The 57,671-nt window shown below is 61.9% G+C and carries 46 protein-coding genes and 1 pseudogene (2 of these 47 cut by a window edge); 29 read left to right on the top strand and 18 right to left on the bottom strand.

The features are described from left to right. From QU606_RS17290 to QU606_RS17215, 16 genes are all read left to right on the top strand, one after another. On the top strand, positions 1–172 hold the final stretch of the coding sequence (locus QU606_RS17290; RefSeq protein ID WP_150055978.1) for an extracellular solute-binding protein. 1,658 nt of this gene lie to the left of the window's left edge; 172 of the gene's 1,830 nt are visible here — the last part of the coding sequence; the start codon falls outside the window, past its left edge; its stop codon occupies positions 170–172. Then, positions 169–2,001, top strand: coding sequence for an extracellular solute-binding protein (locus tag QU606_RS17285; protein ID WP_024075101.1), 1,833 nt, complete (start codon positions 169–171; stop codon positions 1,999–2,001). The genes QU606_RS17290 and QU606_RS17285 overlap by 4 nt, the downstream gene beginning before the upstream one ends. Further along, on the top strand, positions 2,002–3,078 hold the full coding sequence (locus tag QU606_RS17280) for a microcin C ABC transporter permease YejB (protein WP_024075100.1): 1,077 nt from the start codon (positions 2,002–2,004) through the stop codon (positions 3,076–3,078). A 1-nt stretch (position 3,079) separates the two neighbouring features. After that, entirely contained in the window at positions 3,080–4,099 is a 1,020-nt protein-coding gene (locus tag QU606_RS17275) for an ABC transporter permease (protein ID WP_024075099.1), read from the top strand. A gap of 1 nt (position 4,100) precedes the next feature. Next, positions 4,101–5,696, top strand: coding sequence for an ABC transporter ATP-binding protein (locus QU606_RS17270; protein ID WP_150294002.1), 1,596 nt, complete (start codon positions 4,101–4,103; stop codon positions 5,694–5,696). A gap of 1,069 nt (positions 5,697–6,765) precedes the next feature. Next, positions 6,766–7,047, top strand: coding sequence for a peptidylprolyl isomerase (locus QU606_RS17265; RefSeq protein ID WP_069075821.1), 282 nt, complete (start codon positions 6,766–6,768; stop codon positions 7,045–7,047). Between the two features lie 131 nt (positions 7,048–7,178). After that, entirely contained in the window at positions 7,179–9,038 is a 1,860-nt protein-coding gene (locus QU606_RS17260; RefSeq protein WP_102625771.1) for an extracellular solute-binding protein, read from the top strand. Beyond that, positions 9,038–10,099, top strand: a complete 1,062-nt coding sequence (locus QU606_RS17255) for a microcin C ABC transporter permease YejB (protein ID WP_024075094.1) — start codon at positions 9,038–9,040, stop codon at positions 10,097–10,099. Before QU606_RS17260 ends, QU606_RS17255 begins: the two co-directional genes overlap by 1 nt. Continuing rightward, on the top strand, positions 10,099–11,121 hold the full coding sequence (locus QU606_RS17250; protein WP_024075093.1) for an ABC transporter permease: 1,023 nt from the start codon (positions 10,099–10,101) through the stop codon (positions 11,119–11,121). Before QU606_RS17255 ends, QU606_RS17250 begins: the two co-directional genes overlap by 1 nt. A 10-nt stretch (positions 11,122–11,131) precedes the next feature. Further along, complete coding sequence (locus tag QU606_RS17245; RefSeq protein WP_102625544.1) at positions 11,132–12,703, top strand: ABC transporter ATP-binding protein; 1,572 nt, start codon at positions 11,132–11,134, stop codon at positions 12,701–12,703. Positions 12,704–12,825: 122 nt separating this feature from the next. Beyond that, the gene (locus tag QU606_RS17240) at positions 12,826–14,223 is read left to right on the top strand and encodes a sigma-54-dependent Fis family transcriptional regulator (protein WP_304997242.1); all 1,398 of its coding nucleotides are present in this window, start codon (positions 12,826–12,828) and stop codon (positions 14,221–14,223) included. Positions 14,224–14,515: 292 nt separating this feature from the next. After that, the gene (locus QU606_RS17235; protein WP_304997241.1) at positions 14,516–15,907 is read left to right on the top strand and encodes a GntP family permease; all 1,392 of its coding nucleotides are present in this window, start codon (positions 14,516–14,518) and stop codon (positions 15,905–15,907) included. Between the two features lie 7 nt (positions 15,908–15,914). Beyond that, positions 15,915–16,688, top strand: coding sequence for a 3-hydroxybutyrate dehydrogenase (locus QU606_RS17230; RefSeq protein WP_024075089.1), 774 nt, complete (start codon positions 15,915–15,917; stop codon positions 16,686–16,688). A gap of 66 nt (positions 16,689–16,754) precedes the next feature. Next, positions 16,755–18,707, top strand: a complete 1,953-nt coding sequence (locus tag QU606_RS17225; protein WP_304997240.1) for an acetoacetate--CoA ligase — start codon at positions 16,755–16,757, stop codon at positions 18,705–18,707. Between the two features lie 143 nt (positions 18,708–18,850). After that, complete coding sequence (locus tag QU606_RS17220; protein ID WP_193690559.1) at positions 18,851–21,388, top strand: PAS domain-containing sensor histidine kinase; 2,538 nt, start codon at positions 18,851–18,853, stop codon at positions 21,386–21,388. Between the two features lie 43 nt (positions 21,389–21,431). Then, complete coding sequence (locus tag QU606_RS17215) at positions 21,432–21,707, top strand: peptidylprolyl isomerase (RefSeq protein WP_010564624.1); 276 nt, start codon at positions 21,432–21,434, stop codon at positions 21,705–21,707. Between the two features lie 305 nt (positions 21,708–22,012). Here QU606_RS17215 and QU606_RS17210 read toward each other — a convergent pair whose 3' ends face one another. From QU606_RS17210 to QU606_RS17175, 8 genes are all read right to left on the bottom strand, one after another. Continuing rightward, complete coding sequence (locus QU606_RS17210) at positions 22,013–22,921, bottom strand: sugar kinase (protein ID WP_069075816.1); 909 nt, start codon at positions 22,919–22,921, stop codon at positions 22,013–22,015. Between the two features lie 100 nt (positions 22,922–23,021). After that, positions 23,022–24,230 carry an amino acid deaminase gene (locus QU606_RS17205; RefSeq protein WP_304997239.1) on the bottom strand — a complete coding sequence of 403 codons (1,209 nt, stop codon included), beginning with the start codon at positions 24,228–24,230 and terminating at the stop codon, positions 23,022–23,024. 9 nt (positions 24,231–24,239) lie between these two features. After that, a complete protein-coding gene (locus tag QU606_RS17200; protein ID WP_069075814.1) occupies positions 24,240–25,004 on the bottom strand; it encodes an IclR family transcriptional regulator in 765 nt (254 codons plus the stop codon). Between the two features lie 275 nt (positions 25,005–25,279). Next, on the bottom strand, positions 25,280–25,669 hold the full coding sequence (locus QU606_RS17195; protein ID WP_010210958.1) for a RidA family protein: 390 nt from the start codon (positions 25,667–25,669) through the stop codon (positions 25,280–25,282). A gap of 26 nt (positions 25,670–25,695) precedes the next feature. Further along, the gene (locus QU606_RS17190; protein ID WP_102624555.1) at positions 25,696–26,478 is read right to left on the bottom strand and encodes an amino acid ABC transporter ATP-binding protein; all 783 of its coding nucleotides are present in this window, start codon (positions 26,476–26,478) and stop codon (positions 25,696–25,698) included. After that, on the bottom strand, positions 26,475–27,137 hold the full coding sequence (locus QU606_RS17185; protein WP_069076372.1) for an amino acid ABC transporter permease: 663 nt from the start codon (positions 27,135–27,137) through the stop codon (positions 26,475–26,477). The genes QU606_RS17190 and QU606_RS17185 overlap by 4 nt, the downstream gene beginning before the upstream one ends. A gap of 11 nt (positions 27,138–27,148) precedes the next feature. Next, entirely contained in the window at positions 27,149–27,811 is a 663-nt protein-coding gene (locus QU606_RS17180) for an amino acid ABC transporter permease (RefSeq protein WP_010564617.1), read from the bottom strand. Positions 27,812–27,863: 52 nt separating this feature from the next. After that, positions 27,864–28,712, bottom strand: a complete 849-nt coding sequence (locus QU606_RS17175; RefSeq protein ID WP_024075081.1) for a transporter substrate-binding domain-containing protein — start codon at positions 28,710–28,712, stop codon at positions 27,864–27,866. Between the two features lie 451 nt (positions 28,713–29,163). Between QU606_RS17175 and QU606_RS17170 the strand changes: the two are divergent. After that, positions 29,164–29,454 (top strand): annotated as a pseudogene (locus QU606_RS17170) (thioredoxin family protein); the annotation flags it as partial. 19 nt (positions 29,455–29,473) lie between these two features. On the opposite strand, the gene QU606_RS17165 reads toward QU606_RS17170, so the two are convergent. The 3 genes from QU606_RS17165 to rpiB all read right to left on the bottom strand — a co-directional run bounded on the left by QU606_RS17165 (position 29,474) and on the right by rpiB (position 32,822). Continuing rightward, positions 29,474–31,042: a TerC family protein gene (locus tag QU606_RS17165; protein WP_069076371.1), complete on the bottom strand. Its 1,569-nt coding sequence runs from the start codon at positions 31,040–31,042 to the stop codon at positions 29,474–29,476. Positions 31,043–31,316: 274 nt separating this feature from the next. Beyond that, positions 31,317–32,297, bottom strand: a complete 981-nt coding sequence (locus tag QU606_RS17160; protein WP_024075078.1) for a sugar-binding transcriptional regulator — start codon at positions 32,295–32,297, stop codon at positions 31,317–31,319. 63 nt (positions 32,298–32,360) lie between these two features. Then, positions 32,361–32,822: a ribose 5-phosphate isomerase B gene (gene rpiB / locus QU606_RS17155; RefSeq protein WP_016969738.1), complete on the bottom strand. Its 462-nt coding sequence runs from the start codon at positions 32,820–32,822 to the stop codon at positions 32,361–32,363. Between the two features lie 283 nt (positions 32,823–33,105). Here rpiB and QU606_RS17150 point away from each other — a divergent pair, with 283 nt between their 5' ends. The 7 genes from QU606_RS17150 to dhaL all read left to right on the top strand — a co-directional run bounded on the left by QU606_RS17150 (position 33,106) and on the right by dhaL (position 40,376). After that, positions 33,106–34,593: a sugar ABC transporter ATP-binding protein gene (locus tag QU606_RS17150; RefSeq protein ID WP_304997238.1), complete on the top strand. Its 1,488-nt coding sequence runs from the start codon at positions 33,106–33,108 to the stop codon at positions 34,591–34,593. Next, positions 34,590–35,567 carry an ABC transporter permease gene (locus tag QU606_RS17145; RefSeq protein ID WP_024075075.1) on the top strand — a complete coding sequence of 326 codons (978 nt, stop codon included), beginning with the start codon at positions 34,590–34,592 and terminating at the stop codon, positions 35,565–35,567. Before QU606_RS17150 ends, QU606_RS17145 begins: the two co-directional genes overlap by 4 nt. Positions 35,568–35,603: 36 nt before the next feature. After that, complete coding sequence (locus QU606_RS17140; RefSeq protein ID WP_304997237.1) at positions 35,604–36,611, top strand: substrate-binding domain-containing protein; 1,008 nt, start codon at positions 35,604–35,606, stop codon at positions 36,609–36,611. Between the two features lie 149 nt (positions 36,612–36,760). After that, positions 36,761–37,516, top strand: coding sequence for an SDR family oxidoreductase (locus tag QU606_RS17135; protein WP_069076369.1), 756 nt, complete (start codon positions 36,761–36,763; stop codon positions 37,514–37,516). Between the two features lie 26 nt (positions 37,517–37,542). Next, positions 37,543–38,658, top strand: coding sequence for an alcohol dehydrogenase catalytic domain-containing protein (locus tag QU606_RS17130; protein WP_024075072.1), 1,116 nt, complete (start codon positions 37,543–37,545; stop codon positions 38,656–38,658). A gap of 65 nt (positions 38,659–38,723) precedes the next feature. Further along, on the top strand, positions 38,724–39,725 hold the full coding sequence (locus QU606_RS17125) for a dihydroxyacetone kinase subunit DhaK (RefSeq protein ID WP_069076368.1): 1,002 nt from the start codon (positions 38,724–38,726) through the stop codon (positions 39,723–39,725). 3 nt (positions 39,726–39,728) lie between these two features. After that, a complete protein-coding gene (gene dhaL / locus QU606_RS17120; protein WP_024075070.1) occupies positions 39,729–40,376 on the top strand; it encodes a dihydroxyacetone kinase subunit DhaL in 648 nt (215 codons plus the stop codon). Here dhaL and QU606_RS17115 read toward each other — a convergent pair. Continuing rightward, complete coding sequence (locus tag QU606_RS17115) at positions 40,333–41,229, bottom strand: LysR family transcriptional regulator (RefSeq protein ID WP_069076367.1); 897 nt, start codon at positions 41,227–41,229, stop codon at positions 40,333–40,335. The genes dhaL and QU606_RS17115 overlap by 44 nt on opposite strands. 150 nt (positions 41,230–41,379) lie before the next feature. Here QU606_RS17115 and QU606_RS17110 point away from each other — a divergent pair, with 150 nt between their 5' ends. Further along, complete coding sequence (locus tag QU606_RS17110; protein WP_150293768.1) at positions 41,380–42,888, top strand: MFS transporter; 1,509 nt, start codon at positions 41,380–41,382, stop codon at positions 42,886–42,888. Between the two features lie 113 nt (positions 42,889–43,001). Here the strand turns inward: QU606_RS17110 and sohB are convergent, their stop codons facing one another. Then, positions 43,002–44,027 (bottom strand): protease SohB, encoded by a 1,026-nt coding sequence (gene sohB, locus QU606_RS17105; RefSeq protein WP_024075067.1) that lies wholly within the window; start codon positions 44,025–44,027, stop codon positions 43,002–43,004. A gap of 195 nt (positions 44,028–44,222) precedes the next feature. On the opposite strand from sohB, the gene QU606_RS17100 reads away from it, so the two are divergent. Then, positions 44,223–44,933 (top strand): histidine phosphatase family protein, encoded by a 711-nt coding sequence (locus QU606_RS17100; RefSeq protein ID WP_024075066.1) that lies wholly within the window; start codon positions 44,223–44,225, stop codon positions 44,931–44,933. Positions 44,934–44,989: 56 nt separating this feature from the next. Beyond that, complete coding sequence (locus QU606_RS17095; protein ID WP_024075065.1) at positions 44,990–45,304, top strand: SCP2 sterol-binding domain-containing protein; 315 nt, start codon at positions 44,990–44,992, stop codon at positions 45,302–45,304. Positions 45,305–45,433: 129 nt separating this feature from the next. Here the strand turns inward: QU606_RS17095 and QU606_RS17090 are convergent, their stop codons facing one another. Both QU606_RS17090 and QU606_RS17085 read right to left on the bottom strand, forming a co-directional pair. Next, the gene (locus tag QU606_RS17090) at positions 45,434–48,070 is read right to left on the bottom strand and encodes a glucosidase (RefSeq protein WP_193690554.1); all 2,637 of its coding nucleotides are present in this window, start codon (positions 48,068–48,070) and stop codon (positions 45,434–45,436) included. A 68-nt stretch (positions 48,071–48,138) separates the two neighbouring features. Beyond that, entirely contained in the window at positions 48,139–49,548 is a 1,410-nt protein-coding gene (locus QU606_RS17085) for an OprD family outer membrane porin (protein ID WP_069076364.1), read from the bottom strand. Positions 49,549–49,837: 289 nt separating this feature from the next. On the opposite strand from QU606_RS17085, the gene QU606_RS17080 reads away from it, so the two are divergent. Next, complete coding sequence (locus QU606_RS17080) at positions 49,838–51,214, top strand: VOC family protein (protein WP_304997236.1); 1,377 nt, start codon at positions 49,838–49,840, stop codon at positions 51,212–51,214. 168 nt (positions 51,215–51,382) lie between these two features. On the opposite strand, the gene QU606_RS17075 is transcribed toward QU606_RS17080, so the two are convergent. After that, positions 51,383–51,607: a YdcH family protein gene (locus QU606_RS17075; RefSeq protein ID WP_069076362.1), complete on the bottom strand. Its 225-nt coding sequence runs from the start codon at positions 51,605–51,607 to the stop codon at positions 51,383–51,385. A gap of 173 nt (positions 51,608–51,780) precedes the next feature. On the opposite strand from QU606_RS17075, the gene tkt reads away from it, so the two are divergent. Continuing rightward, positions 51,781–53,844: a transketolase gene (tkt, locus tag QU606_RS17070; protein ID WP_024075059.1), complete on the top strand. Its 2,064-nt coding sequence runs from the start codon at positions 51,781–51,783 to the stop codon at positions 53,842–53,844. Positions 53,845–54,171: 327 nt separating this feature from the next. Here the strand turns inward: tkt and uvrA are convergent, their stop codons facing one another. Together uvrA and QU606_RS17060 are read right to left on the bottom strand one after the other, a co-directional pair. Beyond that, positions 54,172–56,691, bottom strand: coding sequence for an excinuclease ABC subunit UvrA (gene uvrA, locus QU606_RS17065; protein ID WP_304998630.1), 2,520 nt, complete (start codon positions 56,689–56,691; stop codon positions 54,172–54,174). A gap of 55 nt (positions 56,692–56,746) precedes the next feature. Next, positions 56,747–57,671, bottom strand: partial view of an ATP-binding protein gene (locus QU606_RS17060; protein WP_069076374.1) — the 3' portion only. 791 nt of this gene lie beyond the right edge of the window; the window shows 925 of its 1,716 coding nt (coding positions 792–1,716); the start codon falls outside the window, past its right edge; the stop codon is at positions 56,747–56,749.

The raw sequence follows: 57,671 nt of genomic DNA, 5'->3' as shown, positions 1-57,671 counted from the left end.
CGCCGGCCGGGCCCTGGACCGGGTCCTGCTCTGGCAGCACTACAGCATTCCCAACTGGTACCTCAACTATCATCGCTTGGCGTACCGCAACCGGTTCGCCTTTGTCACCACGCCGCCCTATACCCTGGGCCTGAGCGCGTGGTGGCTGAAAGCTTCGGAGAAAGCCCAATGATGTCTTTGCGTACTGCACTGCTCGGCAGCCTGTTGCTGTGCACTGCGGCCAATGCCGCCCCGCAACATGCGCTGACCCTCTACAACGAACCACCCAAATACCCCGCCGACTTCAAGCACTTCGACTACGTCAACCCGGATGCGCCCAAGGGCGGTACTTTCCGCGAGTCCGCGATGGGCGGTTTCGACAGCCTCAACCCCTACATCAGCAAGGGCGTGCCAGCGGACAACCTGCCGCTGATCTACGACACCCTGGCCATGCAAAGCCTGGATGAGCCCATCACCGAATACGGCCTGGTGGCCGGCAAGATCGAGAAGGCCCCGGACAACAGCTGGGTACGCTTCTACCTGCGCCCGGAAGCGCGCTTCCACGATGGCCACCCGATCCGCGCCGAAGACGTGGTGTTCACCTTCCAGGCCCTGATAAAAGACGGCTCGCCGCTCTACCGCACCTACTACGCCGATGTCGACGAAGTGGTCGCCGAAGACCCGCTGCGCGTGCTGTTCAAGTTCAAGCGCACCAACAACCGCGAATTGCCGCTGATCCTCGGCCAATTGCCGGTACTGCCCAAACATTGGTGGGCGACCCGCGACTTCACCAAGGGCAACCTGGAAATTCCGCTGGGCAGCGGGCCGTACAAGGTGGCAGAGGTCAAGGCCGGGCGCATGATTCGCTATGAGCGGGTCAAGGACTACTGGGCCAAGGACCTGCCGGTCACCAAAGGCTTCTACAACTTCGATAACCGCATCACCGACTATTACCGCGACAGCACGGTATCCCTGGAAGCGTTGAAGGCCGGGCAGTTCGACTACTGGCTGGAGTTCAGCGCAAAGAACTGGGCCAACGCCTACAACATTCCCGCAGTGGCCGAGGGTCGGTTGATCAAGGAAGAAATCCCCAACGGCAACCCCACCGGCATGCAGGGCTTCGTGTTCAACACGCGCAAGCCCATGTTCCAGGACGTGCGCGTACGCAAGGCCATCAGCCTGTTGCTGGACTTCGAGTGGAGCAACAAACAGCTGTTCAATGGGGCTTACACCCGTACCCGCAGCTACTTCGAAAACTCGGAAATGGCGGCCACCGGCTTGCCCGGCCCGGACGAACTGGCGATCCTCGAACCGCTGCGCGGCAAGATCCCAGCCGAAGTCTTCACCCAGGCGTTCGAACCGCCCAAAACCGACGGCAGCGGCATGATCCGCGCCCAACAGCGCGAGGCTTACCAGCTGTTGCAGGAGGCCGGCTGGCGTATCGTCGACGACAAGATGGTCGACACCACGGGCAAACCGGTGACCATCGAGTTCCTGCTGGCCCAGACTGAATTCGAGCGTATCCTGCTGCCGTTCAAGCGCAACCTGGCAGACCTGGGCATCGACCTGGTGATCCGCCGGGTCGACGTCTCCCAGTTCGTCAACCGTATCCGCTCGCGGGATTTCGACATGCTGGTGGGCAGCTTTCCGCAGTCCACTTCACCTGGCAACGAACAGCGCGAATTCTGGAAATCCTCCAGCGCCGACAAGCCCGGCAGCCGCAACTACATGGGGCTCAAGGACCCGGCCGTCGACCAACTGGTGGAAGAGTTGATCGACGCCGACTCGCGCAAAAGCCTGATCGCCCACGCCAAGGCGTTGGATCGCGTGCTCCAGTTCGGCTACTACGTGATCCCCAATTGGCACATCAAGACCTTCCGCGTGGCGTACTGGGACCATCTTGGCCACCCGAAAGTCTCGCCGCGCTATGACGTCGGCACCTCGACCTGGTGGGCCAAACCCGACAAAAAACCTGCGATCCCCCTGAATACGAGCGCCGATCCGGCGAGCGGAGGCGATTAAATGCTGGCCTACATTGTTCGCCGCCTGTTGCTGATTATCCCCACGCTGTTCGGGATCCTGCTGATCAACTTCATCATTATCCAGGCCGCCCCAGGCGGCCCGGTGGAGCAGATGATCGCCAAGCTCGAAGGCTTTGAAGGCGCTACCAGCCGCATTGCCGGCGGTGGTGCGGAGGTGTCGGTTGCCGGCTCCAGCAGCTACCGCGGCGCCCAGGGCCTGGACCCGGCGCTGATCAAGGAAATCGAAAAGATGTACGGCTTCGACAAGTCGGCGCCGGAACGCTTGTGGATCATGGTCAAGAACTACGCCCGGCTGGACTTTGGCGACAGTTTCTTCCGTGACGCCAAGGTCATCGACCTGATCAAGGAAAAAATGCCGGTGTCCATCTCCCTCGGGTTGTGGAGCACGCTGATCATGTACCTGGTGTCGATCCCCCTGGGGATCGCCAAGGCCACGCGCCATGGCAGCCACTTCGACGTGTGGACCAGCTCGGCCATCATCGTCGGCTACGCGATCCCGGCGTTCCTGTTTGCGATCCTGCTGATCGTGGTGTTTGCCGGCGGCAGTTACTTCGACTGGTTCCCCCTGCGCGGGCTGACCTCCAACAACTTTGACGAACTGAGCTGGGGCGGCAAGATCCTCGATTATTTCTGGCACCTGGCATTGCCGATTACCGCCCTGGTGATCGGCAACTTCGCCACCATGACCCTGCTGACCAAGAACAGTTTCCTCGACGAAATCAACAAACAGTACGTGGTCACCGCCAAGGCCAAGGGGCTGACCAACCACCGTGTGCTCTATGGCCACGTGTTCCGTAACGCCATGCTGCTGGTGATCGCCGGCTTCCCGTCGGCGTTTATCGGGATTTTCTTCACCGGCTCCTTGCTGGTGGAAGTGATCTTCTCCCTCGACGGCCTGGGCCTGATGAGTTTTGAAGCGGCGATCAATCGCGATTACCCGGTGGTCTTCGGCACGCTGTTTATCTTCACCCTGCTCGGGCTGGTGGTGAAACTGATCGGCGACCTCACCTACACCCTGGTCGATCCGCGCATCGACTTCGCCAGCCGGGAGCATTGAGATGAACCTATCCCCCCTCAATCGCCGCCGGTTCGAGCGGTTCAAGGCCAATAAACGTGGCTGGTGGTCGCTGTGGCTGTTCCTGATCCTGTTCGTATTGAGCCTGGGCGCCGAGTTGATCGCCAACGACAAACCGCTGGCGGTCCATTACGACGGCGACTGGTACTTCCCGGCACTCAAGCGCTACCCGGAAACCACCTTCGGCGGTGAATTCCCCCTGGAGGCCAACTACAAGAGCCCGTATATCCAGGAACTGCTCAAGACCAAGGACGCCTGGACACTGTGGGCGCCAATCCCCTTCAGTTACCAGAGCATCAACTACGACCTGAAAGTCCCCGCCCCCGCGCCCCCCTCGTCGATGAACCTGTTGGGCACCGATGACCAGGGCCGCGACGTGCTGGCGCGGGTGATCTACGGCTTCCGCGTGTCGGTGCTGTTCGCCCTGACCCTCACCGTGCTCAGCTCGATCATCGGCGTGATCGCCGGAGCCCTGCAGGGCTTCTATGGCGGCTGGGTCGACCTCGCCGGGCAACGCTTCCTGGAGATATGGTCCGGCTTGCCGGTGCTGTACCTGCTGATCATCCTCGCCAGCTTCGTGCAGCCGAACTTCTGGTGGCTGTTGGGGATCATGCTGCTGTTCTCCTGGATGAGCCTGGTGGACGTGGTACGCGCCGAGTTCCTGCGTGGGCGCAACCTCGAATACGTACGCGCGGCCCGAGCGCTGGGCATGCAGAATGGCGCGATCATGTTCCGCCATATCCTGCCCAATGCCATGGTCTCGACCATGACCTTCATGCCGTTCATCCTCACCGGCGCCATCGGCACCCTCACCGCCCTGGACTTCCTCGGGTTCGGCCTGCCGGCCGGTTCGCCGTCCCTGGGGGAACTGGTGGCCCAGGGCAAGTCCAACCTGCAGGCACCGTGGCTGGGCATGAGCGCGTTTGCCGTGCTGGCAATCATGCTGAGTTTGCTGGTGTTTATCGGCGAGTCCGCTCGCGATGCCTTCGACCCGAGGAAATGAGATGAATCAGGACAATCTGATCGAAATCCGCGACCTCTCCGTCGAGTTCGTCACGGGCGAGCATCACCACCGCGTGGTCAACAACGTCAGCTTCGATATCAAGCGCGGCGAGACCCTGGCGCTGGTCGGCGAAAGCGGTTCCGGCAAATCGGTGACCGCCCACTCGATCCTGCGCCTGCTGCCCTACCCGCTGGCACGGCATCCGTCCGGCACCATCAAGTATTCCGACCAGGACCTGCTGACCCTCAAGGAAAAAACCATCCGACACATTCGCGGTAACCGTATCGCGATGATCTTCCAGGAGCCGATGACCTCGCTCAACCCCCTGCATTGCATCGAGAAACAGATCAACGAAGTGCTCGGCCTGCACAAGGGGCTGACCGGCAAGGTCGCCACCCGACGCACCCTGGAACTGCTCGAACTGGTGGGCATCCCCGAGCCGCACAAGCGCCTCAAGGCCCTGCCCCATGAACTCTCCGGCGGCCAGCGCCAACGGGTGATGATCGCCATGGCCCTGGCCAATGAACCGGAGTTGTTGATTGCGGACGAGCCGACCACGGCCCTCGACGTCACGGTGCAGTTGAAGATCCTTGAACTGCTCAAGGAGTTGCAGGCACGGCTGGGCATGGCCTTGCTGCTGATCAGCCACGACTTGAACCTGGTGCGGCGCATCGCCCATCGCGTGTGTGTGATGCAGCAGGGTTGTATTGTCGAGCAGGCCGATTGCGAGACGCTGTTCCAATCGCCCCAGCACCCCTACACCCAGGAACTGCTCGCCGCCGAACCCAGCGGCGGACCGGCCAGCACGGCGATCGGGCCGCCCTTGCTGGAGGTCGACGACCTCAAGGTGTGGTTCCCGATCAAGAAAGGCTTTTTGCGCAACACCGTCGATTACGTCAAGGCGGTGGACGGCATCAACTTCAGCCTGCCCCAGGGCCAGACCCTGGGCATCGTCGGCGAAAGCGGCTCAGGCAAATCCACCCTGGGCCTGGCGATTCTGCGCTTGATCGCCAGCAAAGGCGGGATTCGCTTCGAAGGCCAGCAACTGGACACGCTCAGCCAACAGCAAGTGCGCCCATTGCGCCGGGAAATGCAGGTGGTGTTCCAGGACCCATTCGGCAGCCTGAGCCCGCGCATGTGCGTCAGCGAGATCGTCGGCGAAGGCTTGCGCATCCACAAGATGGGCACGCCTGCGGAGCAGGAGGCGGCGATTATCGCGGCGCTCAAGGAAGTCGGGTTGGACCCGGACTCTCGGCATCGGTATCCCCATGAGTTCTCGGGGGGCCAGCGTCAACGCATCGCCATCGCCCGCGCGTTGGTGCTCAAGCCACGCCTGATTTTGCTGGATGAGCCGACGTCGGCACTGGACCGAACGGTGCAGCGGCAGGTGGTGGAGTTGTTGCGTAGTTTGCAGGCCAAGTACAACCTGACGTATCTGTTTATCAGCCATGACTTGGCGGTGGTGAAAGCGCTGAGCCATCAGTTGATGGTGGTCAAGCATGGGCAGGTGGTGGAACAGGGGGAGGCGTCGGCGATTTTTGCTGAGCCGCAGCATGCTTATACGCGGCAGCTTTTGGAGGCGGCGTTTTTGGTTTGACCGGGGGGGGATTGCGGTTGCTGTGGTAATGGTTACTGGCGGGTTGGTGTACATATCCGTTGCTGCGGTAACGGCGGCTGGCGGTTCCGCCCTTACGGCGGGTCACTTTTGGAAAAGAGCCCCAAAAGTAACCAAAAGGGCTCCTGCCCCACCACTCGGTGCCTCGCCTAGGCTCGGCATGCCCTCACTCCGGCTTGAATCCGTGGGCCGCCGTCATGGGCCATCCCTGGCCCAGGACGGCTAACCCGGCGTCCTGCCGGGTTACCCACGGATTCAAGCCTACGTTCGGCCAGCGTGGTTTAACGGGGCGCCTAAGATCAAGATCAAGATCAAAAGCCAGAGCAAAGCCAGAGCAAAAGCAGGATGAAGTCTACCTACCCCATGGAGATCTCTGACCTATACAGATCCAAATGTGGGAGGGGGCTTGCCCCCGATAGCGCTGGGTCAGTCAACAAATAAGTGACTGACACTCCCTCATCGCGGGCAAGCCCCCTCCCACACTTAACCGAGTACACCAAGCACAACTCCGGTCGGCTCCAAGACAGCAAAAGACAGAGCAAAACCAGGCCGAGGTCTACCTGACCTATGGAGATCTCTGACCTGTGGAGATCCAAATGTGGGAGGGGGCTTGCCCCCGATGGCGGTGGGTCAGTCAACAAATAAGTGGCTGACACTCCCTCATCGGGGGCAAGCCCCCTCCCACATTCCCAACCGAGTACACCAGCCGTGGGTAACCCGGCAGGACGCCGGGTTAGCCGTCCTGGGCCAGGGATGGCCCATGACGGCGGCCCACGCTCCAAAGCCGGAGTGAGGGCACACCGAGCCTAAGCGAGGTGCCGAGTGGTGGGGCACAAACCTTTTGGTTACTTTTGGCTGGGCCGGCATCCCGGGCGTTTGCCAAAAGTGACCCGCTGTAAGAGCGGAACCATAGGTGGCCGTTACCGCAGCAACGGATATGCCCCCAAACCTCCAACCCACCCACCAAGAGAACACCACCCCAAGGGAACTTTGCCAACAAATAACCACCTGAATCCGGTACGCTCACCTTTTTATTCAAGGAGTTACTCCCATGGCCAAAGCCACTGCCCGTCACATCCTGGTTGCCACTGAAGACAAGTGCAACGAACTCAAGGCCCAAATCGAAGGCGGCGCCGATTTCGCAGAAATCGCCAAAGCCAACTCCACCTGCCCGTCCAGCCGCCAAGGCGGCGACCTGGGTTCGTTCGGTCCAGGCCAGATGGTCAAGGAATTCGACACCGTCGTGTTCAGCGCCCCGGTCAACACCGTGCAAGGCCCGGTGAAAACCCAGTTCGGTTATCACCTGCTGGAAGTGACCAGCCGTCAGGACTGATCCCGTCCGCGCTGATGCTTGAAACAACGGCCCGCCTTTTTGGTGGGCCGTTGTGCATGGGATGACTGGCGATGCCCTGGCCGTTAGCGTACAAATCCCTATTCTTCTTCACCCGGCGCTCAAGGCTGATAATGCGACTGGCTTTTTCGACTCTGTTTGGCTCCGCCCTGGCCCTGCTGCTGGCCAGCACGGCCGTGATCGCGGCCCCGCAAACCTACCTGACGGTGTACGGCGAACCGGCCAAGTACGCTGCCGGCTTCACCCATTTCGACTACGCCAACCCCAACGCGCCCAAGGGCGGCAGCCTGCGGCGTTCGGCGATCGAGATCGGGCGTTTCGACCATGTGCTGCCCTATATCGACAAAGGTATCGGCGTGTCTCAGGTCGACGGCTGGCTGTATTCGCCCCTGGCCCTGCGCTCCCTCGATGAGCCCTACACGGTCTATGGCCTGGTGGCCGAAAAGATGGAACGGGCCGACGACGGCCTGTCGTTGCGTTTCTACCTCAACCCCAAGGCGCGCTTTGCCGATGGCAAGCCGATCACCGCCGAAGACGTGCGCTACAGCTTCGATTTGCTGATGACCCAGGGCAGCCTGCGCTTTCGCACCCTGTTCGCAGACGTGAAACACGTCGAAGTCGAAGGCGAGCGCCAGGTGCGTTTCGAATTTTCCAGCAATGAAAACCGCACCCTGCCCCTGGATATCGCCACCCTGCCGGTGTTCCCCGAGCACTGGTGGAAGACCCGCGACTTCGCCAATGGCGGCGGCTACGAAGCGCCACTGGGCAGCGGCCCGTACAAGGTCGGCAAGATCGACTCGGGCAGCACCATTACCTTTACCCGTAACCCAGACTGGTGGGGCAAGGACCTGCCCGTCAGCCGCGGCCTGTACAACTTCGATCACCTGAGCCTGGAATACTTCGGCGACACCGAAGTGGCGCGCCAGGTATTGCGCGGCGGCGCCTATGACTTCAACCGCGAATTCTCCGCCACCGGTTACTCCATCGGCTACAACGGCCCGGCCCTGGATGACGGGCGCCTGCAACGTGCACACCTGGCCAAGGAAATGCCGCAACCGGCCCAGGGCTATGTGTTCAACGTGCAGAAACCGATGTTCAAGGACCGCCGCGTGCGCCAGGCCCTGGCGATGCTCTGGGATTTCGAATGGGCCAACCGGCAGATGATGCGCAACCTGTACATCCGCCAGCAGAGCTACTTTTCCAATAGCCCGCTGGCCGCCAGCCAGTTGCCCACCCAGGAAGAACTGAAAATCCTCGAACCGCTGCGCGGCCAAGTGCCCGACGAAGTGTTCACCCAGGTGTTCAAGGCGCCGGTCACCGACGGCAGCGGCATGATCCGCGACAAGCAACTGCAAGCCCTGGCCCTGTTGGAAGAGGCCGGCTGGAAGCCCGAAGGCGACAAATTGGTCAACGCCGAAGGCGAGCCGCTGGAGTTCACCTTCCTCAATGCCCAGGCCGGCCTGGAACGCCTGTTGCTGCCCTACAAGCGCAACCTGGCGCAGATCGGCATCACCCTGAATATCCGCCGCATCGACTCCTCGCAGTACGTCAACCGCCTGATGACCCGCGACTACGACATGATCGTCACCGGTTTCCCGGTCACCACCTCGCCGGGGATGGAGCTGTACAACTACTTCGGCTCCAGCGCTGCGTTCGACCCGGGCGCGAACAACTACATGGTGCTCAAGGACCCGGCCGTCGACACGCTGATCAAGGGCCTGGTCAAGGCCGACACCCAGGCGCAGATGCTCACGTATGCCCACGCCCTGGACCGCGTGCTGCAATGGAATTACCTGTGGATTCCCAACTACTACCCGCCCGGCACCTCTGCCGCGTGGTGGAACCGCTTCGGGCGCCCCGCCATCGAGGCCAAGAACGACGAGGCCTTGGAAACCTGGTGGGAAATCAGCCCCACGCCACTGACGAATGAACAGATGAATGCCGAGCTGAAAAAACGCGGGGGGACGCGCTGATGTTTGCCTATATCGTGCGGCGCCTGCTGCTGATCATCCCAACCCTGGTGATCATCCTGTTGGTGAATTTCGTGATCGTACAGGCGGCGCCCGGTGGCCCGGTGGAACAGGCCATTGCCCACCTGCAAGGCATCGGCGGCGGTGCCGTCGGGGGTTCCTCCGGCGAAGGCCTCAGCAGCGGCTCGCGGGCCAGCCGTGGCCTGGACCCGAAACTGATCAAGGACATCGAGAAACAGTACGGCTTCGACAAGCCGGCCCCGGAACGCCTGTGGTTGATGCTCAAGAGCTACGCCCAGCTGGATTTCGGCAACAGCTTCTTCCGGGGTTCAACGGTGATCGACCTGATCCTGGAAAAGATGCCGGTGACCATCTCCCTCGGCCTATGGGCCACGCTGATCACCTACCTGGTGTCGATCCCCCTGGGCATTCGCAAGGCGGTGCGCCATGGCAGCAACTTCGATGTGTGGAGCAGCACCGCCATCGTCATCGGCTATGCCATGCCGGCGTTCCTGTTTGCCATGTTCCTGATCGTGGTCTTCGCCGGCGGCACGTCGCTGAACTGGTTCCCGGTACGGGGCCTGGTCTCGGAAAACTTCGACGAGCTGAGCACCGTGGGCAAGATCGCCGACTACTTCTGGCACCTGGTATTGCCGGTCACGTCACTGGTGATCGGCGGGTTTGCCACCTTGACCATCCTGACCAAGAACTCGTTTCTCAATGAAATCACACGCCAGTACGTGGTCACCGCCCGTGCCAAGGGCCTGAGCGAACGCCGCGTGCTGTACGGCCATGTGTTTCGCAATGCGATGCTGCTGGTGATCTCCGGGATTCCCCAGGCGTTTATCAGCGTGTTCTTTGCCGGCTCGCTGCTGATCGAGGTGATCTTTTCCCTCGACGGGCTTGGGCGCATGAGCTACGAAGCCGCCGTGTCCCGCGACTATCCGGTGGTGTTCGGTTCACTGTTCATCTTCACCCTGTTCGGCCTCTTGATAAAACTGATCGGCGACCTCTGCTACACCCTGGTGGACCCGCGTATCGACTTCGCCGCGAGGAACGCCTGATGCTCAACCTGTCTCCCGTGGCCCGTCGACGCTTCGAGCGGTTCAAACAGAACCGGCGCGGCTGGTGGTCGCTGTGGCTGTTCATCGGCCTGTTTATCCTGACCCTGGGCGGCGAGTTGATCGCCAACGACAAGCCCCTGGTGCTCAGCTACAAAAACGAGCTGTATTTCCCGGTGTTCAAACGCTACACCGAGCAGCAGTTCGGTGGCCAACTGCCGTTCCAGGCCGACTACCGCAGCGACTACGTACAGAAGCTGATCAAGCAGGACGGCGGCTGGATGCTGTTCCCACCGATCCCGTTCAGCGACGACACGCCCAACTACGAGCTGACCCGCCCTGCCCCGAGCCCGCCCTCGGCGGTGAACTGGCTGGGCACCGACGATCAATCGCGCGATGTGCTGGCTCGGGTGATCTTTGGCGCACGGGTGTCGATCCTGTTTGCCCTGGCGCTCACGGCGATCAGCGCGAGCATCGGCATCGCCGCCGGCGCCTTGCAGGGGTATTACGGCGGCTGGGTCGACTTGCTTGGCCAGCGCATCCTCGAAGTCTGGTCCGGGCTGCCGGTGCTGTACCTGCTGATCATCCTGTCGGGCTTTGTCGAACCGAATTTCTGGTGGCTGCTGGGGATCATGGCGCTGTTTTCCTGGCTGGCCCTGGTGGACGTGGTGCGCGCCGAGTTCCTGCGCGGGCGCAACCTGGAGTACGTCAAGGCCGCACGGGCATTGGGCCTGGGCGACGGCAAGATCATCCGCCGGCATATCCTGCCCAACGCGATGACCGCCACCCTGAGCTACCTGCCGTTTATCTTGACCGGGGCGATCTCCACCTTGAGCGCACTGGACTTCCTCGGCTTCGGCATGCCGGCCGGCAGCGCGTCGCTGGGTGAGTTGATCGCCCAGGGCAAGCAGAACCTGCAAGCGCCGTGGCTCGGCTTGACGGCGTTTTTCACCTTGGCGCTGATCCTGTCGCTGCTGGTCTTTATCGGCGAGGCATTACGTGATGCCTTCGACCCCCGTTCATGAGTGACTGCAGATGAACCTGATCGAAATTCGTGACCTGTGCGTCGCCTTCAGTGGCCAGACCGTGGTGCACAACCTGAGCCTGGACGTGCGCCCCGGCGAGTGCCTGGCGCTGGTGGGCGAGTCGGGCTCGGGCAAGTCGGTGACCGCTCACTCGATCCTGCAACTGTTGCCCGAGGCCGGTACGCAAACCACCGGGTCGGTGAAATATCGCGGCCAGGAACTGATCGGCGCGCCGGCGACCACCCTGCAAAAGCTGCGCGGCAATCGCATCGCGATGATCTTCCAGGAGCCGATGACCTCGCTCAACCCGTTGCACAGCATCGAAAAGCAGATCGGCGAAACCCTGCTGCTGCACAAGGGCCTGGGCGGCAAGGCGGCGCAGGCGCGCATCCTGGAACTGTTGGGCCTGGTGGGCATCCAGAAACCCCAGGAACGCCTCAAGGCGTATCCGCACCAACTGTCCGGCGGCCAGCGCCAACGGGTGATGATCGCCATGGCCCTGGCCTGCGAGCCACAACTGCTGATTGCCGACGAACCCACCACCGCGCTGGACGTCACCGTGCAGCGCAAGATCCTGCTGCTGCTCAAGTCCCTGCAACAACGCCTGGGCATGTCGATGCTGCTGATCAGCCACGACCTCAACCTGGTGCGCAGCATCGCCCAGCGGGTGTGCGTGATGCATGCCGGCGAGATTGTCGAGCAGGCCGCCTGCGAAACCTTGTTCACCGCGCCGCAGCATCCCTACAGCCGCCTGCTGCTGGATGCGGAGCCGGCGGGCGACGTGTTGTGCGGCGAGGAGCGCGAGACCGTGTTGCAGGTGGACGACCTGAGCGTGCAATTTCCTCTCAGCGGTGGGTTGTTCCAGCGCAAGACCTACCTGCGCGCCGTGGACGGCATCAGCCTCAGCGTGCAGCGCGGCAAGACCCTGGGCATCGTCGGTGAGTCGGGCTCGGGTAAATCCACCCTGGGCCAGGCGATCCTGCGCCTGCTCGACTCCACCGGCAGCATCCGCTTCCAGGGTAAAGCCCTCGACCCGCTCAACCACCACCAGATGCGCCCGTGGCGCAAGCAGATGCAGGTGGTGTTCCAGGACCCCTACGGCAGCCTCAGCCCGCGCATGTCGGTGCAGCAGATCATCAGCGAAGGCCTGGAAGTGCATGCACCGTGCAGCCTGGCCGACCGCGAAGCGCAGGTGATCCAGGTGCTCAAGGAGGTCGGCCTCGACCCCGCCAGCCGGCATCGCTACCCACACGAGTTTTCCGGCGGCCAGCGCCAACGTATCGCCATCGCCCGCGCGCTGGTGCTCAAGCCGGCGCTGATACTGCTCGACGAACCCACCTCGGCCCTGGACCGCACGGTGCAGAAGCAAGTGGTGGCATTGCTGCGCGAGTTGCAGGAAAAATACGGCCTGACCTACCTGTTTATCAGCCATGACCTGGCGGTGGTGCGCGCCATGGCCCATGACATGATCGTGATCAAGGATGGCAAGGTGGTGGAGCGCGGGCCGAGCCATGCGGTATTTGAATCGCCACAACATCCCTATACCAAGGAACTGCTGGCCGCCGCGCACATCCCCTTGTAGGAGCGAGCTTGCTCGCGAAGAATCCAAGTACGCCACGTTCTTCCAGATGTACCGCGTTATCGTTGACGACCTTCGCGAGCAAGGACTAGCCGTCCGCCTCGCTCCTACAGGATTCTGCCGGCATGAACATCACCGAAAACCTCAAGGATTACGAACAGGTTCGCGGCCTGGCGATCCAGTCGCTGTTCGAGATCATCGAGCAGTCCAGCGAAGGCACGGTGATTGTCGATCGCGACGCGAATATCGTGTGGATGAACGAGCGCTACGCCAAGCGCTTCGGCCTCAAAAGCGCCGACGAAGCCATCGGCCAGCCTTGCGAACGGGTGATCTCCAACAGCCTGTTGCGCCAGGTGGTGCGCAACGACCAACCGATTCTGCTGGATATCCAGGACACGCCCAAAGGCCCGCTGGTGGTGATGCGCCTGCCGATCCACAACAATGCCGGCACGGTGATTGGCGCGATTGGCTTTGCGCTGTTCGATGAGCTGCGCAACCTGTCGCCGCTGATCGAGCGTTACCTGAGCATGCAGGCGGAACTGGCCTCCACCCGCTCGCTGCTGCGTTCGCGGCAGAGCAAGTACAACTTTGCACACTTTATCGGCACCAGCGCCGCCAGCCTCGACGTCAAACGCCGGGCGCGGCGCAGTGCGAGTGCCGAGTCGCCGGTGTTGCTGCTCGGCGAAACCGGCACCGGCAAAGAGCTGCTGGCCCAGGCGATCCACGGCGCATCCAAGCGTGCGCACAAGGCGTTTGTCAGCATCAACAGCGCGGCCGTCCCCCACGACCTGCTGGAAGCCGAGTTCTTCGGCACCGCCCCCGGCGCGTTTACCGGTGCCGACCGCAAGGGCCGGCCCGGCAAATTCCAGATCGCCCAGGGCGGCACGCTGTTCCTCGATGAAATTGGTGACATGCCCCTGCCCCTGCAAAGCAAGCTGCTGCGGGTGTTGCAGGAAAAAGAATTCGAACCGGTGGGCTCCAACGAGATGCTGCACAGTGATGTACGGGTCATCGCCGCCACCTCCATGGACCTGGAGGCGGCGATCAAGCGCGGAGAGTTTCGCGCGGATTTGTACTACCGCCTGAATGTGCTGCCCATTCAGGTGCCGCCATTGCGTGAGCGCCTGGAGGATATTCCCGCGCTGAGCGAAGCGATCCTCGAAGAACTGCACAGCCAGCATGAACTGGACCGTGAAGCCCTCGTGTTGTTGGCGCAGCATGCGTGGCCGGGGAATATCCGTGAACTGCGCAATGTGCTGGAGCGGGCAGCCTTGTTGAGCGATGACCTGGTATTGAATGCCGCCGAGATTCGCGCGGCGATCGGCACGTTCAGCCCGGTAGCGCGCAACGAAGTGAAAACGGTCGAAGGCGAGACGTTCGCGGCGGCGCGAGCGCGGTTCGATCGGCAGTTGATTGCGGCAACGCTCGAGGCCTGTGAAGGGAATGTGGTGGAGGCGGCCAGGCGATTGGGGCTTGGGCGGTCGACGTTGTACAAGAAGATGGTCGCACTGGGCATCGCCTAGTCTCAAAGTAGAGACTTGATTCTCCAGACAAAGACAATCCCTGTGGGAGGGGGCTTGCCCCCGATAGCGCCGGATCAGTTAACAAATAAGTGACTGACACTCCCTCATCGGGGGCAAGCCCCCTCCCACATTTGAGCTATGTTTGTCTCCAGATTGAGACAGAATCTGGAACCTCTCCCGAAAAACCAAAAAATATCCATATATTTCAACAAGTTAAATAATTGGCATACATCTCGCTATAGCCCTCCCCACAGCTTTACCCACAACAATAACAATCCGATGGAGACACACCATGAGTGTGATCATTGCCCTGGCAGCCCTCGCGCTGCTGATGCTGGCTGCCTACCGTGGCTATAGCGTTATCCTGTTTGCCCCCATCGCCGCCCTCGGCGCTGTCCTGCTCACCGACCCGTCCGCTGTCGCCCCTGCGTTTACCGGGGTGTTCATGGAAAAAATGGTTGGCTTTATCAAACTGTACTTCCCGGTATTCCTGCTCGGTGCGGTGTTCGGCAAGCTGATCGAGCTGTCGGGCTTCTCGCGCTCGATCGTGGCCGCGGCGATCCGCTTGCTCGGTACGCGCCAGGCGATGCTGGTGATCGTGCTGGTCTGCGCCCTGCTCACCTACGGCGGCGTGTCGCTGTTTGTGGTGGTGTTCGCGGTGTACCCGTTCGCGGCAGAGATGTTCCGCCAGAGCAATATCCCCAAGCGCTTGATCCCGGCGACCATCGCCCTCGGTGCGTTCTCATTCACCATGGACGCCCTGCCCGGCACGCCGCAGATCCAGAACATCATCCCCAGCACCTTCTTCAACACCACCGCCTGGGCGGCCCCCTGGCTGGGGCTGATCGGTACGATCTTCGTGTTCTGCGCCGGCATGCTCTACCTCGCCCGCCAACGCAACAAAGCGCAACGGGCCGGCGAAGGCTACGGCACCGAGCTGCGCAACGAGCCGGAAACCGCCGAGAACCTGACCCTGCCCAACCCGTGGATCGCGCTGTCGCCGCTGATCCTGGTGGGGGTGATGAACCTGCTGTTCACCCATTGGATTCCACTGTGGTACGGCAAGACCCACAGCCTCAGCCTGCCGGGCATGAGTACGCCAGTGACGACCGAAATCGCCAAGCTCACCGCGATCTGGGCGGTGCAGGCGGCATTGCTGGTGGGCATCGTGATCGTGCTGGTGTTTGGCTGGTCGGCAATCAGAAGCAAGCTGGCCGAAGGCAGTAAAAGCGCGGTCAGCGGTGCGCTGCTGGCAGCGATGAACACCGCCTCGGAATACGGCTTTGGCGCGGTGATCGCCTCGCTGCCGGGCTTTCTGGTGCTGGCGGACTGGCTCAAGGGCATCCCCAACCCGCTGGTCAACGAAGCGATTACCGTGACCCTGCTGGCGGGGATCACCGGCTCCGCGTCCGGCGGCATGAGCATCGCCCTGGCGGCCATGTCCGAGAGCTTTATTTCAGCGGCCCATGCGGCCAATATCCCCCTTGAAGTGCTGCACCGGGTCGCGGCCATGGCCAGCGGCGGCATGGACACCCTGCCCCACAACGGCGCGGTGATCACGCTGCTGGCGGTTACCGGGCTGACCCACCGCGAAGCCTACAAGGACATTTTCGGCATCACGATTATCAAGACCCTCGCGGTGTTCGTGGTGATCGGTACTTTCTATGCCACCGGCATTGTGTGAGGTTTTCATGACGACATTGAACGGCAAGACCGCCTTGGTCACCGGTTCCACCAGCGGTATCGGCCTGGGCATCGCCTTGAGCCTGGCCAAGGCCGGCGCCAACCTGATCCTCAACGGCTTTGGCGACGCCAGCGCGGTGATCGCCCAGGTGCAGGCGTTCGGCGGCAAGGTCGGGCATCACCCCGCCGACGTCAGCGACCCGGCGCAGATCGCCGACATGATCGCCTATGCCGAGCGCGAATTCGGCGGCGTGGATATTCTGGTGAACAACGCCGGCATCCAGCATGTGGCGGCGGTGGAAGACTTCCCGGTGGAACGCTGGGACGCGATCATTGCGATCAACCTGTCTTCGGTGTTCCACAGCACGCGCTTGAGCCTGCCGGGCATGAAGGCCAAGGGCTGGGGGCGTATCGTCAATATCGCCTCGGTGCACGGCCTGGTCGGTTCGGTGGGCAAGGCCGCGTATGTGGCGGCCAAGCATGGCGTGATCGGCCTGACCAAGGTGGTGGGCCTGGAGACCGCGACCGGTAACGTGACCTGCAACGCAATCTGCCCAGGCTGGGTGTTGACCCCGCTGGTGCAGAAGCAGATCGATGATCGCGCGGCCAGTGGCGTCGACCCGCAACAGGCGCAGCATGATTTGCTGGCCGAGAAGCAGCCGTCGCTGGAGTTCGTGACACCGCCGCAGTTGGGCGAACTGGTGCTGTTTTTGTGCAGTGAGGCCGGCGCCCAGGTGCGGGGTGCGGCGTGGAATATCGATGGTGGTTGGCTGGCTCAATAAAACCTGACACTGGAGATCTAAACTCTATCGTTTGGAAGACCTGTACAAGAACAAGAGACCTTGCTGATGTCCGAGATCCTCTGGCAACCCTCCCCCGAACGCATCCGTAACACCCGGATGGACCAGTTCCGGCGCTTTATCAATGATCGCCACGGCGTGCAGCTCAGCGACTACCCGGCCCTGCACCAGTGGAGCATCGACCAGCGCCCGGACTTCTGGCAGGCGATCGTGGCCTTTTTCGACGTGCAGTTTCGCAGCCCGCCCAGCGCGGCGCTGATCGAAGGCACCGAGATGCCCAGCGCCCAGTGGTTCCCCGGCGCGACCCTGAACTTTGCCGAACACCTGCTGCGCCGTCGCGACGATCACCCCGCCGTGGTCGCCATCAGCGAAGACGGCCAACGCGAACAACTGACCTACGCCGAACTGGCCGCCCATGTCGCCGGCCTGCAAAAAAGCCTGCGCGCGGCCGGCGTCGGGGTGGGCGACCGGGTGGCGGCATGCATGCCCAACACCTGGCAAACCCTGGTCGGCATGCTTGCCACCACCAGCCTGGGCGCGATCTGGTCGTGTTCATCGCCGGACTTCGGCACCCAAGGTGTGATCGACCGTTTCGGCCAGATCGAGCCCAAGGTGCTGATCACCTGCGCCGGTTACCGCTACGCCGGTAAGGACATCGACCAGAGCGCCAAACTCAACGAGATCCTCGCACGCCTGCCGTCCCTGCAGCAGTTGATCATCGTGTCGTATGCCCGGCCCCAGGCGCGGGTCGAGGATTATCGGACCGAGGCCCGCGTCGCGCTGTGGAGTGACTTCTACCAACCCGGCGGCGCACCTGAATTCGTCGCGGTGCCGTTCGACCATCCGCTGTACATCCTCTATTCCAGCGGCACCACCGGCGTGCCCAAGTGCATCATCCACGGCACCGGCGGCGTGCTGCTCACCCACCTCAAGGAGCACGGCCTGCATGCTGACCTGTCCGGCGAGGACTGCTTGTTTTACTACACCACCTGCGGCTGGATGATGTGGAACTGGCTGGTCTCGGTCCTGGCCCTGGGTGCCACGGCGGTGCTGTATGACGGCTCGCCCTTCCACCCCGGCCCCGAGCGTTTGATTGACCTGATCGACGCAGAAAAAATCAGCGTGTTCGGCACCAGCCCCAAGTTCCTCGTCACCCTGGAAAAGGCCGGATTGCAACCGCGCCTGAGCCATGACCTGGGCAGCCTCAAAGGGCTGATTTCCACCGGCTCGCCGCTGTCGCCGCAGAGCTACGACTATGTGTACCGCGAGATCAAGGCAGAGCTGTGCCTGTCGTCGATGTCTGGCGGCACCGATATCGTCTCCTGCTTTGTGATCGGCAACCCGGTACTGCCTGTGCGCCGCGGCGAAATGCAATGCAAGAGCCTGGCGATGGCGATCGAAGTGTGGGACGACCAGGGCCGACCGTTAATCGGTGAAAAAGGCGAACTGGTGTGTACCCGGCACTTCCCGGCCATGCCCATCGGCCTGTGGAATGACCCGCAGCAGCAAAAACTGCGCGCCTCGTATTTCAGCCAGTTCCCGGGCGTCTGGGCCCAGGGCGACTATGCCGAGCAACGCCCCAATGGCAGCCTGCTGATCCATGGACGCTCCGACGCAGTGCTCAACCCCGGCGGCGTGCGCATCGGCACCGCCGAGATTTATCGCCAGGTGGAAAAAGTCCCGCAGGTGCTGGAGAGCCTGGCCATCGGGCAACGCTGGCAGGACGACGTGCGCGTGGTGCTGTTCGTGCGCCTCAACGATGGCGTTGAACTGGATGCGGCCCTGGAGCAGCAAATCCGCCAGGTGATCCGCGCCAACACCACGCCACGCCATGTGCCGGCGAAGATCCTCGCCGTCACCGATATCCCCCGCACCATCAGCGGCAAGATCGTGGAATTGGCGGTACGTAACGTGGTGCATGGCGAGCCGGTGAAAAACACTGACGCCCTGGCCAACCCCCAGGCCCTGGCGCAATTTCGCGACCGTCCTGAGCTGGCTTGAGGTGGAACGGTTTCAGCCCTGAGACATTCATTTGAAGACAACGCCCAAATGCATGCTACTTTTCGAGGGGTAGCCAGCCGTTCCCGACTCACGGGATAATCTGTTCTTTGTCATTTTCAAAGCGTTACGCTCAGGGCATTGTCATGAAGGGAACATCCACCGACAGCGAAGCCGCTGCATTGATTGCGCGGCTGGACTGGGCGCGCAGCCCTCTCGGTGAGGCCAATGATTGGCCGCAGAGCTTGCGTACCGCCGTGGATATCGTCGTCAACTCGCCGATGCCGATGCTCCTGCTGTGGGGCGACCAACTTATCCAGCTCTACAATGATGGCTTCGCGCGCCTGGCGGGCAACAAACACCCCGGCGCCCTGGGCCAGCCGGCACACGCGACCTGGCCGGAGCTGCAAGACTTCACCGCACCGATCTATGACGCCGTGCTCGGCGGCCAGGTGCGCACGTTCACCGAGCAGCGTTTCGTACTGCAACGCGATCATCGCGACACTGAAATCTGGCTCGACCTGACCTACAGCCCGATCCGCGACGAAAGCGGCGCCGTGGCCGGCATCCTGGTCACCGCCATCGAGACCAACGAACGCCGCCGCAAGGCCCTCGAACTGCAACAGCGTTCCGAAGACAGCCTCAAGGCCCAGCACAACACTGAACAACGCCTGCAACTGGCGCTGGCCGCCACCGATGCAGTGGGCACCTGGGACTGGGACATCGGCGAAGACCGCTTTATCGCCGACGCGCACTTCGCCTTCCTGCATGGCGTCGACCCCAACGAAGCGAGTCTCCTGCCCATCAGCGATTACCTGCAAGGCGTGCACCCGGAAGACCGTGGCACGGTGGCGCGCAGCATCAAGCATTGCATCACCCATGGCACCGAATACGCCGAGGAATACCGCCTGCTGCAAGCCGATGGCCAGGTGCGCTGGGTATTCGCGCGCGGGCGCTGCTATAAGGACCCGCAGGGCCGCCCGGCACGCTTCCTCGGTGCCGCGCTGGACCTTACCGAACGCAAGCATACCGAACAGGCCTTGCGCCAAAGCCAGACCGAACTGCAACTGATCATCAACGCCATGCCGGTGCTGATCGGCTACGTTGACCATGAGCAACGCTTTCGCCTGAACAACAGTGCCTACCTCGATTGGTACGGCATGACGCCCCAGGAGCTGTATGGCAAGAGCATCCGCGAAGTGCTCGGCGATGAGGTGTATGCCGGGCGCGAGGACATGATCACCGCCGCGCTGGGGGGCAAGGCGTGCAGTTTCACCACCATTACCCCCCATCACGATGGCCGGCCGCGCCATGCGTTGATGAAGTACCTGCCGCGCTTCAGCAATGACGGCTCGGTCAACGGTTTCTACATCTTTGTGATCGATGAAACCGAACGCAAGCTCACCGAAGAAGCCCTGCGCAACCTCAATGAGAACCTCGAAGAACGCGTCGCCCAGCGCACCCAGGCACTGGCGGAGGCCAACCAGCGCCTGCAAAACGAGATGTTCGAGCGTGAACGCGCCGAAGACGCCCTGCGCCACGCGCAGAAAATGGAAGCGGTGGGCCAGCTCACCGGCGGCATTGCCCATGACTTCAACAATATGCTCACCGGCATTATCGGCAGCCTGGACCTGATGCAACGCTATATCGCCGCCGGGCGCAGCGACGATATCGGCCGCTTTGCCGACGCCGCCGTAGCCTCGGCCCATCGTGCCGCCGCCCTCACCCACCGTTTGCTGGCGTTCTCGCGGCGCCAGTCGCTGGACCGGCGCCCGACCGACCCCAATCAACTGGTGGCCTCCCTGGAGGACCTGTTCCGCCGCACCAAGGGCGCGCATATCACCCTGAAAGTACAGCTGGGCCGCGATATCTGGCCGGTGAACACCGATGCCAGCCAGCTGGAAAACGCCCTGCTCAACCTGGTGATCAACGCCCGCGACGCCATGCCCGACGGCGGCGAGCTGCTGATCGAAACCGCCAACAGCTACCTGGACGGCACCGACATCACCACCCTCGAACCGGTCAAGGCCGGTGACTACGTGATGCTCGGCGTGAGCGACAACGGCTCCGGGATGGCGCCGAAGATCCTTGCCAAGGCGTTCGATCCGTTCTTCACCACCAAGCCGATCGGCCAGGGCACCGGCCTGGGCCTGTCGATGATCTATGGCTTTGCCCAGCAGTCCGGCGGCCATGTGACCATTCAAAGCGAACCGGGCCAGGGCACCTGCGTGCGCCTGTACCTGCCGCGGCTGCATGGCACCGCCCTGGAAAGCAGCCTGCCGCCGCACTCGAGCGAAGCGCCAGTGGCCCTGGCCGGTGAAGCGGTCGTGGTCGTCGAGGACGACCCCGCCGTGCGCATGCTGGTGGTCAATGTGCTCGACGAGCTGGGCTACACCGCCCACCAGGCGGCGGACGCCCGTGCTGCGCTGCCGCTGCTGGAGTCGGACCTGCGTGTGGACCTGCTGGTGACCGACGTTGGCCTGCCCGGCATGAACGGCCGGCAACTGGCGGAAATCGCCCGCCAGCATCGCCCGGGCCTGCGCGTGCTGTTCATGACCGGTTACGCCGAGAAAGCCGCCGAGCGCCAGGGGTTCCTGGAGGACGGCATGGACATGGTGGCCAAACCGTTTTCCATCGACCTGTTGGCGACCAAGATCCGCAGCATGATCAGCGTGGTCGAATGAGTTCAGGCATAATCGCGCGCCGTCGCACACCTGGTAGAGAACCATGAAAGCCCAAGCCCGTCATATCCTGGTGAAAACCAGCGAAGAAGCCGAACAACTCAAGCAGCGCATCGCCAAGGGCGAAGCCTTTGATGTGCTGGCCAAGAAATACTCCACCTGCCCGTCCGGCAAGCGCGGCGGCGACTTGGGCGAAGTGCGGCCGGGGCAGATGGTAGGGGTGATCGATGCGGTGATCTTCAAGAAGCCGGTGAAGGTGGTTCACGGGCCGATCAAGAGCAAGTTTGGCTATCACCTGGTGCAGGTGTTTTACCGCGATTGAGGCTATGACTTAAGACCCCCATCGGGGGCATGGGTATCTACACAACGTTGGCTCAACGCTGAACGCGCGGCAGACAGGGCTGTTGTGGCGAGCGGGCTTGCCCCGCGTTGGGCTGCGTAGCAGCCCCAAAACCAACCTCTACAGAGTGTCTGATGCACCGCGTTCTTCTTTACTGGGGCTGCTACGCAGCCCAACGCGGGGCAAGCCCGCTCGCCACAGGGAGATTTGTCGGGGGGCAGAAAAGTTACGTAGATACCCATGCCCATCGGGGGCAAGCCCCCGATCCGCCGCAGGCGGCCATTCACTTACTCCCTGGGGATCAGCGCCCCCGGCACCTGGATAACCCGGCTCGCCAACCGATGCCCGGCCAACGCCGCCGCCTCCGGCGAGCCCCCCTTGAGCCGACTGGCCAGGTACGCCGCACTGAATGAATCCCCCGCCGCCGTGGTATCCACCACCGTCTCCACCTTCAGCGCCGGCACGGCAAAGCGCTTACCGTCGCAACGGATCAAACAGGCCTGCGCACCACGCTTGAGTACCACTTCGGCAATCGCCGGGTACGCCGCGAACACCTGTTCGCTGTCGGCGTACCCAAACAATGCAAGCTCGTCATCTTCGGTCAGCAAGGCGATATCCACCTCGGCCAGTACTGTGCGATACGCCTCACGGGCAACGTCCACCGTGGCCCACAGCCGCGGCCGGTAGTTGTTGTCGAACACCACTTTGCCGCCACGCCGACGGGTTTCGATCAGGGCCTTGAGCAAACGCGCGCGCCCGATATCACCGATTACCGCCAGGGTAATGCCGCTGAAATACACCACGTCATAACCGGGTAATGCCGCCAGGATCGGCGCGGCGGCCGGCGTGGTAAAGCAGTCACGTACCGCCGCTTCATTACGCCAATAGAGAAACTTGCGCTCGCCGTGCGCATCCGTCTGGATGCAGTACAACCCCGGCAAACGCCCAGGCAGGCGCTGGACCCGGCCCAGGCCAAGCCCCTCTTCCTGCCATTGCGCGCACATCGCATCGCTGAAGCTGTCGTCGCCCAGGGCAGTGACATAGTCGACGCTGCCGATGTCGCCCAGCTCACGGCGCAGGTACACCGCCGTGTTGAGGGTGTCGCCGCCGAAACTTTGTTGCAGGCTGCCGTCGGCGCGGTGTTGCAGTTCGATCATGCATTCGCCGATCAAGGCGATGCGGGGATGGGTGGTCATGGTTGCTGTCTCGGGGGGCTGATGGCCTCATCGGGGGCAAGCCCCCTCCCACACCTTTCAAATGTGGGAGGGGGCTTGCCCCCGATAGGCGCGACACGGTCTAGAAGCAGGTATGCAGGGACTCGATCACCTGCAACTGCTCATCCACCAGGCAACCGACCTGCCACTTGTCAAAGGTCAAGCAAGGGTGGGAGGTGCCAAAGGAAATGATGTCGCCAATGCGCAGTTCAACGTCCGGGGCCACGGTCATGAACGCGTGCTGATCCATCACTGCCGTGACGTTGCAGGCGCTCACATCCTCCCCTTCCGCTGGCAGGATCCCCGCTCGGTAGCGCTTGAGCGGCACCGGCAGGCCGGCGTCGTAGGCCACATCGCGCTTGCCCAGGGCGATCACCGCGAAGCCTGGCTCGGGCAGCGATTGCACATGGGCCCAGACTTCCAGCGCCGGCCGCAGGCCCTCGCTGAGGTCGCTGCGGCGCTCAAGTACACAGCACTGCGCCGCTTTGTAGATACCGTGGTCATGGGCCACATAGCTGCCAGGGCGCAACACGCTGAGGAAACGACCGGCAGCGTTCTGCGCCTCGAACGACTCGGCAATCAGGTCGTACCAGGCCGAGCCCGAGGCGGTGATGATAGGTTTGGCCAAGTCGAACGCACCGTTGTTTTGCAAGTCCACGGCCAGGCGTACCAGGCTGGCGGCGAAGTCACGGACGCCGCTGATGGCGTGCTCGCCATGGATCACGCCTTCATAGCCTTCGATACCGGTGAGGGCCAGGGCCGGCTGGGCCTTGATCGCCTTGGCCAGGTCTCGCACCGCCTGCTCGCTGCGGCAGCCACAACGGCCGCCGACCACGCCGTACTCGATCATCACGTTCAGGCGCAGGCCACGGGCGGCGAAGAACAGCCCCAGATCGGCGACGTTGTCCGGGTGATCGACCAGGCAGTGGAAGTCGAAATCCCCATCGGCCAGCAGGTCGGCGATCAACGCCATGTTCGGCGCGCCCACCAGTTGGTTGGCCATCAGTACACGCCGCACGCCACCTGCATAAGCCGCGCGAGTCTGCACCGCGGTGGCCAGGGTAATGCCCCAGGCACCGGCCGCCAGCTGGCGCTGGAACAGCGCCGGCATCATGCTGGTCTTGCCGTGTGGCGCAAGCTGCGCGCCGCTGTGGCTGACGAAATCCTGCATCCAGCGGATGTTGTGCTCCAGGGCATCGCGGTGCAGGACCAGCGCCGGCAGGCTGACGTCACGGACCAGGTGGGCGCCGACAGCAGCGGCGCCCTTTTCAACGGCATTGATGGCAGACATGGAAAGCTCCTATTCGTTGATGCGACGGGCCAGGTTGTTGGCGCTTTCGATCAACACCCGGCGATAGTCGTTGTAATGAGTGCTGGCATCGGCCCTCGGGGCGACGATGCACAAGGTCGCAATGCTGATGCCTTGCGCGTCCCGAACCGGGGCGGCAAAACAATGGGTGAAGGTGTCGGCCACGCTGTCGAAGGAAAAGAAGCCATCGACCGTGGCCTGGCGGATTTGTGCGAGGAAGGTCTCCAGCGGCAGGCGCTGGCCGTCCGGCAGGATGAAATCCTCAGGGTCGATCAGGTCGACGATCTGCTGATCGCTCAAGTGCCCCAGCAGCAGGCGCCCGGACGCGGTCCACGGGATCGGCGCGTTCTCACCGATATCCGAAGAAATACGGAAATGCCGCTCGCCTTCGCGCATCAGCGCCACCGTGTATTTACGCCCGTTGAGCAGGCACATCTGCGCGGTTTCGTGGGTCTGGCTGACGATCTCCTGCAAGGCGTGGTCAGCCTCGCGGGTCAGGTCGAAATGACGCAAATGCGCCTGGCCGAGAAAGTACAACTGGCGGCCGAGGTAGACGTGACCGTCCTTGCCCACGGTTTCGAGAATGCGCCGTTCCAGCAAGGACGCGACCAGTTCGTAGACGGTGGACTTGGGGCTGCCGATACCGTTGGCAATATCATTCGGGCGCAGGGGCTGCCCGATTTCCTTGAGAAAGTCGAGGATATCGAACGCACGGTCCAGGCCTTTGGCGCGACGTTTGATGGTGTCTTCGGTCATGGCAATTTTCGATCCGGTCGAAAGGGTGGGGCTGGCGCAGGTCCATTGTGGGAGGGGGGCAAGCCCTAATGCCGTTCAGTTAAGGCTTTTTTGTAGGAGCGAGCTTGCTCGCGAAAAACTCACAGGCGCCGCGTTCATTCAGGAAACACGCGTTATCGTTGACGTTTTTCGCGAGCAAGCTCGCTCCTACAGAAGGCGATGTACGCTTAACTGAACGGCATTAGGGCAAGCCCCCTCCCACATTGGATTTCCTGTGGTCTCAAGAGTGGGGCAATTTAGCCTTTTTTCTTGTAGGCCACGCAATCAATCTCGACCTTGCAATCAACCATCATGTTGGCCTGCACACAGGCCCGCGCCGGGGCGTGTTCGGGGGTGAAGTATTCGCCGAACACTTTGTTGAAACTCCAGAAGTCCCGGGGGTCTTCCAGCCACACGCCCACACGTACCACGTCTTTCAATTCGTAGCCGGCTTCTTCAAGGATCGCCACCACGTTGCGCATGGTCTGCCGGGTTTGCTCGATGATCCCGCCCGTGATGATTTCACCGTCCACCGCTGGCACCTGGCCCGAGACGTAGAGCCAGCCGTCCGCTTCCACCGCGCGGGCGAAAGGACGCGGCTGACCACCGCCGGCGGTGCTGCCGGCGCCGTAACGAGTAATGCTCATAACTGTTTCTCCTGCTGACTGACCATTTAAAAACGAATGTTTTTCAGAAATTCCGCCAGGCGCGGCGATTGCGGCCGTTCGAAGATGTCCTTCGCCGAGCCCTGCTCTTCAATACGCCCCTGGTTCATGAAGACGATCTTGTCCGACACCTCATAGGCAAAGCGCATTTCGTGGGTGACCAGCAACATGGTCATGCCCTCCTCCGCCAGGCCCTTGATCACACTGAGCACCTCGCCCACCAATTCCGGGTCGAGGGCCGAAGTGACTTCGTCGAACAGCATCAGGCTCGGGTTCATCGCAATCGCGCGGGCGATCGCCACACGCTGCTGCTGGCCGCCTGAGAGCTGACCGGGAAAGTGATTGCGGCGTTCCAGCAAGCCAACGCGATCCAGCCATTTTTCGGCCAGGGCCACCGCTTCGTCCTTACCCATCTTTTTGACCTTGAGCAGGCCAAGGGTAACGTTCTGCAACGCGCTCAGGTGCGGGAACAGGTTGAACTGCTGGAACGCCATGCCGGTCATCGCGCGGTGCTGGGCAATCACCCGTTCAGGGTGACGTACACGCTTGCCGGCGATTTCGCTGTAGCCGATGGACTCACCGTCGAGGGTAATCTGCCCGCCCTGGAATTCTTCCAGCAGGTTGACGCAACGCAACAACGTGGTCTTGCCCGAGCCGCTGGAGCCGATCAACGTCACCACGTTGCCGCGCTGCATGGACAGGTCGACGCCCTTGAGCACTTCGACCTGCCCATATTGTTTACGCAGGCCGCGAATGTTCAGCAGCGGTTCGGTTGTTTGAGGTTGGTTCATGGCAAGGCCACCCGCTTTTCAATGTAGCGCCCGAATAACTCGATGGCGTAGTTGATGACAAAGAACATAAAGCCTGCGAACAGGTAGAACTCCAGGGTCATGAAGGTGCGCGCGATCACCTGCTGGGTACTCAACAGCAGTTCGGCCACGCCGATCACCGACAACAGGGTCGAGGCCTTGACGATTTCCGTGGAGGAATTGACCCAGGTCGGCAGGATCTGCCGCAGCGCCTGGGGCAACAGCACGTAGCCCAGGGACTGGTAGAACGTCAGGCCAATCGCCTTGCCCGCTTCCAGTTGCCCACGGGGAATGGCTTGCAGCGCGCCGCGCACGATTTCCGAGACGTGGGAACCGCAGAACAGCGTCAACCCGACGGCACCGGCCTGGAACGCGGTGATTTGCCAGCCGAGCGCCGGCAGCATGTAGAAACACGCCAGCACCAGCACAAACACCGGCGTGCCACGGATCAAGTCGACATACACGCGAAACGGCGCCCGCATCCAGAATTTGCCGTAGGTCAGGATCAACCCGGCGACGATGCCGATCAGGGTGCCGAAGATAATTGCCAGCGCCGACACGTACACACTGGTCTGGAAACCCGCCCAGAGGGTGTCCCGGGCGATCCACAACTCATGCAACCAGCTGGGGGATTCGTACATGGAAACCTTCCTTAACGACGGATCGCCAGACGCTGTTCCAGGTAACGGAGCAGCATGGCAATGAGGTAACAGGCAGCCACATAGAGCGCGGTCGTGACCAGCCAGGTTTCAATCACCCGGTAGCTTTCGACGTTGATCTTGCGGGCGTAATAGGTCAGCTCCGGCACCGCGATCGCGGCCGCCAGTGAGGTGTCCTTGAACAGCGAGATAAAGTTGTTGGACAGCGCGGGCAGCACGTTGCGCAGCATCACTGGCACGGTGATGTAGGCACGGATTCGCCACTCGCCCAGGCCAATCGCCAGCCCGGCTTCACGCAACCCCTTGGGAATATTCAACAACCCGGCACGGAACACTTCGGTCAGGTAAGCACCGGCGTACAGCGACAAGGTAATGATGAACGAGGGGATCTTGTCCAGGCGGATGCCCAGGCTGGGCAAGGCGAAGTAGATCAACAGGATCAGCACCAGGATCGGCGTGTTGCGTACTACCGTCACGTACACCGAGGCGAGGATACGCAACGCCCGGTGCCTGGACAGCATGGCAAACGCCATCAACAGGCCGATCACGCAGCCGATGGCGATCGACAGCAGTGCCAGCTCAAGGCCCAGCCACAACCCCGCGAGCAAGGTGTCGAAATCACGCCACACGGCGGCAAAGTTCAACTGATAGTTCATGGTCAACGGTACCTGATGGGGGCGCCAGGCGCGGCGCCCCGGTTTTCACGAATCACTTGAACTCGACGGGGAAACCAATGGCAGGTTCTGGCAGGTCCACACCGAACCACTGCTTGAACGAAGCCTTGTAGGTGGGGAACTCCACACCGGTCATGGCTTCATGCAGCGCGGTGTTGACGAAGTTCAGCCAGTCCTGGTCGCCACGCTTGACCGCGCACGCATAGGTCTGCGGGCTCCAGGCATAGGCCGGGCTGCGATAGCGGCCAGGGTTCTGCACCATCAGGTATTTGACCGAAGACTGGTCGGTGGCGGCGGCATCGGCGCGACCGGAGTTCACGGCCTGGTACATCAGGTCGACGCTGTCGTACTGGTCGACCTTGGCCTTGGGCAGTGCCTGGTGCACCAGTTCTTCGGCGTAGACGTTTTGCAACACCGCCACGGTGACGCCATCGCCGGCGGCTTGCAGGTCTTCGATTTCCTTGTACTTGCTGTTGTTGGGCAGCAGCAGGCCCACGCCTTCGCGGTAGTACGGCAAGGTAAAGGCCACTTGCTGCGCGCGGCTGGCGGTGACGGTAATGAACTGGCAACTCATGTCGACCTTGTCGGTCAGCAGGTTGGGAATCCGGGCGTCGGACGACTGCACCACAAACTCGACCTTGCTCGGGTCGTTGAACAGCCCCTTGGCCACGATGCGGCCAATATCAATATCAAACCCCTGCAACTTGCCATCCGCTCCCTGGAAGTGCCACGGCGCATTGGTACTGCCTGTACCCACGATCAGGTGCCCACGCTTGAGCACGTTATCGAGCTTGCTGTCCGCCGCCTGCACGAGGCCTGCGAGGGATGCCGATGCGGCGAAAAGAAAAACACACGCTTTAAACACGGAAGGTCGGTGATGCATGACAAGCACTCCAGGAGTTGTGTATTCCGCTATACCGGAACTTAGTATGTAACAACGGAATAGACAGCAGAAAGTGTGCCACAGGCAGTAACGGAAAAATATGCGGGGAATAAATGGTTTATAAATCAGACGGATAAACAGCCTTCTGGCTAACGGCGTTACGCCAGCAGCTGAAATCAGCTTGCTACCCAGGGCCCCATCCGACCGCGACGGTCCCCTGCACATGCGCCACAACGGTGTTACCGCGCACCAACACCGGGCACGTTTCAATCATGGGAAAACCACCGCCCTGTGGCCAGCGTTGGCACATCACCGCCGACCAGGCGCTCAAATGGGGGGAGCGTGCGGACGACGCTTGCCCCCCTGGCTACCTGTGAAGGTTGACAGTAGACGACACTGATTCCTGGTCGTAGCGTTGGCAAAAACCCGCATCATCCAAAGGGAGGCCCTCATGGGGATTGCCACCGCAACCATCGCCAATGCCAAGGATTACCGGCGCGCGTTGAGCACCTCGCGCCCGGTATTCATGCTGTTTGTTTCCGATCACTGCCCAGCCTGTGCGTGCTCAGGGCCATTATTTGAGCTGATCGCTGGCAAGTACCGCTCCGTTGTCAGCCTGGTGCTCGATTGCGCCAAGACGCCGAGGCACCCCGACGTTACGGGCACCCCGACGCTGCTGATCTTCCTCAACGGCACGCTGATGGAAAAGTTCAAAGGCTTTGGCCCCGAAGACCAGCAAGCGCAGTTTCTCGAGGACACCTTCAAGCGCTATGCCCGTCGCAAGGGCGCAAGAGCACCTGCGTCACCCGCCGCTCCTCCACCGTCGCCACCGTCAGGCGCCAGCCCGCATGCTCCAGGCTATCGCCCACCATCGGCAGGCGGTCGAGCAGACTCATTACCAGACCGGCCAGGGTCTGGTAATCCTCGGTCGCCGCAGCATTGAAGCCGGTGCGCTGACGAATCTGGTTGAGGTTCAAGGCACCGTTGACGCAGAAGCCATCCCCCTGCGCGACGATGTCCGGCCCCTCGATTTCACTCGCGTCCGGCAATTCACCGGCGATGGATTCGAGGATGTCGGTCATGCTCAGCACCCCCATGAAGTCACCAAATTCGTTGATCACGAAGGCGATGTGGGTCGACTCCTGACGCATCTGCTCCAGGGCGTTGAGGATCGAAAAGCTCTCCAGCAGGTTGATCGCCCGGCGAGCCAGGTGCTCCAGGTTCGGCTCGTTGCCGGCCAGGTATTCCTTGAGCAATTCCTTCTTGTGCACAAAGCCTAAGGGCTCATCAACGGCACCGTCGCGGATCAACGGCAGCCGCGAATAGGACGAATGCATCAATTTCAGGCGAATCGTGTCGGGATCATCCGCCAAGTCGATAAAGTCGACCTTGGCCCGCGGCGTCATCAAGGTGCGGATCGGCCGTTCGGCCAACTGCAGCACACCACTGATCATCACGCGCTCGCGCCGATCAAACAACGGGCCCTGGCTGGCATCCGGTTCGCCCAGCAGGTCAGCCACGTCTTCGCCCACCTCCTCCACCGCCAGGCTGCGCCCGCCCAGCAAGCGCATCACCGCATGGGCCGTACGCTCACGCACCGGCAACGCACCCTGCGCCGACTTCTTGCGCCGGGCCCGGGCAATCTGGTTGAACACCTCGATCAGGATCGAAAAACCAATGGCCGCGTACAGGTAACCTTTGGGAATGTGGAAGCCCAGGCCTTCGGCGGTCAGGGCGAAACCGATCATCATCAAAAAGCCCAGGCACAGCATGATCACCGTCGGGTGCGCGTTGACGAAACGGGTCAACGGTTTGCTCGCGACGATCATCAAGCCGATGGAAATGATCACCGCGATCATCATCACCGCCAGCTCATCCACCATGCCGACTGCAGTGATCACCGCGTCGAGGGAGAACACCGCGTCGAGGACGACGATCTGCGCCACGATCGGCCAGAACATCGCATAGGCCACATTCCCCGTGCGCTGCGCCACATGCCCTTCCAGGCGCTCATGCAATTCCATGGTGGCCTTGAACAACAGGAACACACCACCAAACAGCATGATCAGGTCACGCCCGGAGAAGCTCTTGTCGAACACCTCAAACAGCGGCTGGGTGAGCGTCACCAGCCAGGAAATACTCGCCAGCAAGCCCAGGCGCATCAGTAGCGCCAAGGACAAACCGATCAACCGCGCACGGTCGCGCTGCTCCGGCGGCAGCTTGTCCGCCAGGATCGCGATAAACACCAGGTTGTCGATGCCCAGCACCAGTTCCAGCACAATCAAGGTCAACAGGCCGAGCCAGGCCGTTGGATCCGCTAACCATTCCATTTATTAAAGTCTCTATCTAGATGTCAGGATGCCGGGCACGGCAAAGCGCGGTCGGTGGACCGGAACACGGTTAGCAATCGAAATACGGGGTGCTTGAAAGGGAACAGCGGCAGCGGTTGTCTTGGGGAAAGACGACTGGGGGGCTCCGAGAGGGTGTTCATGCAAGTCCTGAAGTCACAAAAGGACTTGAATCCTACAATTGAAATACAAATTTCCCACAACACAAAACTATTACAAAACCTGTCCCCCCTCCCACATTTTGACCTGTGTTGAATCAGGACTTTCTGGTCGCATCATCCAACGCCAGGATGGTGTGGGCATTCGTCACCGTAGTCGCCAACGTATTGATCACCCCCGACCGCAACGCGCCCAGCGTCGCCGCCGCCTTGGTGTTCTCACTCGCGATCGCGACCACATCCGGAATCCGGAACAACTCCTGCACCGTCAACCCGATCACTCGCCCTTGAATGGCGTTGACCGCCGGCTGGCCATGAATATCGATAAAGTCATAGCCCATCATGTCGCCCACCGTACCGGACAACCGCGCCTGCGCGATCTCCTGGGGCGAGAACCAGCCCATGCGCACCATATTGCTGTTTTCGCTCATATCGCCGATGCCAATCAATGCAATATCGGCCCGCCGCGCTCGATCCAGGGTCGAGCGCACCGTGTCGTTATTGATCAGCACGCCGCGCAGTTCCGGGTTGGCCACCAGGGCCGGGGCATACAGACTTTCACTCTCGCCGCCAAAGCGCAGGGCCAGGCGCCGGCAGATATGGTCCGGGTTCATATATTCGCCAGCCTTGAGCGAACCGCCGATGGCGCAGACAAATGTGCAATTGCGCGTCACCGGTAAAAATACATTATCGGCCACCGCTCCCACGTTGCGCCCCATGCCCACGGCGACGATCATGCCGTCGCTCAGGGTTTTGTTCAGGTAATTGGCCACCAGGCTGGCAACCGCCGAGCGCTGGGTGTCGGGGTCGCTGTGGTCGACGGCGATCAAGGCCCGGTCGAGCTTGAAGCGTTCCACCAGCGCTCGCTCCAGCTCGCTGTTCATCGCCGGGTGCTGCAACACGCGCACCTCGACAATCCCTTCATCCCGCGCGCGCTTGAGCAAGCGACTGACTTTTGCGCGGGACAGGTCGAGGCGCTTGGCAATCGCCTCCTGAGTGACGTTCTCGAGGTAATAGAGCATCGCCACTTCGGTCATCTGATCGATATCGCTGGCAATGCGCTGGGTGCTGTCACTCATGGGGACGGGCTTCCGTTTCGGCGTCAAAGGCGCATTCTCCCGACTCTTGCCCCGTCACGTCCACTACTGATGCCCATCGCGCTCGATCGCATTGATGCGCTCGACCTTGGCCCCGGAACGTGCCGCTTCGAACTCCGACTCCAGGAACGACTTGACGATGCTTTTCGCCAGCTCGGCGCCGATCACCCGTGCGCCGATGGACAGGATCTGCGCATCGTTGCTCTTGCGTGCACGCTCGGCCGAATAGGTATCATGGGCCTGGGCCGCACGAATGCCCAACACCTTGTTGGCGGAAATCGCCATGCCGATCCCGGTACCGCACACCAGTACGCCCAGGCGCTGTTGCCCGGCATTGATCGCGGTGGCCACCGCCAGAGCGATGTCGGGGTACAGCACCGGCGCGGTGGAATGGGTGCCGAAGTCGGTCACCGGGTAACCCAGCGCTTCGATATGGCGCTTTAACAACTCCTTGAGCTCAAAACCCGCTTCATCGCATCCGATAGCCACCGGAAAAGGTGTGTTCATGGCGTCTGGCTCCGCTGCCGTGATCGTACCGATGACCGATCATATGATCAGCCAGTGAAATTTTGCTCAGTCATTTCTCTGACATCACACCCTTTCTGTCAAGCATGTTTTAACTGACCCGCCAGTCAAAGCCGCCTAAAAAGCCATTATTTGGGCTAAAGATGAGAATCAGCGCTTTTACATGAAAGATATTGACTGATCAGAATTTCATTTGATACACATATGATCACAGCGAAACATGACTGTGCGACCTAATAAGAATTCACAGCACGAGGACACGCCGATGGCTACGCCATTACTGCTCCAGGCTGAACACGTCGCCAAGGCTTACGCCGGGGTTCCCGCCCTGCGTGACGGGCGCCTCTCTCTGCGGGCCGGCAGCGTCCACGCCCTGTGCGGCGGTAATGGCGCAGGCAAGTCGACTTTCCTGAGCATCCTGATGGGCATCACCCCGCGCGACGCCGGCACCATCCTGCTCAATGGCACCCCGGTGCAGTTCAATCGCCCGAGTGAAGCCCTCGCGGCAGGGATCGCGATGATCACCCAGGAGCTGGAACCCATCCCCTACATGACCGTTGCCGAAAACATCTGGCTGGGCCGCGAACCGCGCCGTGCCGGCTGCATCGTCGACAGCAAGGCCCTGAACCGGCGCACCCGCGAACTGCTGGACAGCCTGGAATTCGACGTCGAGGCCACCAGCCCCATGCATCGCCTCAGCGTCGCGCAAATCCAATTGGTGGAAATCGCCAAGGCGTTCAGCCATGACTGCCAGGTGATGATCATGGACGAGCCCACCTCGGCCATCGGCGAGCGCGAAGCCGAAACCCTGTTCAAGGCGATCCGCCGCCTTACCGCGCGTGGCGCCGGCATCGTGTATGTGTCGCACCGGTTGAGCGAGCTGGCGCAGATCGCCGATGACTACAGCATCTTCCGCGACGGCGCCTTTGTCGAAAGTGGGCGCATGGCCGATATTGACCGACAGCACCTGGTACGCGGCATCGTCGGCCAGGAGCTGGTACGCATCGACCACAAGGTCGGCCGCGAATGTGCCGCCGACACCTGCCTGCAAGTCGACAACCTGAGCCGCGCCGGCGAATTCCATGACATCAGCCTGCAACTGCGCCAGGGTGAAATCCTCGGCATCTATGGCCTGATGGGGTCAGGGCGCAGCGAGTTCCTCAATTGCATCTATGGGCTGACGGTCGCCGATTCCGGCAGCGTCACCCTGCAAGGCAAGCCCCTGCCGATCGGGCTGCCCAAGGCGACGATCAACGCGGGCATGTCACTAGTCACCGAAGACCGCAAGGACAGCGGCCTGGTGCTCAGCTCCAGCATTCTTTCCAACATTGCACTGTCGGCCTACAAGCGCCTGTCGAGCTGGTCACTGATCAACGCACGCAAGGAAACCCAACTGGCCCAGGACATGGTCAAGCGCCTGCAGATCAAGACCACCTCCCTGGAACTGCCGGTGGCCTCCATGAGCGGCGGTAACCAGCAGAAGGTGGTGCTCGCCAAGTGCCTGTCGACCGAACCGGTGTGCCTGCTGTGCGACGAACCCACTCGCGGCATCGATGAAGGCGCCAAGCAGGAGATCTACCACCTGCTCGACCAGTTCGTGCGCGCCGGCGGCGCCGCCATCGTGGTGTCGTCGGAGGCCCCGGAACTGCTGCACCTGAGTGATCGCATCGCTGTATTCAAAGGCGGCCGGCTGGTGACCATCAGCACCGACACCGCCCTTTCCCAGGAAGCCTTGTTGAGTCTTGCCTCATGAATGCCAAAACCATAGCCGCCCCCATCACTGCCGCGCCACGCAGCCACCTGCGCCTGACCCTCGACCGCTTCGGCCTGCCGCTGGTGTTTATCCTGCTGTGCGTGGTGATGGCGTTTTCCAGCGAATACTTCATGACCTGGCGCAACTGGATGGACATCCTGCGCCAGACCTCCATCAACGGCATCCTTGCCGTGGGCATGACCTACGTGATCCTGACCAAGGGCATTGACCTGTCCGTGGGCTCGATCCTGGCGTTTGCCGGGCTGTGCAGCGCGATGGTCGCAACCCAAGGCTACGGCCTGCTGGCGGCGGTGAGCGCCGGGATGTTCGCCGGGGCGATGCTCGGCGTGGTGAATGGCTTCATGGTCGCCAACCTGTCGATCCCGCCGTTCGTGGCCACCCTCGGCATGCTCAGCGTGGCGCGAGGCATGACGTTCATCCTCAATGACGGCAGCCCGATCACCGACCTGCCCGACGCCTACCTCGCCCTGGGCATCGGCAAGATCGGCCCGATTGGCGTGCCGATCATCATCTTCGCGGTGGTCGCGCTGATCTTCTGGATGGTGCTGCGCTACACCACCTACGGCCGCTATGTGTACGCCGTGGGCGGCAATGAAAAGAGCGCGCGCACCTCCGGCATTGGCGTGCGCAAAGTGATGTTTTCGGTGTACGTGGTCTCGGGCCTGCTCGCCGGCCTGGCCGGCGTGGTGCTGTCGGCACGCACGACCTCTGCCCTGCCCCAGGCCGGGGTTTCCTATGAGCTGGACGCGATTGCCGCAGTGGTGATCGGTGGCACCAGCCTGTCCGGCGGCACTGGCAGCATTGTCGGCACGCTGTTCGGCGCGCTGTTGATCGGCGTGATCAACAACGGGCTCAACCTGCTCGGCGTGTCCTCGTATTACCAGCAGGTCGCCAAGGGCCTGATCATCGTGTTTGCAGTACTGATCGACGTGTGGCGCAAGAAAAAACGCTAGAGAACGAACCACTACAACAATAACGGAGTTCAACTCATGAAAATTGGTATGCCCTTCGCCGCGGTCGCGGCGCTCTCCCTGCTCGCCAGCAGTATCGCCCTGGCCGCCGATGGCAAGACCTACAAGGTCGGCGCTGCTGTCTACGGGCTCAAGGGCCAGTTCATGCAGAACTGGGTCCGCGAGCTCAAGGAGCACCCGGCCGTCAAGGATGGCACCGTGCAGTTGACCGTATTCGACGGCAACTACGATGCCCTGACCCAGAACAACCAGATCGAAAACATGGTGACCCAGCACTACGACGCCATCCTGTTCGTGCCGATCGACACCAAGGCCGGCGTCGGTACGGTGAAACAGGCCATGAGCAACGACGTAGTGGTCATCGCCTCCAATACGAAAGTAGCCGATGCCGCCGTCCCTTACGTGGGTAACGATGATGTGGAAGGCGGCCGCCTGCAGGCCCAGGCCATGGTCGACAAGCTCAACGGCAAGGGCAACGTGGTGATCATCCAGGGGCCGATTGGCCAGTCGGCGCAGATCGACCGGGAAAAAGGCGAGCTGGAAGTGCTGGGCAAACACCCCGACATCAAGATCATCGAGAAAAAGACCGCCAACTGGGACCGCGCCCAGGCCCTGGCACTGACTGAAGACTGGCTCAACGCTCACCCCAAAGGCATCAACGGCGTGATCGCGCAGAACGACGACATGGCCCTCGGCGCCGTACAGGCCCTGAAGTCCCATGGCTTGACCTCCAAGGACGTACCCGTCACCTCCATCGACGGCATGCCGGATGCGATCCAGGCCGCGAAGAAAGACGAAGTCACCACCTTCCTGCAGGACGCCCAGGCCCAGTCCCAAGGCGCCTTGGACGTGGCCCTGCGTGCGCTTGCCGGCAAGGACTACAAGCCGCAGTCGGTGATCTGGGAGCGCTATGCCAAGGACGTGAAATGGGGTGATGGCACCGCCAAGACCTACATCCTGCCGTGGGTGTCAGTGACTAACGCCAACGCCGATGCGCTGTACAAGCAAGTCAGCGGCGGCAAGTAGTTATTGACTTGAAATACTGTCAAATGTGGGAGGGGGCTTGCTCCCGATGGCGGTGTAACAGTGGTAGATCAGGTGACTGACACACCGCCATCGGGAGCAAGCCCCCTCCCACACGTTGATCTCCACCCTATTCAAAAATGGAGTCATGCATGTCTGGATTCTGGAACCAAGCCTTCGACCTCAGCGGCCGTTGCGCGGTGATCACCGGTGGTGCCGCCGGGATCGGCCTGGCCTGTGCCAACCTGCTGGTGGAGCGTGGTGCCCGCGTAGCATTGCTGGATCGCGACCCGGCGGTGGTCGACGTCGCCGCCAGCCTCGGTGCCGGGCACCTGGGCATTGCCGTCGACCTCAGCCGGATCGGCGAGGTGCAACACACCATCGACCAGGTCGTCGAACGCTTCCAGCGCCTGGACTACCTGATCAACAGCGCGGGTGTCGTCCTGCTGGACAAGGCTGTCGATGTCAGCGAAAGCGCCTGGGACACCACCCTGGACATCAACCTCAAGGCCAGCTTCTTCGTGGCCCAGGCCTGCGCCAGGCACATGCTCGCCCAAGGCCGCGGGCGTATCGTCAACCTCGCCTCCCAGGCCGCCGTAATCGGCCTGGATCGTCACGTCGCCTACTGCGCGAGCAAGGCAGCCATCGTCGGCATGACCAAGGTGCTGGCCATGGAATGGGCACCGCACATCTCCGTCAACGCCATCTCCCCCACCATCGTCGAGACCGCCCTGGGCAAGAAGGCGTGGGCCGGAGAAGTGGGTGAGCGGGCCAAATTGCAGATCCCGGCGGGCCGCTTTGCCCAGCCGGAAGAAATCGCCGGGCTGGCGTTGTACCTGCTCAGCGACGCCGCCCAGATGATCACCGGCGCGAACATGGTGATCGACGGCGGCTACAGCATTCAGTAATTCATTTTTTGTCGTGAGGTTTTGTCATGTCCACCGTCATCGAACGCACACCTGAACAACTCTCCCCGAGCATCCCGAAAACCATGCAGGCCGTGGTCTGCCATGGCCCGGAAGACTATCGCCTGGAAACGGTCGAGGTGCCCACCCCCGGCCCCGAGGAAATCCTCACCAAGGTCGAGCTGTGCGGTATTTGCATGGGCGACATCAAGACCTACCGCGGCGCACCGTCATTCTGGGGCGATGCCGAGCAACCGCGCTATGTGAAACCACCGATGATTCCCGGGCATGAGTTCGTCTGTCGCGTGGTCGCCCTCGGCCCCGGCGCAGAGAAACGCGGAGTGAAGGTCGGCGACCGGGTGATCTCCGAGCAGATCGTGCCGTGCTGGGGTTGCCGTTTCTGTAATCACGGCCAGTACTGGATGTGCCAGAAGCATGACCTGTATGGCTTCCAGAACAACGTGCAGGGGGCCATGGCCCAATACATGATCTTCACCAAGGAAGGCATCATCCATAAAGTGCCGGATTCGATAGCACCGGACGAAGCCATCCTGATCGAACCGCTGGCCTGCTCGCTGCATGCGGCCGAGCGCGCCAACGTGGATTTCGATGACGTGGTGGTGGTTGCCGGCGCCGGCACCCTGGGCCTGGGCATCATCGGCGCGGTGCGCATGCGCAACCCGAAAAAGCTGATCGTGCTGGACATGAAACCCGAACGCGCCGCCCTCGCCCTACGCATGGGCGCCGACGAAGTATGGAACCCCGCCGAGGTGGACGTGCTGGCGAAGATCCGCGAGATCACCGAGGGCTACGGCTGCGACATCTATATCGAGGCCACCGGTCATCACAAGGCCGTCAACCAGGGCCTGGCGATGCTGCGCAAACTCGGGCGCTTCGTTGAGTTCAGCGTGTTCAACGACGAGGCCACGGTGGATTGGTCGATTATTGGCGACCGCAAGGAACTCGATGTACTCGGCTCGCACCTGGGGCCGTATATGTACCCGAGGGCCATCGACTTTATCGGCAGCCGCAAGATCGACATGCGTGACGTGGTGACCCACACGTTCGCCCTGGCGGATTTCAAGGAGGCGTTTGCGGTGATGGAGCGTGGCGACAAGTCGCTCAAAGTTGTACTGCAACCTTAGGCACATCACACCTCCCACACTGAATGGCTGTGAATCCATAGAACAAGAACACAGGAACCCGCGTTATGAATCGAGTCATCAACGATCCAGACCAAGTGGTAGAGGACATGCTGCGCGGCATCCTCGTCGCGCACCCGCAGTTGCGTCAATACGAAACCAATCCACGGGTCATCGTCAAAGCCAGGCCTTCGGCGCAAGGCCGCGTCGGCATTGTCACGGGCGGCGGCTCGGGCCATGAGCCGGCCTTCCTCGGCTACGTCGGGCCCGGCCTGGTCGACGCCGTGGCTGTCGGTGAGATTTTTTCCTCACCGACCGCCAAAAGTTTCTTCGATGCCTTCCGCGCCGCCGACCACGGCGCGGGCGTGGCCTGCCTGTACGGTAACTATGCCGGCGACAACATGAACGTGAAGCTGGCGATGAAAATGGCCGCCAGCAAAGACATGCGCATCCGTACCGTGGTCGCCAACGACGACGTCGCCTCTGCGCCCAAGGCTGAGATTGCCAAGCGGCGCGGCGTGGCCGGGGAAATCTTCATGTGGAAGATCGGCGGGGCCGCAGCCGCCCAGCATTACGACCTGGACGGGGTGATCCGCGTCGCACAAAAAGCCGTCGACCATTGCCGCTCCATTGGCATCGGCCTCACGCCGTGCACCATTGCCGCCGTGGGCAAGCCGAACTTCCAGATCCCCGACGGCCAGATGGAACTGGGCATCGGCCATCACGGTGAGCCGGGCATCGAAGTGATCCCCATCGAATCCGCCGCCGCCATGGCCGAACGCATGCTCGCGCCGATCCTCGCCGACCGCGATTTCAGCCAGGACGACAGTGTGGTGGTGCTGGTCTCCGGTCTTGGCGCCACGCCGGTGATGGAGTTGTACATTTTCTACGCCGAGGTGGAACGCCAACTCACGGCCAAGGGCTTGAAGATCCACCGTTGCTACGTGGGCAACTACTTCACCTCCCTGGAAATGATGGGCGTGACCCTGACCCTGCTCGGCCTCGACGCCGAGCTGAAAACCCTGATCGACCAACCCTGCCGCTCCATCGGCATGACCCAGGCGGAGTGAACCATGAGCCAGCATTTTTCCACCCGCGATGGCAGCGCCATCGTCACCGACCTGGTCAGTGTGATCGTGGCCAACCGTGAATACCTCAGCGCAGTCGACGGCGCCATTGGCGATGGCGACCACGGCATCAATATGGCCAAGGGCTTTGCCCATTGCGGGCGCACGATCGAAGGTCGCCAACTGAGCCTGGCCGAAGCACTGGATGAATTGACCCTGAGCCTGATGGAAGGGATTGGCGGCTCCATGGGGCCCCTGTACGGCAGCCTGTTTATCGGCATGGCCGACGAAGTGCGCGGCTGTGAAGAGATTGACGCGGCCACCTTCGCCCACTTGCTGCGCGGCGGCCTGACCTCGTTGCAGGACATCACTGAAGCCGGCGTGGGCGACAAATGCCTGATGGACACCTTGATCCCGGCGGTCGAAGCGTTCGAGCAGGCGCATGCCGCGGGGTCGTCCTTCAACGATGCGCTCGAGGCAATGAAAGCCGCCGCGTCCCAAGGGCGCGATTCGACCAAGGACCTGGTGGCGAAGATCGGCCGCGCCAGTCGCTTGGGCGAGCGCTCACTGGGCGTGCTGGATGCCGGGGCGGTGTCGTGCTGCCTGATCCTTACGCGCCTGGCGGACTCGGTGCAGCCGCGACTGAGTGCTTGACCTGCTGGACATACCGCGCCACCGCCGGCGCCTGCTCAAAGCGCCGGTGAATCAATGACAGCCACGACGACGCATCACTGCCCTGGATGCTGCGGTACACCACGCCCGGCAAACTCACATGCCCCATCACCGATGTCGGCACCACCGCGACACCCTGGCCCAACGACACTAACGCCAACACCGCAACCAACCCACCGGGCTGTGGCCCCAGGCGCGGCGCGTAGCCGCCTTGCGCCGCCACTTGCAAGGTGCCGCTGATCTGCTCCGGCAGGATAAACGTCTCGTTTTGCAGGTGTTCGCAGCCGATGGCCTTGAGCCCCAGCAGCCAGGAAGCCTGGGGCAGCGCCAACACAAAGCCCTCACTGTCCAGGCGCACCGCCTCGACCCCTTCGGGCAGGGGCATCGGCGAGCGGATATAGCCAATGTCATAGCGTCCATCGGCCACCGCACTTGGCAAGGTGGCCATGGGGCATTCGCGCACATTCACGCTCACATCGGGAAACGTTTGGCTGAATGCCTGCATTTGCCGCTGCAATAACCCCGAATACACCGCCGAAGCGACGTAACCCAACTCGAGGTGGCCGATCTCCCCACGCCCGGCACGCTGGGCGTTGCGCTGGGCAAATTCGAACTGGCGCACGGTGGCTTCGGCCTCGCCCAGCAAGGCGGAACCGGCCTCGGTCAGGCTCACTTCGCGCTGCCGGCGAATGAACAGGCGCGTGCCCAGGCTGGTTTCCATGTCCTGGATCTGCCGGCTCAACGTCGGTGGCGCGATGCCCAGTTGCTCGGCGGCGCGGGTGAAATTGCGCTGCCGGGCAACCGCCAGGAAGTAGCGAAAGTGGCGTATTTCCATCACAGGATTAGCTCAAAGGTAACAAAGTGCTCCACAACGGCTAACAAGACCATTGCGTGGCGCAGATAAGCTTGCAGCAGATCAACACTAGAGAGACCTTGCGATGCCCGTCAACTGCTATTTCCATATTACCCGTAAGGTAATTTCATTATGAAACCGGCCAGCCAGCGCCTCACGTTACTGACCGCCTCTGGCGTCTGTTCGCTGATCGTGCTCGACACCAATATCGTCGCCGTGACCCTGCCGAGCATCGCCCGTGACCTGGGGGCGAACTTTGCCGATATCGAGTGGGTGGTCAGCGCCTATATGCTGGCTTTCGCCGCCCTGTTGTTGCCGGCAGGCAGCGTTGCCGACCGTTTCGGGCGCAAGAAAACCCTGGTCTGGGGCCTGGGCATTTTCATCCTGGCCTCCCTCGGCTGCGGCGCCGCACCCAATGCGCTGTTCCTCGATATCGCCCGCGCACTGAAAGGCGTCGGCGCGGCGCTGTTGCTGACCTCGGCCCTGGCGTCCATCGGCCACACGTTCCACGATGAAGGAGAACGCGCCAGGGCCTGGGCGTTCTGGGGGGCTTGCATGGGCGTGGCGATGACCGCCGCGCCGACCCTCGGCGGGCTGATCACCGAGTACTTGGGCTGGCGCTGGATCTTCTACCTGAACCTGCCCGTGGGCCTGGGGCTGATGGCCTTGGTGCTGCGTGCCATCCCGGAATCTCGCGACACCCAGTCGGCACGGCTCGACCCATGGGGCAGCCTGGCCTTCAGTGCCAGCCTGCTGTGCTTGATCTGGGGTTTGATCGAGGCCAACCGCATCGGCTGGGACAATCCGCTGACCTTTGCGCGCCTGAGCGCTGGCGCACTGTTGCTGGGCGTGTTTGTGTGGGTCGAGCGCGTGCAGCGGCGGCCGATGGTCGACCTGCAACTGCTGCGTCACCCGCGCTTTATTGGCGCCTTGCTGGGCATGTTCGCCTATGCCGGCTGCGCCCAGGTGATGATGACGCTGCTACCGTTTTACCTGCAAAACGGCCTGGGGTTCTCCGCCATTGCCTCGGGCCTGGGCATGTTGCCATTTGCCCTGACCATGCTGATTTGCCCACGCATCGGTGCGCGCCTGGCAGGCCGCTTTGCGCCGGCGACGATGATGGCGGCCGGCTTGACGCTGGTCGGCAGCGGCAACCTGTTGAGCGCGTGGGCGGTGAATGTGGGCGGCTACCTGCCCTTCGCCCTGGCCATTGCGGTCACCGGCGCGGGAGCAGGGTTCCTCAATGGCGACACACAGAAAAACATCATGGCCTGCGTACCGAGGGATCGCGCGGGGATGGCCTCGGGCATGAGCACCACCATGCGGTTCAGCGCGATCATGCTGGCGATCGGCGTGTACGGGGCGCTGTTGAACAGCCATAGCGAACAGTTGTTGCGCGCCAGCCTCGACGCACAGTGGCAAGGCCAGGCAGCCGACATTGCTTCACGGGTGGTGGCCGGGGATATGTCAGCGGCGTTGGGCCGGTTGCCGGAGGCGGCACGGGCGGCGGTGCAACCGCTGGCGCGGCAGGCGTTTGTGGGTGGGTTCAGCAAGGTGTTGTGGGTGGCAGGGTTATTGGGGCTGCTCGGGGCGCTGGTGGTAGGAAGGTTGATGCGCAAGCCGATACCCACACCGAACTGAATGTGGGAGGGGCTTGCCGCCGATGAGGGTGTGTCAGTAAATGCAACTGTGACTGAACCACCGCCATCGGGGGCAAGCCCCCTCCCACAGGTATTACCTATCCCCTAAGAGGCTTACCAGAACCGTTGTTGGGTCAGGCGGTTCCACCAGGTCAGCAGCACACGGTCCACCGAGCCGCTGGCGGCCAGGCCGACGCGTTCTTGCAGGCTCTTGCGCTCGGCGTAGTGCAAGTGGAACACCTCGGCCGTCTTGGCCTTGGTCGCCAGGTATTCGTCGCTGGTTTGCAGCTCGTCGACCAGTTGCTTGTCGAGCGCTGCAACACCCAGCCACACCTCTCCGGTCGCCACTTCATCAATCGCCAGTTGCGGGCGATAGCGCGACACGAAGTTCTTGAACAACTGATGGGTGATGTCCAGGTCTTCCTGGAACTTCTCGCGGCCCTTCTCGGTGTTTTCGCCAAACACGGTGAGGGTGCGCTTGTATTCGCCGGCGGTCAGTACTTCAAAGTCTATGTCGTGCTTTTTCAGCAGGCGGTTGACGTTGGGCAACTGCGCCACCACACCGATGGAGCCAAGGATGGCAAAGGGGGCGCTGATGATCTTCTCGCCGATGCACGCCATCATGTAGCCGCCGCTGGCCGCGACCTTGTCGATGCACACGGTCAACGGCACGCCCGCCTGGCGAATCCGCGCCAGTTGCGACGACGCCAGGCCGTAGCTGTGTACCATGCCGCCGCCGCTTTCCAGGCGCAGTACCACTTCGTCCTTGGGCGTGGCCAGGCTCAGCAATGCGGTGATTTCATGGCGCAGGCTCTCGGTGGCCGAGGCCTTGATGTCGCCGTCGAAATCCAGCACGAATACCCGTGGCTTGGCCTCAGGGGCCTTCTTGCCCTTCTTCTTTTCGGCTTTGCTTTCGGACTTGCGCAGGGCTTTGAGCTGGTCCTTGTCGAGCAGGGTCGACTCCAGGCGCTCACGCAACCCCTTGTAGAAATCATTCAGTTTGCTGACGTGCAACTGGCCGGCGGACTTGCGACGGCCTTTGCTGCGCAGTGCCGCGAAGCTGATCAGTACCACCAGGATCGCGACCACCAGGGTGACGGTCTTCGCCAGAAAGCTTGCGTATTCAGCCAGAAAATCCATGTGTCTCCTTAAAAATGCACTGCGCCAGGCGCTGATTGCCCAAGCATACCGACGGGACCGCCGGGGAGCCAGTGCTCAAACCGCCAGCAGCGCGGTGCTCTAACGCACTTTTAAAACAAGCGTATGTTTTTTCATTGACAGCTCGAAGCCATCCTCATAACCTCGCCAGACTTTCAACGTACCGGGAAAACGGACGTGGGCAGCATCTATCTGATTCGACATGGCCAAGCCTCCTTCGGTGCAGACGACTATGACGTGCTGTCGCCCGTCGGCGTGGAGCAGGCGCAAGTACTCGGTCGCCACCTGGCAGACATGGGCCTGGTGTTCGACCGCTGCATAGCCGGCGACCTGCGCCGCCAACAGCACACGGCCACTGCTGCCTTCGATCAATACAGCACCCTCGGCCTGCCTGTCCCTGCTGTGGAAACCGACAGCGCCTTCAACGAATTCGACGCCGACGCGATCATCCGTGCCCTGCTCCCCGACCTGCTCGGCAGCGAACCCGACGCCCTGGAAATCCTGCGCAACGCCGCACAGAACCGCAGCGAGTTCCAACGCATCTTCGCCCTGATCATCGAGCGCTGGCTGGCCGGCACCTATGACACGCCGGGGCTGGAAAGCTGGTTGGGCTTCGTGGAGCGCGTCCAGGGAGGCCTGCAACGCATTCTTGAAGCCGCGGACAACACGCAGAAGATCGCCGTGTTCACCTCCGGCGGCACCATCACCGCCCTGCTCCACCTGATTACCCGGATGCCTGCCGCCCAGGCGTTCGAACTGAACTGGCAAATTGTTAACACCTCGCTCAACCAGCTGAAATTCCGCGGGCGCGAGGTGGCACTGGCTTCCTTCAACAGTCATACCCACTTGCAACTGTTGAAGGCGCCGCAGCTCATCACCTTCCGATGAGTTGTGGCCCACCGTGACCCCAAGGTCACTGGACTCTACCCTAAAGGATCGAAACCATGACTGAAGTAGCTAAAGCCGTAGAAGCAATGAAAGCCAAATTCAACCCAGACGCCGCCAACGGCCTGGACCTGGTATTCGGTTTCCGTATCGACGACACCCAGAACTTCTCGCTGGTGGTGAAGAACAACACCTGCGAACTGCTGGAAGGCGAAAACCCTGAGGCCCAAGTGACCCTGGTCATGGACGGAGAAACCATGAAAGGCATCGTCGACGGCTCCACCGACGGCATGCAGGCCTTCATGAGCGGCAAGCTGCGTACCGAAGGCGACATGATGCTGGCCATGAAGCTGAGCGAGCTGTTCCCTTCCTGATTCACGGGCAATCTTGAATCCCTGTGGGAGGGGGCTTGCTCCCGATAGCGGTTTGTCAGTCGCCTCTCAGTTGACTGTCACACCGCTATCGGGGGCAAGCCCTCTCCCACATTGGGTCTGCGGTGGTATTTAGTTCCTGGGTTGCAGCAGTAGCGCCACCAACGCACTCCACCCCGTCTGATGGGACGCGCCCAACCCACGCCCGGTTTCGCCATGGAAATACTCATGGAACAACACCAGGTCACGGCTGGCCGGGTCCGCCTCCAGCTGCGCGTACCCGACCATCGAGGGCCGCGAACCGTTTTCGTCACGCAGAAACAAGCGCGTCAGCCGCTGGCTGAGGCTGTCGGCGACGTCCTCCAGGGATGACAGGTAACCACTGCCCGTCGGGTACTCCACCGAGAAGTTATCCGCGTAGTACCGATGAAATTCGCGCAGCGATTCGATCAGCATGTAGTTCACCGGCATCCACAACGGCCCGCGCCAGTTGGAGTTGCCGCCATACAAGCGTGAATCGGATTCCCCCGCCTGGTAACGGGCGCACAGCGTGTTGCCATTCATCTTCAATGCCAGGGGTTGTTCGGCGAACGCCTTGGACAAGGAGCGCACGCCAAACGGCGAGAGAAATTCATCGTCATCCAGCATGCGCCGCAGCAGGTCCTTGGTACGCTCACCGCGCAGCAACGCCAGCAACAGCCGATTGCCCTGCCCCGGTTCATTCCAGCGCGACACCAGCTTGGCCAGGTCCGGCCGATGGCGCATGAAACCCAGCAAGCGCTCGCGCAAGCCTTCGAGGCCTTCGTGCTCACGCTGCTCCAGCACCAGCACGGCGAACAACGGCATCAGGCCAACGATGGAGCGCAGGCGCACCGGTTCGTTCTGGCCGTCGGGGCGGTGCAGCACGTCGTAGAAGAACAGGTCCTGCTCATCCCACAGGCCCTCGGCGCTGTCATCGACACGGTTGATGGCACCGGCGATATACAGGAAGTGCTCGAAAAATTTCACCGCGATGTCTACGTACACCCCATTGCGCTTGGCCAGCTCCAGCGCGATCCGCATCAGGTCCAGCGCATAGGCAGCCACCCATGCCGTACCATCGGCCTGGTCCAGCTGGTAACCCGGCGGCAGCGTGGCCGAGCGATCGAACAAGGCGATATTGTCCAACCCCAGGAACCCACCCTGGAACAGGTTGCGCCCCTCGGCATCCTTGCGGTTGACCCACCAGGAAAAATTCAACAGCAGCTTGTGGAAGATCCGTTCCAGGAAGTCCATGTCACCGACGCCGCTCAGTGCCTTGTCCTGCTGATACACGCGCCAGCTGGCCCAGGCATGCACGGGTGGGTTGGCATCATCAAAGCGCCATTCGTAGGCCGGCAACTGGCCGTTGGGGTGCATGAAGCGGTCCTTCACCAGCAACAACAACTGCTGCTTGGCATACCCCGGATCGATCAACGCGATGGCCACTGCCTGAAAGCCCTGGTCCCAGGAGGCGTACCACGGGTATTCCCAGGTGTCGGGCATGGAGAGGATGTCGAAGTTGGACAGGTGCCGCCAATGGGTATTGCGGATATGCAGGCGCTCGGGCGGCGGCGCGGGTTGGGCCGGGTCGCCGTCGAGCCATTGGTTCACGTCGAAATAGTACAGCTGCTTGGACCACAGCAACCCGGCCAGGGCCTGGCGCTGCACGTTGCGCGCGTCTTCATCGGTAATGCCACATTGCAAGGCGGCATAGAAGTCGTCGGCCTCCTGACGCCGCAGCTCGAACAGCTTGCGGGCGTTGACCTCGGGCGCATCCGTGGGCGCAAAACGCAGGTAGAGGGTCTGGCTTTCCAGCCCTGCCAGTTCGAGGATGAAACGCGCGGCCACCTTGGTGCCCGAGTCGCGGCGGATCGCTGATTGCACAGCATTCACGACGTAATCATTGATGCCGTCCTTGAATGGCCCCGCCGCCGATTGTCCGTCCAGCTTGGAAACGTTGGTCTCGTTCTCACAAAACACCCATTCGACGCCATCCCGGCCCCAGGCACTGAGATGCCGGTCATCCAGCTCATGATGGCGGGCCAGCACACGGTCACCGTCCAGCGTCAACCTTGGCTTGGGCGCACCCAAGGTCCAGCTCCAGTCATTGCGTGCCCATACCTGCGGCAGCACGTGCAGGCGTGTCGGTTGGTCGCAGCGGTTGTGCACGGTGACGCGCATGAAAATGTCGTCGGGCTGGTGCTTGGCGTATTCGACGCTGATGTCGCAATAGTGGTTGTCTTCAAACACGCCGGTATCGAGGATTTCATACTCGGCATCGCCCAACCCGCGCCGCGCGTTTTCGGCGATCAGGTCGGCATAGGGAAAGGCAGCATGGGGGTATTTGTAGAGCATGCGCATATAGGCATGGCTCGGTACGCCGTCGACGAAAAAGTACAGTTCCTTGACGTCTTCACCGTGGTTGCCCTCGGCGTTGTTCAGGCCGAACAGCCGCTCCTTGAGGATGGCGTCGTGCTCGTTCCACAGCGCCAGGCCCAGGCACCAGCGTTGCGCCCTGTCACTGAAACCGGCCAGGCCATCCTCGCCCCACCGGTAGGCGCGGCTGCGGGCATGTTCATGGGGGAAGTAGGCCCAGGCGTCGCCGTCTGCGCTGTAGTCTTCGCGCACCGTGCCCCATTGGCGTTCGCTCAGGTAAGGGCCCCACTCGCGCCAACGCTCGGCATCCTGTGTCGCCAGGCGCTGGCCTTCAATCGTTTCAAGTATCCGGGTGTCGGGTGTCGCCGTCATTGGGTCCTCCATCGCCTGCCAGGTGCACAGCAGTGTAGAACCCAACGACGTGCGGGGCACATGAAGACTTAGAAGATGGCGTACGTGTAGTTGAAGATCAGGCGGGTTTGGTCCTGGTCGGCGGTGCCGGTGTTCTTGCCGTGATAGGTACCGGTACGCAAGGTGGTACCGAAGCCTTTCAGAGGACCCTCCTGTACGACGTAGTCCAGACGGAAGTCGGCTTCGTTTTCTTTCTGGTCAGGGCCACCGGCAACCTTCGACTTGATATCCGAACCGTCCAGGTAAGCCACGGACGCTCGCAAGCCGGGCACGTAGGCCTTGAAGTCATACGAGTACTGGCCAAAGTTGACCTGCTCGCCCGCACGGGAGAACTGGCCAACCACCGCATCGGTAAACAGATAGAAGTCGCTGCCACCGGCACCTTGCGCCTGTGGGTCGGCAAGGCTGCCCTGGTTGACCCACACAAAGCCGCCGTCATCACCCACACCAATGTGCCCAAGCATCAGGCTGCTGCCGCCCAATTGATAGGTGAACGCCGCACTGTAGGTCTTGTTGTCCACTTCGCCGGCGTGCCTGGCGTAGCCGCCGTTGTTGTTGAACTGATAGCCGGTCTCGCCGTTCTTGCCGTCGCTGGAGCTGTCGAAGTAGCGCAGGTCGGTCTTGAACGACTGGTCATTGCCCAAGGGCAGCACGTGGACCAGGCCGACGTAGTTCTGTTTGTAGAAGTCTTGCAGTTGGGCGTAGTAGTACTGAAGCGTCAGGTTTTTTGCGATGACGTTATCGGACGAACCAAACGGTTTGTAGTCCACACCACCGAATTTGAAACTGTCACTGTCGCGTGTCCCACCGGCCACGCTCAGGCCCGTGGAGTTGCTGGAAGCGCGGCCTTCGACGCGGTTCAGCTCACCACCGGTGAAGGTCACGTTGGGAATGTCGTTCGAGGTCAGGATGCCACCGTCAAAGGTTTGCGGGGCAACGCGGCTGTCGTTCGACACCAGGATAGGCAGGATCGGCGCCAAGCCACCACCGACGTGCAACTCGGTCTGGGAGATACGGAATTTCACGTTACCCGCGGCACGACCGAATGAGTCGGCAGGCTCGGTGCCGTTGTTCTTGGTCGGGAAGAAGCTGTTGCCGTTACCCGACAGGCCGGCGCCCGCAGTGTGGCCGTCGCCACCGTCCAGGCGCAGGGCGCCGAAGGCCATGACGTCAAAACCCACACCAACGGTGCCCTGGGTGAAACCGGATTTGTAGTCAAAGCGCAGCGCTGTCGCGGCTTCGCGCAGATCGTTGTTGGTCCCCGAGCGGTTATCCGCGCTGTAGTACATGGTCCGCGAACTGACGGACGCATGGCTGTCTTCGAGAAAGCCGCTATGACCATTGCCGGTTCCCAGGGAACCGAGTCCAAAATCATCGGCGTATGCCTGTTGTGCAAGAACGGCGGCGGTGATCGACAGCGCCAGTGTAGAAATTTTCATTAACTGCGGCCCCTAAATGTTTTTTTATATGTGCGATGTGCGAAATGACGTTTTCATCCTTACAAACGTGACGATTCTTTCACGCCGGCCGGGGCGGACTCCGTGAAGAATTAGTTAGGAAAAACCCTGGAAAATGAAATTTATCCGTTGTTGATTTTTGTCATATTCACGTCATCTCATTCATTTGCAGAATGAAGTCCAGAGGAATCTTCGTTTGCAAGCGCGCCTGCCGCTCAACAAAATCCAGGCAAAGGCCACCCTCATCGCCATAGCCATCAGGAATTTTTCTATGCACACCACCGCACATGTCAGCCCCGACGAGATCCGCAAGGGCTTTTCCAAGGCCATGTCCGATATGTACCGAGATGAAGTTCCGCTGTACGGCGCGCTGATGACGCTGGTGGCCGAGATCAACGCCCGCGTGCTCGACAGCGACCCGGGCCTGGCGCAGCAATTGCAGCGCACCGGGGAAATCCAGCGCCTGGACATGGAGCGCCACGGTGCCATCCGCCTGGGCACCGCCGCGGAACTGGCCACCATCAGCCGCCTGTTCGCGGTGATGGGCATGCAGCCGGTGGGCTACTACGACCTGACCTCGGCCGGCGTGCCGGTACACTCCACCGCGTTTCGCGCGGTGCATGAAAGTGCGCTGCAAACCAGCCCGTTCCGCGTGTTCACCTCGCTGCTGCGCCTGGAGCTGATCGAAAATCCCGACCTGCGCGCCTTCGCTAAAAGCGCCCTGGCCAAGCGTTCGATCTTCACCCCCGCGGCCCTCGCCCTGATCGAGCAAGCGGAACGGAACGGTGGCCTCGGCGCAGCGGATGCCGACGCATTCATCCGCGAGGCCCTGGAAACCTTCCGCTGGCACCACACCGCCACCGTGACCGCCGCTCAGTACCGGCAACTCAGCGACCAGCACCGCCTGATCGCCGACGTGGTGGCGTTCAAGGGCCCGCACATCAACCACCTGACCCCGCGCACCCTGGACATCGACCAGGTCCAGGCCGCCATGCCTGGCAAGGGCATTACCCCCAAGGCAGTGATCGAAGGCCCGCCGCGCCGCCGCTGCCCGATCCTGCTGCGCCAGACCAGCTTCAAGGCCCTCGATGAAGCCATCGCGTTCACCGACGCCCAAGGCAGCCACAGCGCGCGTTTCGGTGAAATTGAACAACGCGGCGTCGCGCTGACGCCCAAAGGTCGCGCCCTGTACGACCAACTGCTGAACGCTGCCCGCGATGAACTCGGCGCGTTCCCGAACGAGTCCAACGCCGAGCGTTATGTGCAATTGATGGAGCAGCACTTCCAGGCCTTCCCCGATGACCACACGCAGATGCGCGAGCAAGGCCTCGCGTACTTCCGCTACTTCGTCACCGACAAGGGCCTGGCGGCACGCGGCCAGGCCGACCAGCCGCGCACGCTGGAAGCATTGGCCAGCGCCGGTCACGTGGCGGTAGAGCCGTTGGTATATGAAGATTTTCTGCCAGTGAGTGCGGCGGGGATCTTTCAATCAAACCTGGGGGATGCGGCGCAGAGTCACTACGCGGCTAATTCGAACCAGGCTGAATTCGAGAAGGCACTGGGGCGCCAGACGATTGATGAGTTGAAGTTGTATGAGGAGACGCAGCAGCGTTCGATGGATGCCTGCACCCAGGCACTACTGGCATGAAATTAAGCGCCCACCCGGCCCATCAGCGCAATCCTCGCGCCGCAACGGTCCCCAGAGCCGGGAGGGCGAGGGCATCATAGGTAGCGGGGATTGGGATGTCTTTCAGTCAATTCTGAAAAAATGTGCAAGGGAGCGACTGGCTCGCTCCCTCATTGAACGGATCGCCCGTTACTTCAGCAAATCCTTGATCTCATCTTTAACCAACAAGCGTCTTTCCTTCAGCTTCTTTATCTCGTCATCGCTGCCGGCTGCCTTTTCAGCGCTCACCACCAATTCGTCAACATTGTTGTATTTATCAAACAGCGCGTTCAAACGGGCGTTTTGTGCCCGGCGCCCGTCGACTTCGTCCTTGCTCAACCCCAAGTCCTGATACAGGTCGTGTTTCACTGGCATGGCCTACCTCCGCAAGTTGATCAATGGCTACGCCCTTGAAGCTAGCCCATTCCAAGGGGTCTTGTCATGTTTGCCGGCAAACCAGTCCCGTTCGTCGCAACCTGGGCAATGGGATCAAACCTTTGCCGCGCCCTGCCCTCCACTGTAGATCGCCACTTGAGGGAGACCGGTTCATGAATCAAGCTGCCAGCGCTGTCGACACCCAATGCATCAACACCCTTCGTACCCTGGCCATGGACGCCGTTCAAAAGGCCAACTCCGGCCATCCGGGCACGCCCATGGGCCTGGCGCCGGTCGGGTATACCTTGTGGAGCCGCTTCCTGCGCTATCACCCCCAGCACCCCGACTGGCCTGGCCGTGACCGCTTTGTGTTATCCGTCGGCCATGCATCGATGTTGCTTTACTCATTGCTGCACTTGGCGGGCGTGGTGGAGATGGATGCCGAGGGCAAGCGTACCGGGCACGCCGCGATCAGTCTGGACGATATCAAGCAGTTTCGGCAGGCGGGCTCCAAGACCCCTGGGCACCCGGAATACCGTATGACTACCGGGGTCGAGACCACCACCGGCCCCCTGGGCCAGGGCTGCGCCAACAGCGTCGGGATGGCAATGGCCGAGCGCTGGCTGGCCACGCGCTTCAATCGCGAAGAAAAGACACTGTTCGATTACAACGTGTACACCTTGTGCGGCGACGGCGACATGATGGAGGGTATCAGTGGCGAAGCGGCATCGATGGCCGGGCATTTGAAGCTGGACAAGCTGTGCTGGATCTATGACAACAACACCATCAGCATCGAGGGCCACACTGAGCTGGCATTCAGCGAAGACGTGATCAAGCGCTTCCAGGCCTATGGCTGGCATACCCTGCACGTGACCGATGCCAATGACTTGCAAGCCCTGACCAATGCCCTGGAGACCTTCCATTGCAACCGGGGCGCGCCGACCCTGATCGTGGTCGACAGTGTGATCGGCTATGGCTCGCCCCATAAGCACAACACCGCCGCCGCCCATGGTGAACCCTTGGGTGAGGAGGAAATCCGCCTGACCAAGGCCGCCTATGGCTGGCCACAGGATGCAAGCTTCCTGGTACCCGATGAAGCCTGCACGGCGTTGCGTGATGCGTTGCTTGAGCGCAGCGAGCCACTGTATGAAAAATGGCTCGAACACCTTTCGCTGCTCGAACAGTATGAGCCCGAGCTGGCCGATGAATTGCACCGCATGCGTGCCGGGCAAATGCCGGAACACTGGCAGAAGCACTTGCCCCACTTCGACAGCGATGCCAAGGGCATCGCCAGCCGTGCCGCCGGCGGCGAAGTATTGAATGCGTTTGCCCAGCAAATCCCCTGGCTGCTCGGCGGCTCGGCGGACTTGTCGCCATCGACCAAGACCAACCTCACCTTCGACGGTGCCGGGCGTTTCAGTGCCGACGACTACAGCGGGCGCAACCTGCATTTCGGCATCCGCGAACACGCCATGGGCGCGATTGCCAATGGCATGGCGCTGTCGTATTTGCGGCCGTATACCTCGACATTCCTGGTGTTCAGCGACTACATGAAACCGCCGATCCGCCTGGCGGCAATCATGGAGTTGCCGGTGATATTCGTGTTTACCCATGACTCGATCGGCGTCGGTGAAGACGGCCCGACCCACCAGCCCATCGAGCATCTGACCCAACTGCGCGCCACGCCGGGGTTGCTGACCCTGCGCCCGGGTGATGCCAATGAAACACTGGAGCTGTGGAAAGTCGCCCTGGCGCAAACCCATCGGCCGAGCTGCGTGGTGTTGTCGAGACAGCCACTGCCGACGCTGGATCGCAGTAAATATGCGGCGGCGTCCGGCGCGGCCAAAGGCGCGTATGTGTTGGCGGGGGCTGAAGCGCCGGATGTCATCCTGATCGCGACGGGCAGTGAAGTCAGCCTTGCCGTGGAGGCTTATGAACAACTCAAGGCTGAAGGGATTGCCGCGCAAGTGGTTTCAATGCCCAGTTGGGAGCTGTTCGAAGACCAGGACCAGGCTTATCGCGACAGCGTGCTGCCGCCGGCCGTGAAGGCCAGGGTCGTGGTGGAACAGGCCGGCCCCCTGGGCTGGGATCGCTATGTCGGCCAGACCGGCGCCAAGGTGGTGATGAACAGCTTCGGCGCGTCGGCACCGCTGGCGAAGTTGCAGGAGAAGTTCGGGTTTACTACAGAGAACGTGGTGAAACAGGCCAGGGCGCAGATCCAACTGACGCAACGCTGAGCAAAATGTGGGCGGCCCCACGGCCTCCTGTGGCGAGCGGGCTTGTTGTGGCGAGCGGGCTTGCCCCGCGTTGGGCTGCGAAGCAGCCCCAAAACCAGGCACCGCGGTGTGTCAGTTAAAAACACATCGCCTGTAATGGGGCTGCTTCGCAGCCCAACGCGGGGCAAGCCCTAATGCCGTTCAGTTAAGAGTACATCGCCTTCTGTAGGAGCGAGGGGGACGCCTAGTTCTTGCTCGCTCCTACAAAAAAGCCTTAACTGAACGGCATCAGGGCAAGCCCGCTCACCACAAAAATGCGCTCGAAGCGTCGCTCCGCCCCTCCCGCATTCAGGGCAGTTCTTTGGCAAGGAACGGCGCGGTGCGGCTCTTCTTGCTCCTGGCCACCTTCTGCGGTGCGCCGCTGGCGACTACCTTGCCGCCCATGTCCCCTGCCCCCGGCCCGATATCGATCACCCAGTCACTCTGGGCCACCACGCGCATTTCATGCTCCACCACAACCACCGTATGCCCGGCCTCCACCAACTGATTGAGCTGGCTGAGCAAGCGGTCGACATCCCGTGGATGCAAGCCGGTGGTCGGCTCATCCAGCACATACAGGGTGGCGCCACGGGCATTACGTTGCAGTTCAGTGGCGAGCTTGATGCGTTGCGCTTCACCGCCCGACAGTTCGGTCGCCGGTTGGCCCAGGCGCAAGTAACCCAGGCCGATATCACGCAGTACGTGCAGCGAACGCAGGACGCCCGGTTGTTCGGCAAACACGTCCACCGCCTGCTCCACGGTCAGCCCCAGCACTTGCGCAATGTTCAGGCCTTGCCATTGGATCGCCAGGGTTTCGGGGTTGTAGCGCGCCCCATGGCACGTCGGACAGGGGGCATACACGCTGGGCATGAACAGTAATTCAACGCTGACAAACCCTTCGCCCTCGCAATGCGCGCAGCGGCCCTTGGCGACGTTGAACGAGAACTGCCCGGCATCGTAATGGCGCTTCTTCGCCGCCGGCGTGGCGGCGAACAGTTTGCGCACGTTGTCGAACAGCCCGGTGTAGGTCGCCAGGTTGGAACGCGGGGTACGACCGATGGGCTTCTGGTCAACCTGCACCAGACGGCGCAGGTGTTCCAGCCCGGCGCTGATATGCCCGCCACTGGTTTGCGGCGCGTCATCTTCCAGGCTGCGTTCCTCGTCATTGTCCGGCACGCGGCCCAGGCCGCTGCCGACCAGTTCCAGCAACGCCTGGCTGACCAGGCTGGACTTGCCCGAGCCAGAAACACCGGTCACCGCCGTGAAGCAGCCCAGTGGGAACGCCACGTTCAAGTCATTGAGGTTATTGCGCGTCACGCCTTCGAGCTGCAACCAACCCTGGGGTGGACGTTGCGACGCCGTCGACGGGCGCCGCTCGGCAAACAGGTACTCGCGGGTCTGCGACGCCTCGATCGCCGCCAAGCCGGCGGGTGGCCCGCTGTACAACACTTGCCCGCCATGTTCACCCGCCGCCGGGCCGACGTCGATCAGCCAGTCAGCGCGGCGCATGGTTTCCAGGTCATGTTCCACCACAAACAATGAGTTGCCCGCCGCTTTCAAACGTTCAAGCGCGGTGAACAACGCCTCACCGTCCGCGGGATGCAGCCCGGCCGACGGCTCATCCAACACATAGATCACACCAAACAACTGTGAGCCCAATTGGGTCGCCAGGCGTAAGCGCTGCAACTCCCCGGACGACAAGGTCGGCGTGCTGCGCTCCAGGGACAGATACCCCAGGCCCAGTTCGATCAAGGTGCTGACCCGCTCCAACAGGTCCTGGGCAATGCGCTGGGCAGCCAGGCGCTTTTCCACCGACAGCTTCATTGTGTCCTGCCCCGCCGCCACCGGCCGCAGCAGCTCGGCCAGTTGTACCAGCGACAGTTGCGACAACTCACCGATATCCACCCCGGCAAACTTTACCGACAACGCTGCCTGGGTCAGCCGCTTGCCAGCGCACAACGGGCAGGCACTGCCTTGCATAAATTGCGCGACGCGCTTTTTCATCAGCGCGCTTTGGGTGTGGGTGAAGGTGTGCAGGATGTAGCGCCGCGCACCACTGAAAGTGCCTTGGTAACTCGGCTCCAGCTTGCGTTTGAGCGCGTCGCGCGTCTGCTCCGGGGTGAAGCCGGCATACACCGGCACGGTCGGGGTTTCTTCGGTGAACAAAATCCAGTCGCGCTGCTTTTTCGGCAGGTCGCGCCAGGGAATGTCGACGTCATAACCCAGGGTCACCAGGATGTCGCGCAGGTTCTGGCCTTGCCATGCCAGCGGCCAGGACGCCACGGCGCGCTGGCGAATGGTCAGCGACGGATCGGGCACCATCAGCGCCTCGGTCACTTCATACACACGGCCCAGGCCATGGCATTGCGGACAGGCGCCCTGGGGCAGGTTCGGCGAAAAGTCTTCGGCATATAGCATCGCCTGGCCCGGCGGATAGTGGCCGGCGCGGGAATACAGCATGCGGATCAGGCTGGACAAGGTCGTCACGCTGCCCACCGACGAACGCGCACTCGGCGTACCGCGCTGCTGTTGCAGGGCCACAGCCGGAGGCAAGCCTTCGATGGAGTCCACATCGGGTACGCCGACCTGGTCGATCAGGCGCCGTGCATAGGGCGCCACCGACTCGAAATAGCGGCGCTGGGCCTCGGCGTACACCGTGGAAAAGGCCAGCGACGACTTGCCCGAACCCGACACCCCGGTAAACACCACCAGGGCATCCCGTGGAATGTCCACATCGACATTGCGCAGGTTATGTTCGCGGGCGCCGCGAACCCGGACAAACCCGGGCCGTTGAGCAGTGAGCGGAGGGAGGGTGCGCTGTGAAGTCATGGTCAACCTTGTCATGGGCAGGTCCTGGTTCGGAGCCTGCCGGGCGGGGGCTCGTTCAATCGGTCTGAGCCACACGGGCGGTAAGCACGCTGCGCAACCGTTGCGTCAGGGCTTCGGGGCTGTAGGGTTTGCTCAGCAGATGAATGTCGGCACTGAGCAGGTGGTTGGTGGAGAGAATGTCGCGGGTATGCCCCGAGGTGAACAGCACCGCCACCGGCGGCTGCTGGGCGCGGGCCCAGTCGGCCAGGTCGGTACTCTTGACGCGGCCGGGCATCACCACGTCGGTAAAAATAAGATCGGGGCGCATTCCGTCCAACAGCCTCTGCATCGCCCGGTCGCCGTCTTCAGCGGTCAGCACGGTATAGCCAGCCTGCTCCAGCAGCTCCACGACGGTCAATCGCACGCCCTCGTTGTCCTCCACCACCAGAATGGTCTCTTGGCCTGCGGCATGGGATACCGGCTCGGGTTCGATCTCCTGGCACTCCTCGTCCAAGCTGCGCGGGAAATACATTTGCACCACGGTGCCCTTGCCTTCCTCGCTCCACACCTCGACATGGCCGCCACTTTGCCGGACAAACCCGAACACCATGCTCAGGCCCAGGCCCGTACCGTGGCCATCGCGCTTGGTGGTAAAGAACGGCTCGAACACCCGCGACAGAATCGACGCCGGCATACCCACGCCGATATCCGTGACCGCCAGGCGCACATACTCGCCGGGCTGCAGGCTTTTACCGACGCAATCCTTGGGGTTGAGGATGATATTTTCGCCGGTGATGCGAATCACGCCCTCGCCTTTCATGGCATCCCGGGCATTGATCGCCAGGTTCAGCAGTGCGTTTTCCAGTTGGTTGCGGTCGACGTGGATGCACCAGGAATCCTGGGGCAGTTGCACATCGACATGGATGGTTTCACCCAATGCACGTTGCAACAATTCGCCCAGACCGGCGTAGATGCGCTGCGGGTTGTAGACCGCCGGTGAC

It is taken from the genome of Pseudomonas sp. OVF7, assembly GCF_030644265.1.
Lineage (GTDB): Bacteria > Pseudomonadota > Gammaproteobacteria > Pseudomonadales > Pseudomonadaceae > Aquipseudomonas > Aquipseudomonas gorinensis.
This window is presented reverse-complemented; position numbering and strand designations above follow the sequence as displayed.

Coding starts and splice junctions, on each gene's coding strand:
- QU606_RS17180 (WP_010564617.1), bottom strand. CDS start 27,811: ATGAACTATCAGTTGAACTTTGCCGCCGTGTGGCGTGATTTCGACACC.
- QU606_RS17210 (WP_069075816.1), bottom strand. CDS start 22,921: ATGACCACCCATCCCCGCATCGCCTTGATCGGCGAATGCATGATCGAA.
- QU606_RS17085 (WP_069076364.1), bottom strand. CDS start 49,548: ATGAAAATTTCTACACTGGCGCTGTCGATCACCGCCGCCGTTCTTGCA.
- tkt (WP_024075059.1), top strand. CDS start 51,781: ATGAATCAAGCTGCCAGCGCTGTCGACACCCAATGCATCAACACCCTT.
- QU606_RS17230 (WP_024075089.1), top strand. CDS start 15,915: ATGACGACATTGAACGGCAAGACCGCCTTGGTCACCGGTTCCACCAGC.
- dhaL (WP_024075070.1), top strand. CDS start 39,729: ATGAGCCAGCATTTTTCCACCCGCGATGGCAGCGCCATCGTCACCGAC.
- QU606_RS17200 (WP_069075814.1), bottom strand. CDS start 25,004: ATGACCGAAGACACCATCAAACGTCGCGCCAAAGGCCTGGACCGTGCG.
- QU606_RS17130 (WP_024075072.1), top strand. CDS start 37,543: ATGTCCACCGTCATCGAACGCACACCTGAACAACTCTCCCCGAGCATC.
- QU606_RS17150 (WP_304997238.1), top strand. CDS start 33,106: ATGGCTACGCCATTACTGCTCCAGGCTGAACACGTCGCCAAGGCTTAC.
- QU606_RS17080 (WP_304997236.1), top strand. CDS start 49,838: ATGCACACCACCGCACATGTCAGCCCCGACGAGATCCGCAAGGGCTTT.
- QU606_RS17140 (WP_304997237.1), top strand. CDS start 35,604: ATGAAAATTGGTATGCCCTTCGCCGCGGTCGCGGCGCTCTCCCTGCTC.
- QU606_RS17280 (WP_024075100.1), top strand. CDS start 2,002: ATGCTGGCCTACATTGTTCGCCGCCTGTTGCTGATTATCCCCACGCTG.
- QU606_RS17095 (WP_024075065.1), top strand. CDS start 44,990: ATGACTGAAGTAGCTAAAGCCGTAGAAGCAATGAAAGCCAAATTCAAC.
- QU606_RS17205 (WP_304997239.1), bottom strand. CDS start 24,230: ATGTCTGCCATCAATGCCGTTGAAAAGGGCGCCGCTGCTGTCGGCGCC.
- QU606_RS17250 (WP_024075093.1), top strand. CDS start 10,099: ATGCTCAACCTGTCTCCCGTGGCCCGTCGACGCTTCGAGCGGTTCAAA.
- rpiB (WP_016969738.1), bottom strand. CDS start 32,822: ATGAACACACCTTTTCCGGTGGCTATCGGATGCGATGAAGCGGGTTTT.
- QU606_RS17165 (WP_069076371.1), bottom strand. CDS start 31,042: ATGGAATGGTTAGCGGATCCAACGGCCTGGCTCGGCCTGTTGACCTTG.
- QU606_RS17090 (WP_193690554.1), bottom strand. CDS start 48,070: ATGACGGCGACACCCGACACCCGGATACTTGAAACGATTGAAGGCCAG.
- QU606_RS17145 (WP_024075075.1), top strand. CDS start 34,590: ATGAATGCCAAAACCATAGCCGCCCCCATCACTGCCGCGCCACGCAGC.
- QU606_RS17185 (WP_069076372.1), bottom strand. CDS start 27,137: ATGTACGAATCCCCCAGCTGGTTGCATGAGTTGTGGATCGCCCGGGAC.
- QU606_RS17235 (WP_304997241.1), top strand. CDS start 14,516: ATGAGTGTGATCATTGCCCTGGCAGCCCTCGCGCTGCTGATGCTGGCT.
- QU606_RS17125 (WP_069076368.1), top strand. CDS start 38,724: ATGAATCGAGTCATCAACGATCCAGACCAAGTGGTAGAGGACATGCTG.
- QU606_RS17115 (WP_069076367.1), bottom strand. CDS start 41,229: ATGGAAATACGCCACTTTCGCTACTTCCTGGCGGTTGCCCGGCAGCGC.
- QU606_RS17175 (WP_024075081.1), bottom strand. CDS start 28,712: ATGCATCACCGACCTTCCGTGTTTAAAGCGTGTGTTTTTCTTTTCGCC.
- QU606_RS17275 (WP_024075099.1), top strand. CDS start 3,080: ATGAACCTATCCCCCCTCAATCGCCGCCGGTTCGAGCGGTTCAAGGCC.
- uvrA (WP_304998630.1), bottom strand. CDS start 56,691: ATGACTTCACAGCGCACCCTCCCTCCGCTCACTGCTCAACGGCCCGGG.
- QU606_RS17215 (WP_010564624.1), top strand. CDS start 21,432: ATGAAAGCCCAAGCCCGTCATATCCTGGTGAAAACCAGCGAAGAAGCC.
- QU606_RS17195 (WP_010210958.1), bottom strand. CDS start 25,669: ATGAGCATTACTCGTTACGGCGCCGGCAGCACCGCCGGCGGTGGTCAG.
- QU606_RS17240 (WP_304997242.1), top strand. CDS start 12,826: ATGAACATCACCGAAAACCTCAAGGATTACGAACAGGTTCGCGGCCTG.
- QU606_RS17110 (WP_150293768.1), top strand. CDS start 41,380: ATGAAACCGGCCAGCCAGCGCCTCACGTTACTGACCGCCTCTGGCGTC.
- QU606_RS17190 (WP_102624555.1), bottom strand. CDS start 26,478: ATGAACCAACCTCAAACAACCGAACCGCTGCTGAACATTCGCGGCCTG.
- QU606_RS17260 (WP_102625771.1), top strand. CDS start 7,179: ATGCGACTGGCTTTTTCGACTCTGTTTGGCTCCGCCCTGGCCCTGCTG.
- sohB (WP_024075067.1), bottom strand. CDS start 44,027: ATGGATTTTCTGGCTGAATACGCAAGCTTTCTGGCGAAGACCGTCACC.
- QU606_RS17220 (WP_193690559.1), top strand. CDS start 18,851: ATGAAGGGAACATCCACCGACAGCGAAGCCGCTGCATTGATTGCGCGG.
- QU606_RS17135 (WP_069076369.1), top strand. CDS start 36,761: ATGTCTGGATTCTGGAACCAAGCCTTCGACCTCAGCGGCCGTTGCGCG.
- QU606_RS17225 (WP_304997240.1), top strand. CDS start 16,755: ATGTCCGAGATCCTCTGGCAACCCTCCCCCGAACGCATCCGTAACACC.
- QU606_RS17285 (WP_024075101.1), top strand. CDS start 169: ATGATGTCTTTGCGTACTGCACTGCTCGGCAGCCTGTTGCTGTGCACT.
- QU606_RS17245 (WP_102625544.1), top strand. CDS start 11,132: ATGAACCTGATCGAAATTCGTGACCTGTGCGTCGCCTTCAGTGGCCAG.
- QU606_RS17160 (WP_024075078.1), bottom strand. CDS start 32,297: ATGAGTGACAGCACCCAGCGCATTGCCAGCGATATCGATCAGATGACC.
- QU606_RS17270 (WP_150294002.1), top strand. CDS start 4,101: ATGAATCAGGACAATCTGATCGAAATCCGCGACCTCTCCGTCGAGTTC.
- QU606_RS17255 (WP_024075094.1), top strand. CDS start 9,038: ATGTTTGCCTATATCGTGCGGCGCCTGCTGCTGATCATCCCAACCCTG.
- QU606_RS17075 (WP_069076362.1), bottom strand. CDS start 51,607: ATGCCAGTGAAACACGACCTGTATCAGGACTTGGGGTTGAGCAAGGAC.
- QU606_RS17265 (WP_069075821.1), top strand. CDS start 6,766: ATGGCCAAAGCCACTGCCCGTCACATCCTGGTTGCCACTGAAGACAAG.